Origin of the sequence: Tsukamurella sputi, from assembly GCF_007858445.1 — a bacterium.
Lineage (GTDB): Bacteria > Actinomycetota > Actinomycetes > Mycobacteriales > Mycobacteriaceae > Tsukamurella > Tsukamurella sputi.
The window spans coordinates 341,816-397,941 of the sequence record NZ_VIGV01000002.1; the positions used below are offsets into that span (position 1 = coordinate 341,816).

General features: G+C 70.5%; 56 protein-coding genes and 5 tRNA genes (2 of these 61 running past the window's edge). 20 read left to right on the forward strand and 41 right to left on the reverse strand.

Features of this window, described 5'->3' with window-relative positions; all coding sequences use genetic code 11:
* The 8 genes from secD to FK268_RS06890 all read right to left on the reverse strand — a co-directional run.
* Positions 1-571, reverse strand: partial view of a protein translocase subunit SecD gene (secD, locus tag FK268_RS06855; protein ID WP_146433409.1) — the start only. The gene continues 926 nt to the left of window position 1, outside the view; 571 of the gene's 1,497 nt are visible here — the first part of the coding sequence; its start codon is at positions 569-571; its stop codon lies beyond the left edge, outside the window.
* A 149-nt stretch (positions 572-720) separates the two neighbouring features.
* Positions 721-1,059: a preprotein translocase subunit YajC gene (gene yajC / locus FK268_RS06860; RefSeq protein WP_146432523.1), complete on the reverse strand. Its 339-nt coding sequence runs from the start codon at positions 1,057-1,059 to the stop codon at positions 721-723.
* A 96-nt stretch (positions 1,060-1,155) separates the two neighbouring features.
* The gene (locus FK268_RS06865) at positions 1,156-3,264 is read right to left on the reverse strand and encodes a RecQ family ATP-dependent DNA helicase (protein WP_146432525.1); all 2,109 of its coding nucleotides are present in this window, start codon (positions 3,262-3,264) and stop codon (positions 1,156-1,158) included.
* A gap of 163 nt (positions 3,265-3,427) precedes the next feature.
* On the reverse strand, positions 3,428-4,018 hold the full coding sequence (locus FK268_RS06870) for an RBBP9/YdeN family alpha/beta hydrolase (RefSeq protein WP_146432527.1): 591 nt from the start codon (positions 4,016-4,018) through the stop codon (positions 3,428-3,430).
* A complete protein-coding gene (locus FK268_RS06875) occupies positions 4,015-5,361 on the reverse strand; it encodes an MFS transporter (RefSeq protein WP_146432529.1) in 1,347 nt (448 codons plus the stop codon). The genes FK268_RS06870 and FK268_RS06875 overlap by 4 nt, the downstream gene beginning before the upstream one ends.
* Positions 5,362-5,375: 14 nt before the next feature.
* Entirely contained in the window at positions 5,376-6,428 is a 1,053-nt protein-coding gene (locus FK268_RS06880; RefSeq protein WP_146432530.1) for a beta-keto acid cleavage family enzyme, read from the reverse strand.
* Positions 6,429-6,489: 61 nt separating this feature from the next.
* Positions 6,490-7,359, reverse strand: a complete 870-nt coding sequence (locus FK268_RS06885; RefSeq protein WP_146432532.1) for a TauD/TfdA dioxygenase family protein — start codon at positions 7,357-7,359, stop codon at positions 6,490-6,492.
* 16 nt (positions 7,360-7,375) lie between these two features.
* On the reverse strand, positions 7,376-8,356 hold the full coding sequence (locus FK268_RS06890; RefSeq protein ID WP_146432534.1) for a quinone oxidoreductase family protein: 981 nt from the start codon (positions 8,354-8,356) through the stop codon (positions 7,376-7,378).
* A gap of 118 nt (positions 8,357-8,474) precedes the next feature.
* Here FK268_RS06890 and FK268_RS06895 point away from each other — a divergent pair, with 118 nt between their 5' ends.
* Positions 8,475-9,491: an AraC family transcriptional regulator gene (locus tag FK268_RS06895; protein ID WP_146432536.1), complete on the forward strand. Its 1,017-nt coding sequence runs from the start codon at positions 8,475-8,477 to the stop codon at positions 9,489-9,491.
* A 12-nt stretch (positions 9,492-9,503) separates the two neighbouring features.
* Here the strand turns inward: FK268_RS06895 and FK268_RS06900 are convergent, their stop codons facing one another.
* Positions 9,504-10,064 (reverse strand): hypothetical protein, encoded by a 561-nt coding sequence (locus tag FK268_RS06900; RefSeq protein WP_146432538.1) that lies wholly within the window; start codon positions 10,062-10,064, stop codon positions 9,504-9,506.
* Between the two features lie 107 nt (positions 10,065-10,171).
* Here FK268_RS06900 and FK268_RS06905 point away from each other — a divergent pair, with 107 nt between their 5' ends.
* Together FK268_RS06905 and FK268_RS06910 are read left to right on the forward strand one after the other, a co-directional pair.
* A complete protein-coding gene (locus FK268_RS06905; RefSeq protein ID WP_193560247.1) occupies positions 10,172-11,434 on the forward strand; it encodes a bifunctional glycosyltransferase family 2/GtrA family protein in 1,263 nt (420 codons plus the stop codon).
* Positions 11,431-13,395 carry a glycosyltransferase family 39 protein gene (locus tag FK268_RS06910; RefSeq protein ID WP_146432540.1) on the forward strand — a complete coding sequence of 655 codons (1,965 nt, stop codon included), beginning with the start codon at positions 11,431-11,433 and terminating at the stop codon, positions 13,393-13,395. Before FK268_RS06905 ends, FK268_RS06910 begins: the two co-directional genes overlap by 4 nt.
* Position 13,396: 1 nt before the next feature.
* On the opposite strand, the gene ruvB is transcribed toward FK268_RS06910, so the two are convergent.
* The 12 genes from ruvB to FK268_RS24150 all read right to left on the reverse strand — a co-directional run bounded on the left by ruvB (position 13,397) and on the right by FK268_RS24150 (position 24,468).
* The gene (ruvB, locus tag FK268_RS06915) at positions 13,397-14,437 is read right to left on the reverse strand and encodes a Holliday junction branch migration DNA helicase RuvB (protein WP_231706996.1); all 1,041 of its coding nucleotides are present in this window, start codon (positions 14,435-14,437) and stop codon (positions 13,397-13,399) included.
* A gap of 52 nt (positions 14,438-14,489) precedes the next feature.
* Positions 14,490-15,089 (reverse strand): Holliday junction branch migration protein RuvA, encoded by a 600-nt coding sequence (ruvA, locus tag FK268_RS06920; protein WP_146432544.1) that lies wholly within the window; start codon positions 15,087-15,089, stop codon positions 14,490-14,492.
* Positions 15,086-15,673, reverse strand: coding sequence for a crossover junction endodeoxyribonuclease RuvC (gene ruvC, locus FK268_RS06925; RefSeq protein WP_146433413.1), 588 nt, complete (start codon positions 15,671-15,673; stop codon positions 15,086-15,088). Before ruvC ends, ruvA begins: the two co-directional genes overlap by 4 nt.
* 91 nt (positions 15,674-15,764) lie before the next feature.
* Entirely contained in the window at positions 15,765-17,465 is a 1,701-nt protein-coding gene (locus tag FK268_RS06930; protein ID WP_146432546.1) for a VanW family protein, read from the reverse strand.
* A gap of 69 nt (positions 17,466-17,534) precedes the next feature.
* A complete protein-coding gene (locus tag FK268_RS06935) occupies positions 17,535-18,290 on the reverse strand; it encodes a YebC/PmpR family DNA-binding transcriptional regulator (RefSeq protein WP_146432547.1) in 756 nt (251 codons plus the stop codon).
* 45 nt (positions 18,291-18,335) lie between these two features.
* The gene (locus FK268_RS06940) at positions 18,336-19,724 is read right to left on the reverse strand and encodes a WS/DGAT/MGAT family O-acyltransferase (RefSeq protein WP_205124467.1); all 1,389 of its coding nucleotides are present in this window, start codon (positions 19,722-19,724) and stop codon (positions 18,336-18,338) included.
* A gap of 41 nt (positions 19,725-19,765) precedes the next feature.
* On the reverse strand, positions 19,766-20,371 hold the full coding sequence (pdxT, locus tag FK268_RS06945) for a pyridoxal 5'-phosphate synthase glutaminase subunit PdxT (RefSeq protein WP_146432551.1): 606 nt from the start codon (positions 20,369-20,371) through the stop codon (positions 19,766-19,768).
* 19 nt (positions 20,372-20,390) lie between these two features.
* Complete coding sequence (locus FK268_RS06950; protein ID WP_146432553.1) at positions 20,391-21,215, reverse strand: acyl-CoA thioesterase; 825 nt, start codon at positions 21,213-21,215, stop codon at positions 20,391-20,393.
* 21 nt (positions 21,216-21,236) lie between these two features.
* Positions 21,237-22,040: a PP2C family protein-serine/threonine phosphatase gene (locus FK268_RS06955; protein ID WP_146432555.1), complete on the reverse strand. Its 804-nt coding sequence runs from the start codon at positions 22,038-22,040 to the stop codon at positions 21,237-21,239.
* A complete protein-coding gene (locus FK268_RS06960) occupies positions 22,037-23,317 on the reverse strand; it encodes an RDD family protein (RefSeq protein ID WP_146432557.1) in 1,281 nt (426 codons plus the stop codon). The genes FK268_RS06955 and FK268_RS06960 overlap by 4 nt, the downstream gene beginning before the upstream one ends.
* 96 nt (positions 23,318-23,413) lie before the next feature.
* The gene (gene pdxS / locus FK268_RS06965; RefSeq protein WP_231706997.1) at positions 23,414-24,262 is read right to left on the reverse strand and encodes a pyridoxal 5'-phosphate synthase lyase subunit PdxS; all 849 of its coding nucleotides are present in this window, start codon (positions 24,260-24,262) and stop codon (positions 23,414-23,416) included.
* A gap of 53 nt (positions 24,263-24,315) precedes the next feature.
* Positions 24,316-24,468 carry a hypothetical protein gene (locus tag FK268_RS24150; protein ID WP_158636065.1) on the reverse strand — a complete coding sequence of 51 codons (153 nt, stop codon included), beginning with the start codon at positions 24,466-24,468 and terminating at the stop codon, positions 24,316-24,318.
* On the opposite strand from FK268_RS24150, the gene FK268_RS06970 reads away from it, so the two are divergent.
* A complete protein-coding gene (locus FK268_RS06970; protein WP_146432560.1) occupies positions 24,467-25,198 on the forward strand; it encodes a hypothetical protein in 732 nt (243 codons plus the stop codon). The genes FK268_RS24150 and FK268_RS06970 overlap by 2 nt on opposite strands.
* A 23-nt stretch (positions 25,199-25,221) precedes the next feature.
* Here FK268_RS06970 and FK268_RS06975 read toward each other — a convergent pair whose 3' ends face one another.
* The 10 genes from FK268_RS06975 to FK268_RS07020 all read right to left on the reverse strand — a co-directional run bounded on the left by FK268_RS06975 (position 25,222) and on the right by FK268_RS07020 (position 34,978).
* Entirely contained in the window at positions 25,222-26,790 is a 1,569-nt protein-coding gene (locus FK268_RS06975) for a serine/threonine-protein kinase (protein ID WP_146432562.1), read from the reverse strand.
* Positions 26,791-26,798: 8 nt separating this feature from the next.
* Positions 26,799-27,827, reverse strand: coding sequence for an NUDIX hydrolase (locus FK268_RS06980; protein ID WP_146433415.1), 1,029 nt, complete (start codon positions 27,825-27,827; stop codon positions 26,799-26,801).
* A gap of 14 nt (positions 27,828-27,841) precedes the next feature.
* Positions 27,842-28,966: a glycosyltransferase family 4 protein gene (locus FK268_RS06985; RefSeq protein ID WP_146432564.1), complete on the reverse strand. Its 1,125-nt coding sequence runs from the start codon at positions 28,964-28,966 to the stop codon at positions 27,842-27,844.
* 3 nt (positions 28,967-28,969) lie between these two features.
* Positions 28,970-29,884 (reverse strand): phosphatidylinositol mannoside acyltransferase, encoded by a 915-nt coding sequence (locus tag FK268_RS06990; protein WP_146433417.1) that lies wholly within the window; start codon positions 29,882-29,884, stop codon positions 28,970-28,972.
* A complete protein-coding gene (gene pgsA, locus FK268_RS06995) occupies positions 29,884-30,543 on the reverse strand; it encodes a phosphatidylinositol phosphate synthase (protein ID WP_146432566.1) in 660 nt (219 codons plus the stop codon). Before pgsA ends, FK268_RS06990 begins: the two co-directional genes overlap by 1 nt.
* Before the next feature lies 1 nt (position 30,544).
* Complete coding sequence (locus FK268_RS07000; RefSeq protein ID WP_146432568.1) at positions 30,545-31,099, reverse strand: HIT family protein; 555 nt, start codon at positions 31,097-31,099, stop codon at positions 30,545-30,547.
* A gap of 34 nt (positions 31,100-31,133) precedes the next feature.
* Entirely contained in the window at positions 31,134-33,134 is a 2,001-nt protein-coding gene (gene thrS, locus FK268_RS07005) for a threonine--tRNA ligase (RefSeq protein ID WP_438695978.1), read from the reverse strand.
* A gap of 150 nt (positions 33,135-33,284) precedes the next feature.
* A complete protein-coding gene (locus FK268_RS07010; RefSeq protein WP_146432571.1) occupies positions 33,285-33,809 on the reverse strand; it encodes a (2Fe-2S)-binding protein in 525 nt (174 codons plus the stop codon).
* 5 nt (positions 33,810-33,814) lie between these two features.
* Complete coding sequence (locus tag FK268_RS07015; RefSeq protein WP_146432573.1) at positions 33,815-34,237, reverse strand: TIGR02611 family protein; 423 nt, start codon at positions 34,235-34,237, stop codon at positions 33,815-33,817.
* 18 nt (positions 34,238-34,255) lie between these two features.
* Entirely contained in the window at positions 34,256-34,978 is a 723-nt protein-coding gene (locus FK268_RS07020; RefSeq protein ID WP_146432575.1) for a hypothetical protein, read from the reverse strand.
* Positions 34,979-35,405: 427 nt separating this feature from the next.
* On the opposite strand from FK268_RS07020, the gene FK268_RS07025 reads away from it, so the two are divergent.
* Positions 35,406-36,836, forward strand: a complete 1,431-nt coding sequence (locus tag FK268_RS07025) for a TrbL/VirB6 family protein (RefSeq protein ID WP_146432576.1) — start codon at positions 35,406-35,408, stop codon at positions 36,834-36,836.
* A 70-nt stretch (positions 36,837-36,906) separates the two neighbouring features.
* Positions 36,907-37,248: a DUF1801 domain-containing protein gene (locus FK268_RS07030; protein WP_146432578.1), complete on the forward strand. Its 342-nt coding sequence runs from the start codon at positions 36,907-36,909 to the stop codon at positions 37,246-37,248.
* 9 nt (positions 37,249-37,257) lie between these two features.
* On the opposite strand, the gene FK268_RS07035 is transcribed toward FK268_RS07030, so the two are convergent.
* Positions 37,258-38,745, reverse strand: a complete 1,488-nt coding sequence (locus tag FK268_RS07035) for a CoA transferase (protein ID WP_146432580.1) — start codon at positions 38,743-38,745, stop codon at positions 37,258-37,260.
* Entirely contained in the window at positions 38,742-40,529 is a 1,788-nt protein-coding gene (locus tag FK268_RS07040) for an acyclic terpene utilization AtuA family protein (RefSeq protein ID WP_146432582.1), read from the reverse strand. Before FK268_RS07040 ends, FK268_RS07035 begins: the two co-directional genes overlap by 4 nt.
* Positions 40,530-40,650: 121 nt before the next feature.
* On the opposite strand from FK268_RS07040, the gene FK268_RS07045 reads away from it, so the two are divergent.
* Positions 40,651-41,547 carry a LysR family transcriptional regulator gene (locus FK268_RS07045; RefSeq protein ID WP_146432584.1) on the forward strand — a complete coding sequence of 299 codons (897 nt, stop codon included), beginning with the start codon at positions 40,651-40,653 and terminating at the stop codon, positions 41,545-41,547.
* Here FK268_RS07045 and FK268_RS07050 read toward each other — a convergent pair.
* Positions 41,534-41,971: a VOC family protein gene (locus tag FK268_RS07050; RefSeq protein WP_146432586.1), complete on the reverse strand. Its 438-nt coding sequence runs from the start codon at positions 41,969-41,971 to the stop codon at positions 41,534-41,536. The two genes, FK268_RS07045 and FK268_RS07050, sit on opposite strands and share 14 nt — an antisense overlap.
* Before the next feature lie 44 nt (positions 41,972-42,015).
* Positions 42,016-42,366: a hypothetical protein gene (locus tag FK268_RS07055; RefSeq protein WP_146432588.1), complete on the reverse strand. Its 351-nt coding sequence runs from the start codon at positions 42,364-42,366 to the stop codon at positions 42,016-42,018.
* Between the two features lie 542 nt (positions 42,367-42,908).
* Here FK268_RS07055 and FK268_RS07060 point away from each other — a divergent pair.
* Positions 42,909-43,337, forward strand: coding sequence for a hypothetical protein (locus FK268_RS07060; protein ID WP_146432590.1), 429 nt, complete (start codon positions 42,909-42,911; stop codon positions 43,335-43,337).
* Between the two features lie 68 nt (positions 43,338-43,405).
* On the opposite strand, the gene FK268_RS07065 is transcribed toward FK268_RS07060, so the two are convergent.
* From FK268_RS07065 to FK268_RS07075, 3 genes are all read right to left on the reverse strand, one after another.
* A tRNA-Val gene (locus tag FK268_RS07065) sits at positions 43,406-43,480 on the reverse strand.
* 49 nt (positions 43,481-43,529) lie between these two features.
* Positions 43,530-43,603: transfer RNA gene (locus FK268_RS07070), tRNA-Cys, on the reverse strand.
* A gap of 17 nt (positions 43,604-43,620) precedes the next feature.
* A tRNA-Gly gene (locus FK268_RS07075) sits at positions 43,621-43,693 on the reverse strand.
* 258 nt (positions 43,694-43,951) lie between these two features.
* Between FK268_RS07075 and FK268_RS07080 the strand changes: the two genes are divergently transcribed.
* The 8 genes from FK268_RS07080 (at position 43,952) to FK268_RS07115 (ending at position 49,714) form a co-directional block, all read left to right on the forward strand.
* Positions 43,952-44,023 (forward strand) — tRNA-Val (locus FK268_RS07080).
* Positions 44,024-44,290: 267 nt separating this feature from the next.
* On the forward strand, positions 44,291-45,196 hold the full coding sequence (locus FK268_RS07085; RefSeq protein WP_146432592.1) for an acetoacetate decarboxylase family protein: 906 nt from the start codon (positions 44,291-44,293) through the stop codon (positions 45,194-45,196).
* Between the two features lie 50 nt (positions 45,197-45,246).
* The gene (locus FK268_RS07090) at positions 45,247-46,218 is read left to right on the forward strand and encodes an NAD(P)H-quinone oxidoreductase (protein ID WP_146433419.1); all 972 of its coding nucleotides are present in this window, start codon (positions 45,247-45,249) and stop codon (positions 46,216-46,218) included.
* Positions 46,219-46,282: 64 nt separating this feature from the next.
* Positions 46,283-46,355 (forward strand) — tRNA-Gly (locus FK268_RS07095).
* A gap of 61 nt (positions 46,356-46,416) precedes the next feature.
* A complete protein-coding gene (locus tag FK268_RS07100; protein ID WP_146432594.1) occupies positions 46,417-46,734 on the forward strand; it encodes a DUF6412 domain-containing protein in 318 nt (105 codons plus the stop codon).
* Positions 46,735-46,830: 96 nt separating this feature from the next.
* Positions 46,831-47,694, forward strand: coding sequence for a membrane protein insertase YidC (yidC, locus tag FK268_RS07105; protein ID WP_146432596.1), 864 nt, complete (start codon positions 46,831-46,833; stop codon positions 47,692-47,694).
* A 38-nt stretch (positions 47,695-47,732) separates the two neighbouring features.
* Positions 47,733-48,071, forward strand: a complete 339-nt coding sequence (locus FK268_RS07110) for a YciI family protein (protein WP_146432598.1) — start codon at positions 47,733-47,735, stop codon at positions 48,069-48,071.
* An 80-nt stretch (positions 48,072-48,151) separates the two neighbouring features.
* Complete coding sequence (locus FK268_RS07115; RefSeq protein WP_146432600.1) at positions 48,152-49,714, forward strand: acyl-CoA carboxylase subunit beta; 1,563 nt, start codon at positions 48,152-48,154, stop codon at positions 49,712-49,714.
* Positions 49,715-49,724: 10 nt separating this feature from the next.
* Here FK268_RS07115 and FK268_RS07120 read toward each other — a convergent pair whose 3' ends face one another.
* A complete protein-coding gene (locus FK268_RS07120; RefSeq protein ID WP_146432601.1) occupies positions 49,725-50,243 on the reverse strand; it encodes a CGNR zinc finger domain-containing protein in 519 nt (172 codons plus the stop codon).
* Between the two features lie 7 nt (positions 50,244-50,250).
* On the reverse strand, positions 50,251-50,424 hold the full coding sequence (locus FK268_RS24640; protein WP_166443460.1) for a hypothetical protein: 174 nt from the start codon (positions 50,422-50,424) through the stop codon (positions 50,251-50,253).
* 126 nt (positions 50,425-50,550) lie between these two features.
* Here FK268_RS24640 and FK268_RS07125 point away from each other — a divergent pair, with 126 nt between their 5' ends.
* Together FK268_RS07125 and FK268_RS07130 are read left to right on the forward strand one after the other, a co-directional pair.
* Positions 50,551-52,800, forward strand: a complete 2,250-nt coding sequence (locus FK268_RS07125; protein ID WP_146433421.1) for a heavy metal translocating P-type ATPase — start codon at positions 50,551-50,553, stop codon at positions 52,798-52,800.
* Positions 52,801-52,805: 5 nt separating this feature from the next.
* The gene (locus FK268_RS07130; protein ID WP_146432603.1) at positions 52,806-53,126 is read left to right on the forward strand and encodes a metal-sensitive transcriptional regulator; all 321 of its coding nucleotides are present in this window, start codon (positions 52,806-52,808) and stop codon (positions 53,124-53,126) included.
* A 193-nt stretch (positions 53,127-53,319) separates the two neighbouring features.
* Here the strand turns inward: FK268_RS07130 and zapE are convergent, their stop codons facing one another.
* A complete protein-coding gene (gene zapE / locus FK268_RS07135; RefSeq protein ID WP_146432605.1) occupies positions 53,320-54,345 on the reverse strand; it encodes a cell division protein ZapE in 1,026 nt (341 codons plus the stop codon).
* Positions 54,346-54,403: 58 nt separating this feature from the next.
* Between zapE and FK268_RS07140 the strand changes: the two genes are divergently transcribed.
* The gene (locus FK268_RS07140; protein WP_231706965.1) at positions 54,404-55,015 is read left to right on the forward strand and encodes a dihydrofolate reductase family protein; all 612 of its coding nucleotides are present in this window, start codon (positions 54,404-54,406) and stop codon (positions 55,013-55,015) included.
* Positions 55,016-55,051: 36 nt separating this feature from the next.
* A protein-coding gene (locus tag FK268_RS07145) for an alpha/beta fold hydrolase (protein WP_146432608.1) crosses the window boundary here: on the forward strand, positions 55,052-56,126 show its 5' portion. 479 nt of this gene lie beyond the right edge of the window; 1,075 of the gene's 1,554 nt are visible here — the first part of the coding sequence; its start codon is at positions 55,052-55,054; the stop codon falls past the right edge of the window.

Consider the following 56,126-nt stretch of genomic DNA (forward strand, 5'->3'; position numbering starts at 1 on the left):
CCGGCCCCAGGGTGTAGACGGTGCGCGGCTGGTCCTTCTTGCGCTCTTCGGGGCGGTCGCAGGTGATCAGCGGCTTGGCCGGGTCGTCGTTGCCGGCCAGCGGGTCGGACGGGTTGTTGCAGTTGAGCGACTCGATGGCCTTCTTCTGCGCGGCGGGGTCGGTCGCCTGACGCGTGGCCCGCGCCTCGTCGATCGCCTTCTTCGCCGCCGCGGGATCGGTCAGGTCGGGCGCAGGAGTGTTCACCGCGGCCGCCGGCTGCGAGCCGAGGACCGGACGCACCTTGAGCTGTGCGGTCTGGCCGAGGGTGCGGGCCTGGTCGCCGTCGGAACCGGGCACCGTGATGATCAGGTTGCGCCCGCTGATCTTGACCTCGGATCCGGAGACGCCGAGGCCGTTGACGCGCTTGTTGATGATGTCGCGCGCCTGCTCCATCTTGTCGCCGTCGGGTGCCTTGCCGTCCGGCGTGACGGCCTGCAGTACGACGGAGGTGCCGCCCTGCAGGTCGATACCCAGCTTGGGCTTGGGTTCGCGGTCGCCGGTGAAGAACACCAGCCCGAAGACCACGAGCATGATCAGCCCGAAGGCGATGAGGAGCCGCGACTCGGTGCGGTCGCTACTCGATGTTTTCCTGGCCACGGGCGGTTACGACTCCTCGGCGTGAGGAACTCCTCCGGCGGGCTCTCGCCGGAGAAGTTCGTCGGTGGTGACGGTGGTGCGGGTCAGCGATCCTCGGAACGCTTGTCCAGATCGATGTGACCCTCGTCGTCGGTGATGGTCTCGATCGACGGGGCGCCGAGCTCCTCGGGGGTCAGGATCTTGGCGATGGCACGGCGGACCCAGGTGGTGGTGATGCCGGGGGCGATCTCCAGGTCGACGGTGTCCTCACCGAGGCCGACGACGGTGCCGTAGAGGCCCGTGCTGGTCATGACCTTGGTGCCCACGGTGAGACCGGCCTGCATCTCCATCGTCTCGTTCATCTGCTTCTTCTGCTTCCGGAACTGGAAGAACATGAAGACGAGCATCAGGACGAGCAGTAGGGGCAGGATCAGGTTCGGCATTGTTCTCCTCGGTGGTGTGGACGCGGACGCTCCGCGACCTCGCCGCCCGGGTGGTAGGCAGCACTCGGTGTTCCAGTCTTCCACATCCCGCGCGGGTCAGGCGGGACGGTGCACCACCAGCGGCAGGACCACGGCTGCTCCGGCCTCCCGCAGGCGTGCCGCGGCCACCGTGACCGCCCACCCCGTACCGGACTCGTCGACCACGAGCAGCACCGAGCGGCCCCGCACCGCGTCGGACGCCGGGCCGACGTCGATCGCGTCCAGCCAGTGCGCGGCCTCCTGGGCGCCCGACGCGTCCCGGCCGGGCGCCGGGCCACGCGGTACCGGCAGTGTCACCCGGTCCAGGCGCCCGACCTCCGCGATCCGCTCGGCCACCGGCTCGACGGGCGCCGGACGGTCCGTCAGCTGCAGCGACGCCACCACCTCGGGGCGGGCGCGCCACTGATCGCGCCACCGCGACAGCGCCGCGACCGCGGCGTCCGCCAGATCCGCGCTCGCCTGTGCGTCACCCGCTCGCGCGGCCCCCAGCGTTCCCGTCCACTCGGGGGCGTCGGCGAAGACCAGGACCCGGCCGGGCTCGGCCGCGAGATCCGGCTGGATCCGGCCCTTGCGTCCCGCCACGCCGCCGGGCCACATCTTGCGCGGTTCGAGTACCTGGCTCTGCGCGCGCAGCGCGCCCGCGACCGCCCGCGCGGTCTCCGGCGGGACCGGCTCGCCCAGCCCGTCGGGTACGTGCCCGAGGCAGACCGAGCACCGCCCGCAGGCCGCCGCCTCGGGATCGTCCAGCGATTCGGTGAGCAGTTGCATCAGGCAGCGCTCGCCGCGGGTGTAGGCCCGCATGATGTCGGCCTCGCGGCGCCGGGTGGCGACGATGCCCTCGTAGTGCGCCGCGTCGTAGTGCCACGGCGCCCCGGTGGCGCGGTAGCCGCCCTCGACGCGCTCCACCGCCCCGTCGACCGCGAGTTGCTTGAGCATGAGGTCGATCCGGGTGCGGCGGATACCCGTGGCCGCCTCGAGCGCGATCGCCGAGAGCCCCTCCCCCGACTCGTCCTCCGCCAGAGCACCGAGCACGCGGTCCATCTGCTGCGGATCCGGGATGGTGGCGGTGGCGAAGTAGTCCCACACACCCGCGTCGGACTCCGAGGGTAGGAGGGCGACCACGGCGTGGTCGATCGCACGGCCGGCACGGCCGACCTGCTGGTAGTAGGACACGGGCGAGGGCGGCGAGCCGACGTGCACCACGAAGCCGAGGTCCGGCTTGTCGAAGCCCATGCCGAGCGCCGAAGTGGCGATCAGGGCCTTGATCTCGTTGGCGCGCAGCGCGTCCTCGAGCCGGGCCCGGGTGTCCGGATCGAGCTTGCCGGTGTAGGCCGCCACCGGATAGCCGGGACCGTGCACGGCGCGGACACCGTCCACGAGGCGCTCGGCGTCGGCCACTGTCAACGCGTAGACGATGCCGGATCCGGGCAGGTCCGGAAGGTGCTGCGAGACCCAGGCGTACCGGGTGACCGGCGCCAGCGCGGGCAGCACGTTGAGCTGCAGCGAGCGCCGCGCCAGCGGCCCGCGCAGCACCAGCGTGGCGTCGCCGAGCTGCGCCGCCACGTCGTCGGTGACGCGGGCGTTCGCGGTGGCGGTGGTGGCGAGCACCGGGGTCTGCGGGTGCAGCCGGGTGAGCACGTCGGAGACGCGCCGGTAGTCGGGCCGGAAGTCGTGCCCCCAATCGGACACCGCGTGCGCCTCGTCGATGACGAGCAGGCCGAGAGAGCCTTCGAGCGCGGAGAGCACGCGCCGGCCGAAGGACGGGTTCGCGAGCCGCTCGGGCGAGACGAGCAGGACGTCGATCTCCCCCGCCGCGAGCGCGGCCTCGATCGTGTTCCACTCCTCGAAGTTCGACGAGTTCAACGTGGCCGCCCGCAACCCCGCGCGACCGGCGGCCGCCACCTGATCGCGCATGAGCGAGAGCAGCGGCGAGACGATGAGCGCCGGCCCGGCCCCTTCGGCCCTGCGCAATGCCGTGGCGACCCAGTACACCGCGGACTTGCCCCAGCCTGTGGCCTGCACCACGAGCACCCGTGCCGCGGGCTCGAGCAGCGCCGCGACCGCCGTCTCCTGATCGGCCCGCAGTGCGGCGTCCGGACCGGCCAGCGCCTCGATCACCCGCCGCGCGCGCTCCGACCGATCTCCCGTGAGCGTGAGTTCCGTCATTCGTCGATCCCCTCGTCGTCCGAACCCGAGGGTAGACGGCACCACCGACAGGTCCCGATCGAGCGATAACACGATCGGGACCACGCGGCGTCACGCCGAGACGGCTACCGGGCCACTGGACCTCCCGGCCGCCATCTCCTCCGGGCGCCCACCACCGACCCACTCACGACCGACTCCGCGCGGACGCGAGTTCCGCGACCAGCTCGTCGACCATGCCCCACTCCCCGTACCCGGACGCAGGGTTGAGGTGCCCGGCGTCGCCGAGGTCCACCAACCGGCTCCCCCACGCCTCGGCGAGGCCGGCTGTGGTGCGGTACCGCGCCAACGGGTCGGTGCGACTGGCCGCGACGACCGACGGGAACGGCAACCGCCGTCGCGGGATCGGCTCCCACCCCGCCGCCGACAGCTCCGCCGGCCGCGGATGCGGCTCCGGCCACTCGACGCCGAAGTCGGGTGGGGTGGCCAACACGGCGCCCACCACCTTCTCGAGCGCGGGGTCGCCGTCGGGCAGCGAACGGACCCACCGGACCACCGCGAGCACTCCGGCGCTGTGCGCCACCAGGATCACCTGACCGTCCACCGCCGCGATCGTCCGCCCGACCAGCCGGACCCGTTCCCCGATCGAGTGCCGATCGGCCTCTGCGGGCGAGGGCACCGTCACCGCCGTCTCGGTCCGTGCGGCGTACCGCTCCTGCCAATGCGACGGTGCGCTCCCCCGCAGCCCCGGCACGACGACGGGCACCGGGGCGGTCATCGTGCCGGCTCCGCATTGAGCGCCTGTAACCTGGCGAGTCCGCGCGGGTGCAGCCGCTTGCCGAGGACCATGAACACCACCGCGGGCACGTACACGAGCGGGGCGATCTGAAGCGCGCCCAGCAGCCCCAGGCGGTCCGCGAGTGCGCCGACGAGGATCGGCGCCAGGGCGAGACCCAGCAGATTGTTCGCGAGAGTGAGCGTGCCCATCGCCGAGGCCTGCACCGAGCGGTGCGTGAGGGAGGCGACCATGGCGGCCGCGGTACCCGAGCTGCCGGCGGCGAAGAAGGCGCCGATGCCGAGCAGCACCAGCTGCACCGAGCCCGTCGGCATGCGGAAGGCGACCGTCAACGCGACGAAGGCGATGGAGCAGTACGCGATGCCCGCCGCCCACTTGCGGGTGCCGTCGCTCATGCTGTACCGGTCGGCGAGGAATCCGCACACGATCATGCCGGAGCCCACGAGCAGGACGAAGGCCGCTGCGGCGCCGCCGGCCCGGTCGACCGGGAGGTGGTACGCGTCCTTGAAGTAGGTCGGGAGCCAGGTGAGCATCACCGCGGCCATGAACATCTGCAGGCCGCTGCCGATGTAGGCGCACACGACGGGAGGGTTGGTGAAGAGGCTCGAGAGCGGCGCGCGGGCCGCGCGGACGGTCTCCGCGTTCTCCCACGACGGTGCCGCACCGTCCTGCGTGGCCTGATACCGAGTGACCCGCGCCTCGGTGACGACGAGCTTGAACGCCGCGACGAGCAGCAGTCCGAGGACGGCCATGGCACCGAGCGACCAGCGCCAGCCGAAGTGGACGGCGATCAGTCCGCCGAGTCCGGTGCCGACCATGGTGCCGAAGGAGCCGCCCGCCATGAAGGACGCGGACAGCGCCGCGTGCACGCGGGGCGCGAAGAGGCTCAGCACCAGTGCGATGCCGACACTGCCGTAGGCGGCCTCGCCGACGCCGACGACGAATCTGGCTGCGAGCAGTTGCTCGTAGTTCTGCGCGAAGGCACAGGCCGCCGTGGCGACCGACCAGAGCACCGCCATCAGCACGAGGCTCCGGACCCGCCCGAGGCGGTCGGCCAGGATCGACACCGGGAGGGTGAGCACGCCCACCATGAGCGCGACCACCGAGATCAGCGATCCCTGCTGGGCCTTGTCGAGGTGCAGCTCCTGGCCGAGCGGCACGAAGACGGCGGCGAGCACCTGCCGGGACATGTAGTCGGAGAGGAGCAGCGCGAACGCGAGCGCGAAGACGACCCACGGGTAGATCCGCCGACGGGTCCGTGCGGGCCCCGTCGGCGTACCGTCGGTGTCCTCGATGTCACCCGAGCGGGTGGTCGTGAGGGCCATTGTCTTTCATCCGTTCACGCGTGCTGGGTGAATCCGAGCTGACCGGCCTGCCGGTTCGGCGCGTAGCCCAGCTTGGCCAGGGTCTCGTCGACGGAGCCGTACTGCTCGCCGATGCGGTAGATGTCGCGGGCCTCCTTGCCGGTGGCGACGTCGCGGCCGAGTTCGTGGCTGATCCGCACCAGTTGCTTGACCTGGTCGACGGACTTGATCTTCTCGCCGGGGCGGCCCCAGATGGTGTCCTCGTTGCCGCACCGGGTGTGCAGGCCCATCGCGATGGCCATCGTGTTCACGGGGAGCACTGAGCGCATGAGGGTCTCGAGCGTGAGAATCGCGCCGTCCGGGACCCGGTTGATGAAGTTCATGATGTTGTACGGGTTGGGACCGTCGAAGCCGCCACCGATGCCGACCCAGGTGAGGTTGAGCGGACCCATGTACTTGCCGCGACGGATCAGGCGCTCGACGGTTTCCAACTGCGGGATCGACGAGAGCTGGAAGTGGGGCTGGATCCCGTTGGCGGTCAGGCGGCGCAGGTGCTCCTCGACCCACTCGGGGCCGGCGGGGACCGTCATCTCGCGGTAGGTGTCGTACAGCTCGGGCCGCTGCATCGAGGTGCCCTCGATGTCGGCCTCGGTCATCAGCTCCATGATGTTCATCTGGCTGGTGTTGATGGCGATGGTCACCTGATCGGGCTTGGGGTCGAGCTCCGCCAACATGTGCCGGGTGTCGTCGGAGAGCCACTTCGCATCGGCGCCTTCGCCCTCAGGGGCGAAGGAGATGGAGCCGCCGACCTGCAGGATCATGTCCGGCACCGCTTCGCGCAGGCCGGAGAGCAGCTCGTTGAACTTGGACAGCCGCTTCGAGCCGTGGCCGTCCTCCTCGCGCACGTGGATGTGCAGGACGGTGGCGCCGGCCTCGTAGCAGTCGACGGCCTGCTGGACGTGCTGCTCCATGGTCAGCGGCAGGTCCTCGCGGAAGTCGTCGAGCTCCCACTCGGGGCCGTACGGCGCGACCGTGATGACCTGCTTCTCCTGAACCTCGGGGAACAGGGCGTCGTCGTGGAAATGCATGATGGTTCTCCTTGTGTTGCGGGCTGCGTTGCGGGGATGAGGGTTTCGTTCGGGCGGGTGGTCAGTACGGGCGATCGCCGACGATGCCGGCGCGCTCCATCCGGCGTACGGCCGGCCAGTAGTCCTGGACGGCGTAGTGCTGGGTGCATCGGTTGTCCCAGATCGCGAAGCTGTCGGGCGTCCAGCGCCAGCGGACCTGGAACTCCGGGACGGCGGCCTGTCGCTGGAGGTACTGCAGGAGCTCACCGGCGCCGGGGGCGTAATCGAAGCCGAAGCGGATGTTCGCGTCGATGTGGAAGTTGGTCAGATGCGTGGCGAAGGCGTTGACGAACAGGACCTTCTCGCCGGTCTCGGGATGCGTGCGCACGACGGGGTGCTCCGCATCGGGATACCGCTCGTGCAGCGCGTGCCGCTGCTCGACCGGCAGTCGTGCGCCGAAACTGGCCTCGATCGAGTGCCGCGCGCGCAGACCGGCGATCCGGGCCTTCACCTCGTCGGGCAGCGCCTCGTACGCGGCGGCCATGTCGACCCAGATGGTGTCGCCGCCCACGTCGGGGCCTTCGACGCAGCGCAGGACGGATCCGAACGGCGGGCACTCGCGCCAGGTGGCGTCGCAGTGGAAGGCGTTCTCGTACGCCTCCCGGTCGCTGTCGAGATCCTTGTAGATACGGACGAGCCCGGGGTGCTCCGGGTCGCTGCCGAGCACCGGGTGGTCCTCGAGTGCGCCGAACCGGCGGGCCAGGGCGACGTGGTCTGCGCGGCTGATCGGCTGGTCGCGGACGAAGAGCACCTTGTGCTCCAACAGCAGCGCGCGCAGTTCTGCGAAGAGGGTGTCGTCGTGGGCGACCTCGGAGAGATCGATGCCGGTGAGTTCCGCACCGATGTGGGCGGTGAGACGGTCAGCGCGGATGCGTCGTGCGGTGATGGTCATGGGATGCCTTCGGGATCTACGGGATCAGGATGTTGGAGCCGACGAGCGCGCCCGACTCGAGGTCGGCGTGCGCCCTGGCGGCCTCCGCGAGCGGGTAGCTGCGGTTCACGGCGACCGTGATCCGGCCGGACGCGATGTGCCCGAACAGTTCTCCGGCGAGGTCGGCCCGCTCGCGCGGGTCGGCGATGTAGTCGGCGAGCGCGGGCCGGGTGACGAACAGCGAGCCCTTGATCGCGAGTTGCATGGCGTCGATCGGCGGGATAGGGCCAGAGGACGTACCGAAGCAGACGAGGAGGCCCCGTCGGGCGAGGGAATCGAGCGACGACTGGAACGTGGCCGCGCCGATGCTGTCGAGCACGACGGGGACCCCTGTGCCGCCTGTGATCTCGCGCACGCGGGCGGCGACGTCCTCGCGGCGGTAGTAGACGATGTGGTCGACGCCGGCGGCCCGGGCCGCCTCCGCCTTCTCCTCGGTGGAGACGGTTCCGATCACCGTGAGCCCCAGCAGCTTCGCCCACTGCGCGACGATGAGCCCGACTCCGCCGGCCGCGGCGTGCAGCAGGATGGTGTCGCCGGGGCGGTAGTCGTGGATACGCCGCATCAGGTACGCCGCGGTGAGTCCGCGCATGGTGCACGCCGCGGCCGTCTCGAAGTCGACCTCGTCGGGCAGGTGGATGAGGTGGCGGGCGGGGAGCACGAACTCGGTGCTGTACGCACCGAGCGGGCTCCCCGTGTAGGTGTACGTCACCCGATCGCCGGGGATGAAACCCTCGACGCCGGGCCCGACCTCCTGGACGACGCCGGCGGCCTCGACGCCCATGCCGTTGGGCAGCGGCACGGGGTAGAGGCCTGTGCGGTAGTAGTTGTCCGCGAAGTTGAGCCCCACGGCGTGGTGCCACACCCGGACCTCCCCCTCACCCGGCTCGCTCACCTCGACGGCCTCCCACCGGAGCACCTCGGGCCCTCCGGTCTCGTGGAAGCGGATCGCGTTCGCCATGTCTTCGTCCCTCCTTCTGGTCCGCATCGGAATGTGATGCAGACGACACTAGGGACGCGCCAAGGCATAAACTGTTCCTCAGGGGACAGCGAAGTATTCATCTCGGGACAAGGTGGTGATGGCGATCACAGAACACAAACCGCTCGCCCGCTACGCCTCGCTCGCCAACTACGCCGACCTGACCCGCTCGCTCGGCGCCGATCCCCACGCTCTCCTCCGCGATGCCGGCCTCGACCCCCGCGGAGTCACCGAGCAGGACCGTTGGATTCCCGCGTCGTCCGTCAACGACCTGCTCGAGCGCACGGCCCGGGTCACTGGGAGGGACGACCTGGGCCTGCGGCTCGCGGAGCTGCGGCGACTGTCACACCTGGGGCCGCTGAGTCTCGTCCTGCGTGAGGAGCCAGACGTCCGCAGCGCCCTTGAGATCCTCATCCGGCACGAGCGCATGTACAACGAGGCGCTGCACACCCGCCTCTCAGTGTCCGACGGAGTCGCCACCGTCCGCGTGGAACTCGCCCTCGACCGGCCGGCGCCGGACCGGCAGGCGATCGATCTGGCCGTCGGCGTGGTGTACGCGCTGCTCCGCGAACTGCTCGGTACGGAATGGACCCCCCTGTCGGTGTCCTTCGGCCACGCGGCGCCGCGGCATGCCGAGACCGCGCGGCGCATGTTCACCGGGGCGCTCCACTTCGATGCGGACCACAACGGGGTCCGCCTCCACGAACGCGACCTCGACCGCCGTACCACGACGGCCGACCCCCAGCTCCGTGTGTACACACAGCGCATCGTCGACCGGGACGCCGACTCGGGACGCGACGTCACGGCGAGGATCACGGAGCTGGTTGACCTCTTGCTGCCGACCGGACGATGCTCGGCGGACCAGGTCGCGCGGAGCCTCGGTGTCGACCGCCGGACGCTGCATCGTAGGCTCGCTGCGGAGGGGACGACCTTCACCGCGGTGGTCGACGACGTCCGGGAGAGCTTGGCGCGGCACCTCGTCGCCGGGAGGCGGTACTCGTTCACCGAGATCGCGGAGATCCTCGCATTCTCGAGTCCGTCCAACTTCTCCCGATGGTTCCGCGGACGGTTCGACATGACGCCCCGGGCCTGGCGCCATTCCGCCGGCGGCCCGTGAGACCCGCGGCCGCTATTGCCGGCGGATCTGGCCCCACCAGAACATGAACGCCCCGTAGCCCAGCATCAGTGCCGAGATCGCCCACACCCAGCCCGAATCGAAGGCGGCGGCCAGAGCGGCGGTCACGCCGACCCACAACAGCACGCACAGGAGCAGCACAGCGACCACGCACGCCGTCACGATCCGGTCGCTGCGCGTCCACTCCCGCTTCCACCCGGAAGGATCGAGCGCCCCACGGACGAACTCGTCGATTCGGCCCGACGGGTCCGCGAGCCACTTCCTGGTCTTCGGGTCGTAGGCCAGACTGAACCGACCGATCCACTGCTTTCCGACGAAGCCGCCCGCGGCGCCCCGCGGCCCCGGCCCCACCTGGGACCAGCTCTCGTGCACGACACCGGAATCCGTCGTCATCGGCAGCGGCGCCTCCAGCCGGTACCGCCGCTCCGGCCGATCCGGCACGACCACGACGCCGTTGTCGCTGCTCACCACGCTGACCGATCCGTCCGGCAGTGGGGTCACCGAGAATCCGGTCCCCCGCGCGGCATCGGACAGCCTCCCCACCACCTCGTCCATGTCGACGAATCTAGCGGCGCACCGCCCGAGCGGGGAGTCCGGAGGCTCGCAGCTACCCCACAGACTCAGGACAGGGCGACCGCAGTTCCGCCGTCGAGGCTCATGGCATGACAACCGAGATCGCAGCGGGCCGCACGGCCACGGACGACCCCGAGCCCGCAGACATGGCCGCCTCCTCCGCTTCGGTGGGCACCACGCCCGCCCTCGACATCGTGATCCCCGTGTACAACGAGGCCCACACCATCGCGCACTGCGTGGAGACCCTGCACGCCTACCTCGAGCACTCCTTGGGCATTCCCGCCCGGATCACCATCGCCGACAACGCGAGCACCGACGACACCCTGACCGTCGCCCGCGCGCTGGCCGGCGCGATCGACGGTGTCCGCGTCGTTCACCTCGACGCGAAGGGGCGCGGCCGGGCGCTGCGCCGCGTCTGGGCCGAATCCGACGCCAGCGTGCTCGTCTACATGGACGTCGACCTCTCGACCGACCTCAAGGCCCTGCACCCGCTGGTCGCTCCACTGCTCTCGGGCCACAGCGACCTCGCGATCGGCACGCGACTCGGGCGCGGCGCGAAGGTCGTGCGCGGCCCCAAGCGCGAGTTCATCTCCCGCGGCTACAACCTGTTGCTGCACACCGCCCTGCGGGTGCGGTTCTCCGATGCGCAGTGCGGATTCAAGGCGATCCGCACCGATGTCGCCCGGCAGCTGCTCCCCCTGGTCGAGGACGGCGAATGGTTCTTCGACACCGAGCTCCTCGTGCTCGCCGAGCGCGCGGGCCTGCGGATCCACGAGGTGCCGGTGGACTGGACCGACGACCCCGACAGTCGCGTCGACATCGTCGACACCGTCAAGAAGGACCTGCGGGGCGTGGTCCGAGTGGGGCGCGCACTCGGCCGCGGCGCGCTCCCGCTCGACGAGGTGCGACGCGCCCTGGGCCGCGAGGAGCCCCACCTCGACGGTGTGCCACGAGGGATGATCGGTCAGCTCGCGCGGTTCGCCCTGGTCGGCATCGCGAGCACGATCGCCTACGCACTGCTGTATCTGCTGCTGCATCCGATCATCGGCGCGCAGGCCGCGAACTTCGCGGCACTCCTGATCACCGCCGTGGCGAACATCGCGGCCAACCGCTCCTTCACCTTCGGAGTCAGTGGACGAGCCGGGGCCGCCCGCCATCACGCACAGGGACTGGTGGTCTTCTTCGTCACCTGGGGCCTCACGGCGGGCAGTCTGTTCGCGCTCGGCCAAGTCGCACCGCACGCGAGCCGGGAGCTGCAGCTCGCCGTCCTCGTGGTCGCGAACCTCGTCGCGACGGTCACCCGGTTCCTCGGTATGCGCCTGATCTTCCGTACCGCGAACGACGCCACGTGAGCAGGACGAACGAACGGATCGGTGCCGCACTCCTCCTCGTGGGGACGACGGTCGCGTACATCTGGGGGCTCGGACGAGCCGGCTGGGCGAACGCCTTCTACGCCGCGGCCGTCCAAGCGGGCACCGTCAGCGGGAAGGCCATGTTCTTCGGCAGTTCCGACGGAGCGAACTCCATCACCGTCGACAAACCGCCGGCCTCGCTCTGGGTGATGGAACTGTCCACCAGGATCTTCGGAGTCAACACCTGGGCGATGCTCGTCCCCCAGGCCCTGCTCGGCGTGGCCTCCGTCGGCCTGCTGTACGCGACGGTGCGCCGTCGCTCCGGCCCGGCCGCGGCTCTGCTCGCCGGGTTCCTGCTGGCGGTGACGCCGGTGGCGGCCATGATGTTCCGGTTCAACAATCCGGACGCCTTGCTGGTCCTGCTGATGATCGCCGCGACATGGGCGATGCTGCGGGCCGTCGAGGACGGCCACTGGCGGTGGGTCGTGGCCTGCGGCGCCTTCGTGGGCCTCGGCTTCCTCACCAAGCAGCTCGCCGTGATGCTGATCGTGCCCGGACTGGCACTGACGTACCTGATCGCGGGCCCGCCCCGGATCGGGAAGCGTATCGCGCAGCTCTTCGCCGCAGGCGCCGCGATGATCGTCGGCGCGGGTTGGTGGCTACTCACCGTCGAGCTCTGGCCCGCCTCGTCGAGACCGTGGATCGGCGGCTCGCAGAACAACTCGATCCTCGAACTCACCCTCGGCTACAACGGTCTCGGCCGTCTCAACGGGAACGAGAAGGGCAGCGTCGGCCCCGGCCGCGGCGACACGGGGATGCCGTCCGGATTCGAGCTGCCGGCCGGGATGGAGATGCCCGGGCATCGCGGGGGTGGCATGTTCGGCGAGCCCGGCGTCCTGCGCATGGTCGAACCCGCGCAGGCGGGCCAGATCGCCTGGCTGCTCCCCGCCGCGTTGATCGCGATCGCCCTGGTCGTGGCCCTGCGCTGGTACGCACCGCGCACGGATCCCGATCGCGCCGCCGTGATCGCGTGGGGCGGCTGGCTGCTCGTCACCGGCGTCACGTTCAGTTTCATGGCGGGCATCTTCCACGCGTACTACACCGTGGCACTGGCGCCCGCGATCGCGGCGCTCGTCGCAACCGGTGTCGCCGTCGGGTGGCGCGAACGCGGGCGGGCACGGGTTCGGGTCACGGGTGCGGTGGCGGTCGCCGCGACCGGCGCCACGGGCTGGTACATCCTGGCGCAGACGCCGGACTGGAATCCCTGGCTGCGCTGGGCGATCGCAGCCGCGGCTGCGGTGTCCACGATCACTCTCCTCGCCTCACTGCTCCCTGCGGTCGGGGCCTCGCGGCGCCTCGCGGGCCTGATCGCGGTGACCTCCCTGTTCGCGGCGGTCGCCGGGCAGGCGGCCTTCACCGTCGAGACGATCGCCACGCCACGGCAGGGCGCCATCGTCTCCGCGGGACCGTCCAGCGGCCACGGATTCGGTCCCGGCGGAATGGGCCGGATGGATCGGCCTGGCGGGTTCGCACGCTCCGACGGTGCCGGTACGGACGCCCCGGGCGGGCACGAAAGCCGGAGCGGCGGACCGTCGTTCCTGATGGGTAGCAAGGCCGGCCCCGCCGTGACCGCGCTCCTGCTCCGGGACGCCGCCCGCTACACGTGGGTGGCGGCGACGATCGGCGCGAACAACGCCGCCGGCTACCAGTTGGCGACGGAGAAGCCCGTGATGCCGATCGGGGGCTTCAACGGCACCGACCCGTCGCCCACCCTGGCGCAGTTCCAGGAGTACGTGCGCGACGGCAAGATCCACTACTTCCTCGCCGAGTCCGCCGGTGGCTTCGGAGGTTTCGGAGGTTCCGGCACCGCGTCGCAGATCCGCGCATGGGTGGAGAAGACGTTCCCGTCGCGCATCGTCGACGGGGTGTCCGTCTACGACCTGACCACGCCGGCGAGCTGAGTCAGAACAGGCGCTCGTCGCCGGCGTCGAAGTCCCCGCGGACCTCGATGCCGGAGGCGAGTGCCCCGGCGGGAGGCTCCAATCCCAGGTGGTGCCAGGCCGCCATGGTGGCGACGCGGCCCCGCGGTGTCCGCGCGAGCATGCCGGCGCGCACCAGGAAGGGCTCGCACACCTCCTCGACGGTGCCCGGCTCCTCGCCGACGGCGACGGCCAGCGTCGAAACGCCCACGGGCCCGCCGCCGAAGCTGCGGATCAGCGCGCCGAGCACGGCGCGGTCCAGACGGTCGAGGCCCAGCTCGTCCACGTCGTAGACCTTCAGAGCGCCGCGCGCCACGTCGACGGAGACAGTGCCGTCGGCGCGGACGTCCGCGAAGTCGCGGACGCGGCGCAGCAGCCGGTTCGCGATGCGGGGCGTGCCGCGGCTGCGGCTGCCGATCTCGGCGGCCGCCTCGCGCTCGATCGTGATGCCGAGGATCTTCGCGCTGCGCTCGATCACCTGCACGAGATCGGCCGTCTCGTAGAAGTCCATGTGCGCGGTGAAACCGAACCGGTCGCGCAGCGGACCGGTGAGTGCACCGGAACGCGTGGTGGCGCCGACCAGGGTGAACGGCGCGACGTCGAGCGGGATGGACGTGGCGCCCGGCCCCTTGCCGACCACCACGTCGACCCGGAAGTCCTCCATCGCGAGGTAGAGCATCTCCTCCGCCGGGCGCGCCATGCGGTGGATCTCGTCGATGAACAGCACGTCGCCCTCGACGAGGTTCGAGAGCATCGCGGCGAGGTCACCGGCACGCTCCAGCGCCGGGCCGGAGGTCACGCGCAGGGCGGTCCCGAGCTCGGCGGCGATGATCATCGCGAGGCTGGTCTTGCCCAGTCCGGGCGGTCCCGACAGCAGGATGTGGTCCGGCGTGCCGCCCCGCAGCTTCGCGCCGTGCAGCACGAGTTGCAGCTGCTCGCGGACCTTCGGCTGGCCGATGAACTCGTCGAGCGAACGCGGCCGCAGCGATTCGGTGTCGTCGCCCGCGAGCGCGGACGGCCCCATGACCCCCTCGGCGCCCTCGAACTCGCTGCCCACCTCGTCGTCGTAGTGCACGTCAGCCGCGCCCCAGGGACTTCAGGGCGTCGCGCAGGAGCTCGGAGACGGACTTGTCCGGCCCCGCCTCGACGGCCGCGGCGACGGCGGGCTCCGCCTGCTTGGGCGTGAAGCCGAGCCCTTCCAGCGCGTCGAGGAGTTGCTGCGAGACGCCACCCGCCGGCACCGTCGAGCCGGCCACGGCCCCGCCGCCGGCCGGCGCCGCGGACACCTTGTCCTTGAGTTCGATGTGGATGCGCTCGGCGACGCGCTTGCCGATCCCGGGGATCAGGCACAGCGTCTTGAGATCCCCCGACGCGATCGCCGTCTGCATCTGCGCGGGATCGAGGACCGCGATCGCCGCCATCGCGAGCCGCGGGCCCACGCCCTGCACCGTCTGCAGCAGGTGGAAGAGCTCCTGCTGCGGCGCGTCGGTGAAGCCGTAGAGGGTCTGCGAATCCTCGCGCACGACCATCGAGGTGAGCAGGTAGCCCTCGGTGCCCCGAGTGAGCGTGCCCGCCGTGTTCGGCGCCACGAGCACCTTGTAGCCCACGCCGCCGCACTCGATCACTACGTGATCCAGACCGATGTGGCGTACCTCGCCGCGCAACGACGCGATCATCGCACTCCCCCCGTCACCTTCTTCGTCGCGCGACGCTGGGCCGCGAGACGTTGTTCGAAGACCTTCTTCTGTTCCGCCGCACGGCGTTCCGCCTCGGCCATGCGCGCGATCATCGGCGCGCGCCAGCTGTGGCAGACGGCCAGGGCGAGCGCATCGGCGGCGTCCGCGGGCTCCGGCGCCTTCTGCAGGCCGAGGATCCTGGTGATCATCGCCGTGACCTGCGCCTTGCCCGCGTTACCGTTGCCCGTGACGGCCGCCTTGACCTCCGACGGGGTGTGGAAGTGCACGTCGATGCCCCGGCGGGCCGCCGCGAGCGCGACGACGCCGCCCGCCTGCGCCGTGCCCATCGCCGTGGAGACGTTGTGCTGCGCGAAGACCCGCTCGACCGCGATCACGTCCGGCTCGTGCGTGTCCATCCAGAACTCGGCCGCCGTCCACACCGCGAGCAGGCGCTCCGCGAGGGGCATGGTCGACGGGGTGCGGACCACGTCCACGTCCAGCGCCGTGACCTTGCGGCCCACACCCGTTTCGACCACCGACAGGCCGCAGCGCGTGAGGCCGGGGTCCACCCCCATCACCCGCATCGCCGCACCTCCGAGCACCGTCGAACACTCAAACCTTTGTTCGAGAGCATACCGGAGCGGCTAGCCGCCCTGCGGAACCAACACGCTCCGGCTACTCGCAGATGACCGTCGGCACCGGGTCGTACTTCACGGTGCGGGTGTGGCGGGAGACGGCTCCGGTGCGCGTGTCCGTGATGGTCCGGGTGTTGCTGGTGGTGAAGCCGGGCTGACCGGTGCTGGCCACGCAGTGCGGCCCCTTCGGCAACCGGATGGTCGACGGATCCGTCGGCAGGCTGCGTGAGCCGGTGCTCGAGGACACCTCCCGCGTCTTGGTGCTCCACATCCGCACCGTCACCGACGAAGCGCCCGCGCTGGACTCGATCACGATGCCGTACGGGGTGTCGTTGCGGAACTGGAGATCGATGGCGCCCTCGAAGACGGTGGCCTCCCGCGCCTCGGGGTACCGGGAGATGTAGTAGCTGTGCTCCGTGTGACCCATGTCCTCGAGGCCGGCGAAATAGGCGGCGTTGTAAAGCGTGGTCGCGAACTGCGAGATGCCGCCGCCGACCGCCTTGTCCGGGCGGCCGTTGTTGATGATCCCGGACTCCACGTAACCCTGTGCCGTGCCGCGCGGGCCGGTGTAGCCGTTGAGGGAGAAGGTCTCACCCGGGAGCACCACCGCTCCGTTCACCTGCTGCGCCACGCGGCGGATGTTCACGCCCGAGGCATCGCTGAAGCCGCCGGTGGAGAACTCACTGACCACCTGCTTCACGCCGAGTTCCTTGGCGCGCGCGGTGGTGATCTTCGGCTCGACGGACTTGAACTGCGCGGTCGCGGTGCGGCCCTGCGCCGACTGCTCGGTGACCGCCCTACTCACGGCGTCGATGGTCGGGTCCCAGACCACCTCGCGTCCCGGGACCCCCTCGGTCACCGTCGGGCTGCCCCCGGACAGGTCGAACCCCGCGTCCTTGGGCTTGGCGACGGCGGACTCGAGGCGGGTGCCGAGGACCTTCTTCGCCGCCTCCCGGTCGACCTTGGGCGCGAGGTTGCCGGCACCGTCGGGCTGGAAGGACAGGAACGTGCCGATGTCGGCCCCGGAGACGCGGCCGACGGTGCCGGCGGCCACCTGCCCGGCGGCGTCCCGGCGCAGGACGACGTCGGTGGCGACCGCCTGCGCCGCCGCGCCGCTCGCGACCGTCCGGACGGTGTCGGCGGAGACCGTCGGGGTCACGGACTCGGTCGGCAGCGCGATGTCTGTGGAATCGGGCCAGGCCGCGGCCACCGCCTCAGCGGCCTTGGCGGCGTCGATCCGATCGCCCGCCTTCGGTTCGACGGCCACGGGCTTGCCACCGCGGAAGACGACGGCCCCGTCGCCCGCGGCGGAGGTCAGGGTTTCGGCGGCCTTGCGGATCGCGGCGTCGAAGACCTCGCGGTTGAGCGTGGACGCCGGATGCACGTGCCGCTCGCTGACCAGTCCGATCAGGTCTCGCATCGGCGAGCGGGCGTCGATGGCGCGCTGCACGGTGCCCGGCACGTCCATGGCCAGGCCGAGCTGCGCGGGCTGGAGCCGCACCTGCCCCTTCGCCGTACGCAGGGTGATGGGCTCGGCGTCGACCCGCTTGGCCGCGTCGTCGAGCCGGTGGACTGCGGCGTCCCGGCCCAGCGCCCCGAACTCCACCCCCACGGCAGTGGCTCCGTGGACCGTCTCCGCCCGCCCGGATTCCCAGGCCGCCGCTCCCCCCGCTCCGAGGAGCAGGGCCCCGACCAGTGCCAGGGCCGGGACACGGCGCAGCGCCGTTCGGGTGGGAGTCACAACCTGAGAATATCCTGACGCATTATTACCGCACAGTAGGGGCGATGCGATACGTCGACCTCAGGGCACTCAGTCCTCGTCGAGCTCCGCCAGGACCTCGTCGGAGATGTCGACGTTGGTGTACACGTTCTGCACGTCGTCGCTGTCCTCGAGCGCATCGACCAGCTTGAACACCTTGCGCGCGCCGTCGGCGTCGACGGGCACCTCGACCGATGCGCGGAAGCCGGACTCGGCCGAGTCGTAGTCGATACCGGCCTCCTGCAGCGCGGTACGCACCGCGACCAGGTCGGTGGGCTCGGAGAGGATCTCGAACTGATCGCCCAGGTCGCTGATCTCCTCGGCGCCGGCGTCGAGCACGGCCATGAGGACGTCGTCCTCGGACTGGCCGTTCTTGTCGAGCGTGACGATGCCCTTGCGGGTGAACAGGTACGCCACCGAGCCCGGGTCGGCCATGTTGCCGCCGTTGCGGGTCATCGCGACGCGCACCTCGCCCGCGGCGCGGTTGCGGTTGTCGGTCAGACACTCGATGAGCACCGCCACGCCGTTGGGGCCGTAACCCTCGTACATGATGGTCTGCCAATCGGCGCCGCCGGCCTCTTCGCCACCGCCGCGCTTGCGGGCGCGCTCGATGTTGTCGTTGGGGACGGAGGTCTTCTTCGCCTTCTGGATGGCGTCGTACAGCGTGGGGTTACCGTCGGGATCGCTGCCGCCGGTACGGGCCGCCACCTCGATGTTCTTGATCAGCTTGGCGAACAGCTTGCCGCGCTTGGCGTCGATCGCCGCCTTCTTGTGCTTGGTGGTGGCCCATTTGGAATGGCCGCTCATCGATCCCTCGATTCCGTTCGGTTGCGCTGCTTCAACCCTTCGAGTTTACGTGAAAGCCCGCTCCAGCTCAGCCAGCGCGTCTTCGAGGTGGTGGATGATCCGCTGCACGTGCGGCACCGACGTGCGGCACGCGGTGATACCGAACTCGAGGTTCCGGTTGTTCGTACAGATCGTGATGTTCACCGCCTGCCCCTCCCACGGGATCGACGCGGGGTACACGCCGTCGAGGTGAGCGCCGTTCCAGTACATGGCCTCTCGCGGCCCCGGGACGTTGGAGATGATCAGGTTGAACGGCGGCCGCGAGACGCCCTGGTAGCCCGGCAGCATGCCGGGGGCGAGGCCGGCGATGTTGGCCGCACTCACGGCGAGCACCTGCAGCGGCGACAGCTCACCCATCACCCTGCGGGCCGAGATCACCGATTCGCGGATCACCTCGAGCCGCTCGCTCGCCTCCGGGAGATCGGTGCCCAGCGTCGCGATGACGGCGCCGACCGCGTTGGAGGCGTCCACGTCATCGGCGTCCTTGCGCAGCGAGACGGGCACCATCGCGGTCAGCGAGCGGTCGGGCAGCTCCCCGAGCTCCGCCAGGTAGGCGCGCAACGCGCCGCCGCACATCGCAAGCACCACGTCGTTGACCGTCGCGCCGGCGGCGGTGCGCACCGCGTCGATCCGGTCGAGGGAATAGGACTGCGCCACGAACCGGCGAGCACCGCCGATCGGCACGTTGAAGATCGTGTGGGGAGCCTGGAACGGGGCGACGTAGTCGTGGTCGCGGAACGCGCTGCCCGCCACCTTCAGCGACGCCGGGAGCATGCCCAGGACCTCGCCCGTCAGCCCGCCGACCTGCTTGACCGTGTCCAGCGGGTTGAAGGGCAGCAGCCCGCCGCTCCTCTCCTTCGCGGGCGCGGCGGGCTTCGGCCGCCGGCCCAGGCCGGGCTGCCAGACGACCCGGCCCTCCATGTCGTTCGGGTCGTTCGAGAGCGCCAGCGTCATGTACCGCAGCGCCGAGACACCGTCGACCAGCGAGTGGTGCACCTTCGAGAACACCGCGTACCGGCCGTCCTCGAGGCCCTCCACCACGTGCACCTCCCACATGGGGCGGTGCCGGTCGAGCAGCGTCTCGTGCCACAGCGAGACCTGCTGGAAGAGCTCGCGGATACGGCCCGGCTTCGGCAGCGCTGTGTGCCGGACGTAGTAGTCCATGTCCAGCTCGTCCACCGACGACCACCACGTGTTGCCGAGGATCCCCACCGGGTCGGCGGGACGGCGGCCGAACTTCTCGCTGATCTCGGTGCGGGCGCGCATCGTCTCGACGACCGACCGCACGTGGTCCGGTCCGGCCCCGTCGGGGGGCGTGAACAGCTGCAACCCGCCAACGTGCATCGGATGTTCGCGGGATTCCGCCAGCAGGAACATCGAATCGGTCACCGGCATGTAGCTCACGACGCCACTCCCCTCGCTCTACGGCCGCGGATTCACCGCTGCCGCACCATGTCCACGAAGCGACGGTGGATCCGCAGATCGCCCGTGACCTCGGGATGAAAGGATGTGGCCATCGTCACACCCTGTTGAACAGCGACCACCGTACCCGCCGTCGTGCCGGCGCCCTCAGGCACCCTGGCGAGCACCTCGACCCCGTCGCCGACGCGCTCCACCCAGGGGGCGCGGATGAACACCGCGCGCACCGGGTCGCCGTCGACACCCGCGACCGCGAGATCGGTCTCGAAGGAGTCGACCTGCCGTCCGAAGGCGTTCCGTCGCACGGTCATATCGATCGCGCCCAGGCAGCGCGCGTCGGGCCGGGTGTCGAGCACCTCCGAGGCGAGCAGGATCATCCCGGCGCACGAGCCGTACGCGGGAAGCCCTCCGGCGAGGGCGTCGCGCAGCGGGTCGAAGAGGTCGAAGACGCCCAGCAGCCGGCTCATCGTCGTCGACTCGCCGCCGGGGATCACGATGCCGTCGACCGCCCCGAGGTCCGCCGCGGTCCGTACCGCCGATGTCGCGGCCCCCGCCGCTTCGAGCGCATGGCGGTGCTCGCGCACGTCGCCCTGAAGAGCCAGTACCCCGATCCGCACAGTCACGGGGAGCCAGCCTATTCGGCTACTGGCGGAAGCGGTGCAGGCCCTCCTGGATGACGACCGCCACCAGCGCGCCGTCGCGCGCGAAGATGCGTCCAGCGGTCAGCGCGCGGCCCCCGCCCGCCGACGGTGACGTCTGGTCGTAGAGGAGCCACTCGTCGGCGCGGAAGGGGCGCAGGAACCACATCGCGTGGTCGAGGGAGGCCACCTGGGTGTCGACGCCAGGGTGGGCCACGCGGGCCGAGCCGAGCAGCGTCATGTCGGACATGTACGCGAGGGCGGCCGTGTGGATGTTCTGGTCGTCGGGCAGGCGACCGATGTGCCGGAACCACACCTGCTGGTGGATCGCGCGGCGGGCGTACTGCTCGGTGGTGTCCTGCGGCACGATCCGGATGTCCCAGTCGCTCCACTCCTGGAACAGCCCGATGCTCTCGCGGGTGGCGTTCGGGTCGTCGTGGGGGCTGAGCACGTCCTCGGGGTCCGGCGCGGGCGGCATCTCGTCGGAGTGCTCGATGCCCTCCTGGCCGGGCAACTGGAACGACGCGGACATCGAGAAGATCGCCTCGCCGTTCTGGACGCCGTTGACCCTGCGGGTGCAGAAGGAGCGGCCGTCGCGGATCCGGTCCACGAGGAAGACGGTGTCGGCGTCGGGATTGCCGGGACGCAGGAAGTAGCCGTGCAGCGAGTGCACCTGCATCTCCGCCGGCACCGTCTCGATCGCCGAGCGCAGCGCCTGACCGGCCACCTGGCCGCCGAAGGTCCGGACCAGGATCGACGGAGCATGGATCCCGCGGAAGATGTCGCGGTCGATCTGCTCGAGACTCAGCAGCGCTTCGATGTCAGCCACGAGGGATGACTCTACTGAAGGTCACCAGTCCGGATCGGTCGGTTCCGTGGTTGCGTCCACCACGATCACCGTGACGTTGTCGCGGCCGCCCGCATTGAGCGCCGCCGCGACGAGCTGATCGGCGCACTCGTCGATCGGCACGTCGGAGTCGAGGATCTCCCGGATCTCGTCGTCGGTGAGCTCGCCGTTGAGACCGTCGGAACACACCAGCAGCTTCTCGCGCGGCTGCGCCGGCACGATCCAGAAGTCGGCATCGGGCTCCATGCCGGCACCCAGCGCGCGGGTGATGACGTTGCGCCGGGGATCGACGCGCGCCTGCTCGGGGCTCAGGAAGCCGCCGTTGATGAGCTCCTGGACCTGCGAGTGATCGACGGTGAGCTGCTCGAAGTAGCCCTCGGCGAGCCGATAGGTGCGCGAATCGCCGATGTTCACGACCAGCCAGTGCGGCACGCCCTCATAGGTCGTGAGCAGCACGCCGGTCACCGTGGTGCCCGCGCGCTTGCCGGTCTCGGAGTCGATGGCCTCGATCGCGGCGTGCGCGTCGCGCAGCCGGTCGACGACCTGCTCCATCACGACCTGCGCGTCGACGGGCTCGGGGCCGAAGACTTCGGCGAGCGCCTCGAGCGCCGCGGCCGAGGCGACCTCGCCCGCGTCGTGGCCGCCCATGCCGTCGGCCAGCAGGAACATGCCCGGGCCGGTGAGCGCGCCGTCCTCGTTGGTCATCCGCACGCGGCCCGGATTACTGATGGCGACCCACTTCATGGACACGCCGCCCTGCACCCCGTAGACGATCTCGGAGCGCGCTTCCCCCGCCTCTGTCGTCATCCCGCGAACACCTTGAAACTCCGCTGCCCCATGTGCACGACGCTGCCCTTCTCCACGGCGTACCTGACTCCCTTGGTGAGCTCGGTCCACGAATCGCCGAAGGCGATCGCGGATCCGTTGGTCGAGCCCACGTCCTCCACCCACAGTTCACCGCGGGTGATGCCGAACAGCAAGTGCGTCTTCGACACCGACGCGGTGTCGTCGACCAGCACGTGCTTGGTGATCTTGGCCGGATCGGCCGTCGGCGGCACGACCGGCTCGCGGCCGATGATGCCGTCTCCGCGCACGTCCACCGAGTGTCCGTCGTCGAAGCGCAGCACGATCGGTGCTCCGCCCGACGGTGCCGGCGCGGCCGGGGGACGCCCCTGCGGTCCCTGCGGCGGCAGCGGACGAGCGGCGGGCGGCTGCTGAGCCGGTCCCTGCGGGCGCGGCTGGGCGCTGGGCCCCGTCGGGCCGGTGGGTCGCGGCGCGTTCTGCTGGGGTGCCGGCTGCGGCGGCGGAGCAAAGGCCGCGGCGGGCGCCGAGGCGGCGGCCTGCTCCTCCGCGGTGGGGGGCGGGCCGAACCGCGGCGGAATCGGGCGCAGTCCCGGGACGTCGTCCGGGAGCGGCGGCAGCGACGGGGGCTGCATCCGCTCGCGCGGCTCCTCGACGCCGACGACCTCGGTGGCCGCGCCGGCGGTCACGGCGTCGACACGGGTCTCCTCGGGCAGCGGCTTCGGAATGCGCTGCAGCGTGTTCTCCGACTCGCCCGTCACGAGGCCGCCGAGCGGACCCGACGGGGCGGGGGCCTGCGCCCGCGCAGGCGCGGCGACATCGGCGTCGTCGACCACCGTCGTGCGGGAGGCCTTCTCATGGATGCCACGGTGCCCGCCGTCGGCGAGCACGGACCACGCCGGCAGGTAGACGAGCGGCGCGAGCACGTTGAAGACGACGGAACGGATCGCCGACGCCGGGAACGCGAGGCGGCGGTGGGAGTCGGCGTCGACCACCGTCAGGCCCGCCAGCAACTTGCCCGGGCTGGCGCCGTAGACGCCGTGCAGCACGATCGAGGCGACGATCGCGACGCCCACCCCGATGCCGAAGAAGATCCAGCCCATCTCAAGGCCGGCCAGGACGTTCACGATCAGGGCGATGGCCACCACGGTGGCCGCGACGCACAGGTCCGCGACGTACGCGAGGACCCGCAGCACCGTCGGCGCCGCCTCCACCCGCGCTCCCCCCAGGGACGTTCGAGCCCCGTACTCCTGGGTGGCCCTGGCCGTTGCTTGGTCTGACATCCTCCGCCTCACTGCTTCCACTTCGTCCCGCGTCTGCCCGACACGCGCAGCCTCGACGCTAGCGCGAATCGTCGGACACCGGCGAGCGACATGCCGTTACCAGCCGCGTTCCGCCAGGCGGTGTGGCTGCGGGATGTCATCGACGTTGATGCCGACCATCGCCTCACCCAGTCCGCGGGAGACCTCGGCGAGCTTGGCGGGATCGTCGTAGAAGGTGGTCGCCGCGACGATCGCCTTGGCGCGCTGCTCCGGGTTGCCCGACTTGAAGATGCCCGAGCCCACGAAGACGCCCTCGGCGCCGAGCTGCATCATCATCGCCGCATCGGCCGGGGTCGCGATGCCGCCGGCGGTGAAGAGCGTGACCGGCAGCTTGCCGTTCTTGGCGACCTCGACGACCAGGTCGTACGGGGCCTGCAACTCCTTGGCCGCCACGTACAGCTCATCCTCGGGCAGCGAGGTCAGCCGGCGGATCTCGTCGCGGATCTTGCGCATGTGGGTCGTGGCGTTCGACACGTCACCGGTGCCGGCCTCGCCCTTGCTGCGGATCATCGCGGCGCCCTCGGTGATGCGGCGCAGCGCCTCGCCCAGGTTGGTCGCGCCACAGACGAAGGGCACGGTGAAGGCGAACTTGTCGATGTGGTTGCTGTAGTCCGCGGGGGTCAGCACCTCGGACTCGTCGATGTAGTCGACGCCCAGCGCCTGCAGGATCTGCGCTTCGACGAAGTGGCCGATGCGGGCCTTCGCCATGACGGGGATGCTGACGGCGGAGATGATGCCGTCGATCATGTCGGGGTCCGACATGCGGCTGACGCCGCCCTGCGCGCGGATGTCGGCCGGAACGCGCTCGAGGGCCATGACGGCCACGGCGCCCGCGTCCTCGGCGATCTTCGCCTGCTCGGGGGTGACCACGTCCATGATCACGCCGCCCTTGAGCATCTCGGCCATGCCGCGCTTGACGCGCGCGGTGCCGGTGACGGGTGCGGTCTGGGGATCAGTGGTCACTGATGGATCTCCTCGTAGCTGGACGGGTGGGGGCTCCAGTATTCCCGATGCCGGTGCACGGTTCCCAGCCCGGGTCGCAGCGCCGGGTCCGACGACGCCGCCTGCGGACGTTCCGACCGCGCGTGCGCCGCGACATACACTGACTGCATGGGCATCACCGTTGGCGTGCATCCCTTCGTTCCGGCGGCGGAGCTCACGGTCGGCGATGGATTCGACGGCCGGTCGGTCGAGCGATTCGTCGCCCGGTGGTCCCTCACCCCCGTCCCCGACTCCGCCGGCGCGTACCTCACCGCCGACGATATCGCCGACGGAATGCTGCCCCGGATCACCGCCGACACCGACCGCCTTGCGATCGATCGCCCCACCTCGGCCGAGATCGACATGGCATTCGACTGGATGTTGACCGTCGGCGGCACTTTCTTCGACTACTCCGGATCCGCTCTCATCTCCGCCGATCTCCGCTGGCTGGCGGTCGACGTCGACGAGGCGAACTCCTTGGTCGTCTTCGTCGTGGACGACGTCAGGCACGCACGGAGAGCGTGGGAGTCGTCGCGGACCCCACCGGGCATCTGGGACGTCCGCAGCGGCTTCGAGGCGATCCCGATCGTCGTGCGGCGCCCCATGGCCGACTACTCACCGGAGCTCCGCTGGAACGGCTGGCTGGTGATACTCCACGACGACGGGATCGAGGTTCAGGTCGTCCCGGACCACGGGTTCTGGGGCGTCCCGCTCCGTGATGTGGAACCGGGTCTCACCTATCGGGCGGAGAACTGGGTGGTCCGCGACGTCGACGGGGCGCTGAGGGCAACACACCGCGACGGACGAGTCGTCACTGTCGACGCCGGCGCGGACGGCCCCGTCATCCGCACCGCGCCATGACACCGTGACCACCAGTGACAGGATCAGCGCACCCAGACGGCCCGCGCGGGTTCGGACGCGACGGCCCGCCCGTCGCCGCGGGAGATCACCAGGCCGCTCGCGCTCACCGAGTAGATGAAGTCGTTGTCGGACTTCCCCTCCGGGTTGCGGTTCACCGCGCGGTAGGCCCCCGCGCCGGATCGCGCCGCCGGGAGGGTGACGCCGCTGTTGTCCCCCGACGCGCGGGCCCCGCGGTAGGTGTACTCCCCGCCGGAGCTGCAGATCACGACGCGCGAGCCCGCCCCCGATCCAGTGGTGAGCAGCGCCAGGTCGAGCTGCTCACCACCGGCGCACCGTGCGGGACTACCGACGAAACCGTAGGCGTCCGTCCCCGGCACCGTCGGAACCGTCGTGGTGCCGGTGGTCGGAGCGGTCGCGGTCGTCGTGATCGGCGTCGTGGGCACCGTCGGCCCGGCCGTGCCGGCAGCAGTGGTGGAGACCGCGGGCGGCGCGGAATCGCCGCGCCCGAACGCGAGATAGCCCACGGCGGCGAGCGCAACGACGAGCACCGCCACGAGCGCGGCCAGTGCGATGACCCGGCCGTTGCCCTGCGGGGCGTTCCCCGCCGGCTCGGCCGGCGGCGGCGTGGCGGGCGGCGGCGTGGCGTACGCGGGAATCGGCGTGGGCGGCGGCGTCGGACGGATCAGAGTGGGTTCCGCGGCCTGCACGGGCGGCCGGTTCGGCGAGGTCGAACCCACCACGGGCGGCCCCGCCGGAGCGGTCCCGAGGGCCGCCCGGAAGGCGCGGGCGAACTCGGCGTTGTCGGGGAATCTGTCCTGAGGCTGCTTCGCCATGGCCCGCGCGAAGACCTGCGCCAGTCCGCGCGGGACCCCGGCGGCACGGGTCGCCGGGTCCGGCACGGGCGCCTGCAGGTGCGCCATCACCACCGAACTCGGCGTGCCCGGGCCGAACGGCGGCGCACCCGTGAGCAGCTCGAAGGCTGTGCAGGCCAGCGAGTACTCGTCGGCGCGATTGTCGAGGGGCTTGCCCTCGATCACCTCGGGAGCGAGATAGGCCATGGTGCCGACGGCGACCCCGGTCGCCGTGAGCGAGCTCGCCTCGTCGCTCGCCTTCGCGATGCCGAAGTCCACCAGCTTGACGACGGGCGCCCCACCGGACCGCGCGGGCTCGAGCAGGATGTTGCCCGGCTTGATGTCGCGATGCGTCAATCGGCGCTCGCTCCACGCCCAATCGAGCGCGCTCCCCACCTGTTCGACGATCTGCGCGACCGTCTGCGCCGGCAGCGGCCCGCGGGTGCGCAGGTACTGCGCGGCGTCCTCGCCCGCGACGTACTCCATCGCGAGCCACAGCCGGTCCTCGTACTCGCCCCGGTCGTAGATGGTGACGATGTTCGGATGACGCAGCCCCGCGAGGATGTCCGCCTCGCGGAGGAACCGGGCCGCGAACTGGGGATCACCGCCGAACTGGGGGCCGAGCAGCTTGAGTGCGTCCTGCCGGGGCAGCCGCGGGTGGTCGACGAGGAAGACCTCGCCCATTCCGCCCGCCCCGAGCCGCCGCACGACCCGGTACCCGGAGATCTCCTTCGGCGCCACGGCACCTCCTATTCGACGGGGATCGGTGCGCCCGGGACCGCACCGGCGGCCAGGGCCGCCCGCACGCCCGGGATGAGGTCCGCCAGTGTCGCGGGGTAGACGGGGTCCGGCAACGCCCGGATCTCCTCCGGCGTACACCAGCGCATCTCGTCGAGGGTGCGCCGCTCCAGCTCGGTCCAGCCCGACGGTGCCGGCTCGAACCGTTCGCACTGCACGGCGAAGAAGTACTCGACCGAGTCGATCACCTCGCCGTCGAAGGCGAAGACGGCCTCCCGGCGGTACAGCGGCCCGATGAAGTCCGACGGTGCCAGCGTGCGGCCCGTCTCCTCCTGCAGTTCACGCACCGCGGTGGCGCGCAGGTCCTCGCCGCGCTCGACTCCTCCTCCGACGGTGAACCACCAGTGACTCGATGCGGTCTCGCCCTCCGGGACGGGCTCGTGGCCGCGGACCATCAGAACCGCGCCAGCGGGGTCCACGACGATGACGCGCGCCGATGTCCGCCGCTCGTCACCGGCCGCCAGCAGGGCCGCGGGGAGCACACCGCCGCGATCGACGATGTCGAAGTACTGGGGCATCGGCGCCGTCCCGCCGAGGTGCAGCCACCGCACGAACCTCCGTCCGCGCAGGGCCCGCGTGTCGCGGACCGCGTCGTTGTGGAAGCGGCGGGCCATCGTGACCCGGGTGTCGGCGTCCGCGATCTCCGCGACGAGCGATCGTGGGAGCGTCTCGATGTCGATGGCGCCGATCGCGGCCGACAGGCGGTTCTCCATCGGGGTGCGGTCCTCGGGCGCCGCGTTCTCGGCGCGGTCGGCGGCGGCGCGCAGTGCTCGGCCCTGGTCGTCCGCGATGGACGCCGCGACCGCGCGGGCGACGGCGGACCGTCGGGCGAGGGCCGCGTCGAGCGCTGCAAGCGAGAGATCGACCCGCACGTGCAGCCGGTCCAGACGGTGCGCGGTCTGGTACGCCAGACCGGCCACCACCAGCACGGCCATGACGATGAGGCCGATGACGAGCACTGTGGTGGCGGTGAGACTCAGCAACTGCTGCCCCCTCAGTCGTCGATCGACACGACCGTGCCGGGCACGGCGACGGTCTCGTAGACGCGGATCACCTGTTCGGCGACGACGGACCAGTCGAAGCGCCACACCACCTCGGAGGCGCGGGTCACGAGTTCGGCGCGCCGGAAGTCGTCGTCGAGCAGTTCGACGATCGCGCGTCCGAGCGCGGCACCGTCGCCCACCGGGAACAGGCGGCCCGCCTCGCCTCCGTCGAGGACGCGCTCGAAGGCGTTGAGGTCACTCGCGACGACGGCGGTCCCCGCGGCCATGGCTTCGACGAGGACGATGCCGAAGCTCTCGCCCCCGAGGTTCGGGGCGACGTAGACGTCGGCGGAGCGCAGCGCGGCGGCCTTCTCCTCGTCGGTGACGGCGCCCATGAGCCGCAGGTGTTTCGCGTGCGGCCCCGCCTCCCGGAGCAGCTTCTCCTCGTCGCCCCGGCCGATCACGAGTACCTCGACATCGGGCTGCGCGGCGACGATGGCCGGGAGCGCCTCCAGGAAGACCGCCATGCCCTTGCGCGGCTCGTCGTACCGGCCGAGGAAGAGCACCGTCTTCCCCGGACGGGGGTAACCGGGCAAGGGGTCGCCGTCGGCGAAGGCGCGGACGTCCACCCCGTTGGGGATCTCGATGGCATCGGACCCGAGCGATTCCATCTGCCAGCGTCGGGCCAGCTCGGAGACGGCGATCTTGCCGCGGATCTTCTCGTGCGACGGGCGCAGCACGCTCTGGAAGACCGAGAGCACCAGCGACTTCTCGGTGGACGTGTGAAAGGTCGCGACGATGGGACCGTCGGCGATCGCGAGAGCCAGCATGCCGAGGCTGGGCGCGTTCGGCTCGTGCACGTGGAGCACGTCGAACTCGCCCGTGCGGATCCATTTGCGCAGCCGCGCGAACGCCTTGGGGCCGAACGAGAGCCGTGAGACGGAACCGTTGTACGGGATCGCGACGGCCTTGCCGGACGAGACCGCGAAGTCGGGCAGCACCGTCTCCTTCGAGGACGGCGTGAGCACCGAGACCTCGTGGCCGCGCTCGATGAGCACGCGGGCCAGGTCCACGACGTGCGCCTGCACCCCGCCCGCGACGTCGAACGAGTAGGGGCAGATCATCCCGATCCGCATGACTCAGGCTCCCCCGGCTCCGTCGCCCAGGATCCGGTCGCGCCGCGCCTGCGACCAGTCCGACTCCCAGAGCGGCTGCAGCATGTGCCAGTCGGCGGGGTGCTCGGCGATGTTGCGTTCGAAGGCCTGCGCGAGTTGCTGCGTAGCGCTCTCGATGCCGCCGGAGACGTCGATCGGCGCCTCGGCCTTGAATCCCCAGGCGTCACCCTCGAACCAGCAGTGCACCGGCAGCAGGGGCGCGCCGGTGTCGATCGCGAGCTTGGCGGGCCCCGCGGGCATGCGGGTGCGCTCGCCGAAGAAGGTCACGGGCACGCCGTGCCGAGCGAGATCGCGCTCGCCGAGCAGGCAGATCGGTCGTCCTTCGCGCAGCCGCTGCGCCAGCGCGGGCATGGGCGGCTGCTCGCCGCCGGAGAGGGGGAAGATCTCGAATCCGAGGGACTCGCGGTACTCGACGAACCGGCGGAACAGCGATTCGGGCTTGAGCCGCTCGGCGACGGTGGCGAAAGTGCCGTACTTCTGGGCGAGCCAGACTCCGGCCATGTCCCAGTTCCCGCTGTGCGGGAGCGCGAGGACGGCGCCCGTCCCCGCGGCCATCGCCTCGTGCAGGCTGGGGACGTCGACGTACTGGTCGAGGCGGGCGCCGAGTTCGACGAGGTCCATCGAGGGCAGCCGGAAGGACTCGCGCCAGTACCGCGCGTACGACCGCGACGAATCCTCGATCAGGCTCTGAGGCACCGCATCCGGCGTGGTGCCGAGGACCCGGGCGAGATTCTTGCGCAGCTGCACGTTCTCGCCGCGGGCGCCGAGGCGGCCGCCCAGATCATCGATGAGGAACTTCGCCGCGGACTCCGGCATCCGCTTCGTGACGGCCCAACCGGTGCGGTAGGCGAGATCGGCGATCTCCTCGCGCGGATCGATCACGCCTGATCCTCTCCGTGCTGCGCGGCCGCCTGCGGCAGCGGCAGCAGGTCGGTGGCTCCCGGCGAGCGCCGCACCGTCAGCGCGCGCTGCACGACGGTGACGATCGAGGTCACGGCCAGGAGCCACATCGCGATGTGGATCGCCCACCAGAGCCCGAGTCCGGTGAAGCCCGCGCCCACCAGCACGATGATGAGGCGCTCCGGGCGCTCGATCCAGCCACCGTCGCCCTTGAGCCCGGACGCCTCGGCGCGGGCCTTGGCGTAGCTGATGACCTGCGAGGTGACCAGGCAGATCAGGGTGGCGACCAGCAGGTTGTACCGGTTGTGCTCGGTGAAGACGACCCACCAGGCCAGGCCCGCGAAGATCGCGCCGTCGGCGACCCGGTCGCACGTGGCGTCGAGCCAGGCCCCGAACCTGGTCCCTCCCCCGCGCACGCGGGCCATCGCACCGTCGAGCATGTCGAACATGACGAAGAACCAGATGATCATGGTTCCCCAGAACAACTGGTCCGCCGGGAAGAGCCACAGCGCTGCCCCCACCGAGCAGACCGTGCCGAAGAGCGTGACCGCATCGGGCGTCAGACCGGTCCTGATCAGCACCTTCGCGATCGGATGCGTGACCTTGGAGACGGCCTCGCGACTGAAGATCGACGACACCTCAGACCTCCTCCCAGGCCTTCGCCATCAGCGCCCGGGTCTGTCCCAGCAACTGCGGCATCACCTTAGTGCCCGAGAGCACCGTGATGTAGTTCGCATCGCCCGGCCAGCGCGGCACGATGTGCTGGTGCAGGTGTTCGGCGATCGAGCCGCCACCCGCCCGGCCCAGATTGAAGCCCACGTTGAACGCCGCGGGCCGCGAGATCCGCTTGATCACCCGGATCGTCTTCTGGGTGAGCTTGATCAGCTCGAAGGCCTCGTCGTCGGTGAGCTCCTCCAGGTCGGCGACCTGCCGGTAGGGCACCACCATGCAGTGGCCCGGGTTGTACGGGAACAGGTTGAGCACCACGTAGCAGTGCTCGCCCCGCGCCACGATCAGCCCGTCCTCATCCGCGAGCTTGGGGATCTCGAGGAAGGCCGTGCTCCCCTCGGGCACGGGCGGGGAATCGACGAGGTACCGCATTCGGTACGGCGTCCAGAGACGCTCGATGGTCTCGTCCCCGTCGCCCACGCCGAAATCACGGTGCGCGCCGGGCGTGCCCGTCTCGTCCGTCATCGGTTCCCTCTCCCCGTGTCGTCCCTCGGCCCGGTCAGGCCGTCCCGACGGTGCTCTCGGCCGGCCCCAGCAGCTCGGCGGTCGGCGACTCGTTGCGGCGCGCGTGCACCCAGTCGACGATGCGCGCGACGGCGTCGTCGACCGGCACCTCGTTGACCTGCGTGCCGTCCCGGAACCGGAAGCTCACGGCGCCCGCTTCCTGGTCACGCTCGCCCGCGAGGAGCATGAACGGCACCTTCTGCGTGGTGTGGTTGCGGATCTTCTTCTGCATCCGGTCGTCACTGTGGTCGACGTGGGCCCGGATCCCCTTCGCCCGCAGCTTGCGGATCACGGTCTCGAGGTGGTCGCCGAACTGTTCCGCGACGGGGATGCCGACGACCTGCTCCGGCGCCAGCCAGCCCGGGAAGGCGCCGGCGTAGTGCTCGGTGAGCACGCCGAAGAAGCGCTCGATCGACCCGAACTTCGCCGAGTGGATCATGACCGGCTGCTTCTTGGTGCCGTCGGCGGCCGTGTACTCGAGGTTGAAGCCCGCCGGCTGGTTGAAGTCGTACTGGATCGTCGACATCTGCCAGGTACGGCCGATCGCGTCCTTGGCCTGCACGGACACCTTGGGGCCGTAGAAGGCGGCACCGCCCGGGTCGGGGACCAGCTGCAGACCGGACTCGATGCACACCTCCTCGAGGATGGCGGTGGCCTCGGCCCACTGGGCGTCGGAACCGATGAACTTGTCGGAGTCGCCGCGGGTGGACAGCTCGAGGTAGAAATCGTTGAGGCCGAAGTCGCGCAGCAGCCCCAGGATGAAGTCCAGCAGGTGCTTGATCTCGCCCTTCGCCTGCTCCTCGGTCACGTAGCTGTGCGAGTCGTCCTGGGCGAAGCCGCGCACGCGGGTCAGGCCCTGGATGACGCCCGACTTCTCGTAGCGGTAGACGTGGCCGAACTCGAACAGGCGCAGCGGCAGCTCCCGGTACGACCGGCCGCGCGACCGGTAGATCAGGTTGTGCATCGGGCAGTTCATCGCCTTGAGGTAGTAGTCCTGCCCCTGCTTGGTGATCTCCCCCTCGGCGTTGCGCTCCTCGTCCACGTGGAGCGGCGGGAACATGGTGTCCGCGTAGTACGGCAGGTGTCCCGAGGTGTGGAAGAGGTTCTCCTTGGAGATGTGCGGGGTGCCGACGTACTCGAAGCCGTGCTCGATGTGCTTGCCGCGGACGTAGTCCTCCATCTCCCGCTTGATGATGCCGCCCTTGGGGTGGAAGACGGGCAGACCGGAGCCGAGCTCGTCGGGGAAGCTGAACAGGTCCAGCTCGGCGCCGAGCTTGCGGTGATCGCGCTTCTCGGCCTCGGCGAGCAGCTCGAGGTACTCGTCCATCGCCTCCGGCGACTCCCACGCGGTGCCGTAGACACGCTGCAGGTCGGCGTTGTTCTGATCGCCGCGCCAGTAGGCGGCGGAGCTGCGGGTCAGCTTCACCGCGGGGATGTACTTCGTGGTGGGCACGTGCGGGCCGCGGCACAGGTCGCCCCAGATGCGCTCGCCCGTGCGGGGGTTCAGGTTGTCGTAGGCGGTGAGCTCGGCGCCGCCGACCTCCATGACCTCGCTGTCGTCGGCCGCGCCCTTGTCGTCGATCAGCTCCAGCTTGTAGGGCTCTCCTCCGAGCTCGGCCCGCGCCTCGTCCTTGGACCCGTACACGCGGCGGCTGAACTTCTGCCCGGCCTTGATGATCTGCTTCATCTTCTTCTCGAGGGTCTTGAGGTCCTCGGGGGTGAAGGGCTCCGCGACGTCGAAGTCGTAGTAGAAACCGTCCTTGATGGGCGGTCCGATGCCCAGCTTGGCGCCGGGAAAGCCGTCCTGCACCGCCTGCGCGAGCACGTGGGCCGCCGAGTGGCGGATCACGCTGCGCCCGTCCTCCGTGTTCGCCGCGACGGCCTCGACCTCGGTGTCGGTCTCGGGGATCCAGCTCAGGTCCTTGAGCGTGCCGTCCGAGGTCTTGACGACGACGACGGCCTCGGGGCCCTTGTTGGGCAGGTCCAGCTCGCGCATGGCTGCCCCGGCGGCGATACCTGCCGGGACGACGAAGGTGGTGCTCACAGTGCTCCTAGTCATGTAGCGGGCGGCATACCTGGCCGCACGCGGTTGTCAGTGGGATCGATCCTATCGGTCACGTTCCGTCGGACGCGCCCGAGGCGAGCCTCAGGCGAGCCGGGCGCGTCGCTCGTCGGGGGTCTGCCGGGGACAGCTGAGGCACTTGCTCATACCGGGGCACAGGTAGAGCAGACAGCAGGAGCCCCGCCGGACGACGGTGCCGCGCCCCGGCACCTCGTCGAACCGCGCGGCGGGGGCTTCGGAGCCGCACGCACGCAGGGCATCGTCGGCGGCGGTGACCGGATCGTCGGCGCCCAGGGCGGCCGACGCGATCGAATCGGTGGCGATCGCCCACAGCGACCATTCAGTAGCGCCCGACGCCGCGGCGATCGCCGGGATCAGGCGGTGGCAGGCACGTGCCAGCGCTCCGTTCGGGTCGTCCGACGGTGACGCCTCCCCCACCTCGGGCCACCCGCCCGCGCCGGTGCGAACGGTCACTGACGCCCCGTCGAGTCCCGCGGCGGCGAGCCGGGCGAGGGCCCCGGAAAGGGCGTACCAGTAGAGGATTCCCGCCGTCCGGAGATCCGGTGCACCGATGCCGCGGCGGAGCGCGTCGATCTGGCCTTCCGCCATCGGGGTCAGCCGAAGACCGGACTGGCGAGCCACGGCCAGTGGATGCCGACCCATCCGGCGGCCGTGCTCAGCGCGCCGAGGAGCCACAGGGTGGCCAGGACGATGGCGCACGTGCCCAGGCCGAAGAGAGCCTTCACGACGATGTTCTGCCGCGAGAGCCACTCGACGAACCTGTCGTAGCGCGCACGGGCGAACCGCAGCAGTCGGTGCGCCCACTCGAATTCGGTGGCGAGGATGCCCAGGCCCGCGAAGACGATCAACCAGCCCGGCCCGGGGTACGGGATCGCGATGATCCCGGCGACGAGGACGATTCCCCCGATGACGCCCACGGCGCCCCGCCACACGAGTGCGCCGTGCCGGGAGGACGTGATCCGGGCGCGCCACGCGCTCAGACCTGTCCGGGGCGTCTCGCTGTGCTGGTCGTGCATGGTTCCACGGTACCGGCGCTAGCCGGCGACCTCCTCCAACAGCGGCAGGGTCACCGCGTCGGCGACGGCGGGGGCGGTCGCCTGCAACTCGGCGTCCAGCAGTTGCACCGCGACCGCGAACGCGCGGCCGACCGAGGCGGCATCCCCGGAGCCGGCCTCGGTGCCGCGGATCCGTGCGCGATCCTCGGGCGAGAGGAAGCCGGGCGGAGCGCCGGTGCGCGCGCCGGCGAGCCCGATCAACGCTGCGCGGAGCGCGTCGAGGGCGACCGCCGCCGAGGCACCGTCGCCCCGATGGAGAGCGGCGCGGGTCCGCAGAGCGGCCAACCACGCCGGACCGACGACGTCGTTCTCGAGCGGCGCGGGAGGGATCTGCGCACCGGAGGGGCCGAACACCTGATGAAAGGGCTCCCCAGGGCGAGGCCCGAACAACGCGGCGGGGACGATCGCCACGCGTGCGGTGAGGAGATCCGGAAGGAGGTAGACGACGCCCGTCGCTTCGACCGTGTGATGAATCGCGTCGAACTCGCGGTACATCAGCTCGATCCACCGACCGTGAACATCGCCCGGATCCGTATCGGAGGCGACACCGAACCGAAGGTCGATGCCGGACAAGGGATCCAGCGCTCCTGCAGCAGCGGGACCGACCACCGCACCGGCAAGGACCCCCTCCGCCGTCCGCGCGGCGGCGAGCATCCGATTCGCGACATCCTGACGTTGCATGACGGTAAACACGATCTTCATGATAATCGTCGGAGGCTCCCGAAACGACCGGCGCGGCAGTGCTGCATATCCACTTGTGCACATCGCCGATTCATTCAGCGCCGAACGTCAATTCCGTCGCCGCGCGACCCCTCATTTCTTCGCGCGAAACGGTTATGAATACACCGATTGACCAGGACACTTCAATCGCAAACTTGTAGAACGAGTTTCCTTAGACCACTGAGGCTTTCGCTACTGCGCAGTAGCTTGAATCTCTTTGAGCAAATAACCGAGAAACTTATTGGGAAACCATGGAAATGCTGATAACTTCATAACTCCCAGGAGATGCACAGGCGCCGCTTCAGGCACTCTCACCGAGCGCAGACACCTCCTATTCGCCTGGGTCACCATCACTTCTATCGACGTCCTCGCCCGAGCACGCCGAACCTTCATGAACCGGAGGTCCTCCATGTCCCCTACTGCCCCCAAGCACGCACGGAAGACGGTGCGCCGCAGCGCCGTTGCCGTCACCGCTGTGGCCGCTGCTGCCGCGATGACCGTCGCGACTCCCGCCGCTGCGAATGCTGCCACCACGCCCACCGGCAATCCTCAGATCGACGCGCTGCTCGCGTCTGCTCCGCTCCTCCCGGGCGGCATCCCGATCGCGGTCATCCCCCAGGTCGCACCCGTCATCAACCAGGGCGTCGCCGCCTGGAACCAGATCCCCGTGATCGGCGGCCTGATCCCGGTCTCGAACACCACGGCCGGATCCGCCTTCGGCACGACGCCGCTCGCTCCGGGTTGGGCCGGCGCGTGGTCGTCCGACACGTTCAAGGTGGGGGCGCCCCTCGGCCTCGGCGGGCTCACGAGCACCACCTACGGCCTGGTCGGCCTGAACGCGAATTCCGGTGGGCTCGGCGTCGGCAGCATCGGCGGCAACAACACCACCCTCAACGGCCCGCTGGGCAGCGCGCTGGGCCTCTCGACCTCGCTGAGCGCGGTCACCACCAACGGGCTCACCACGTGGACGCCGTCGCTCGGCCTGGGCGCCACAGCGCCCCTGGGCCTCGGCAGCGCGAGCGCGACCATCGTGCCGGCCACGGTGACCTACGGCGACAAGACCTTCCTCGTCGGCCTGCCCTCCATCAACCTCGGCCTCGGGATTCCGCTCCTCGGCATCAACGCCGGACTCGTGATCAACCTCGGCCAGGTGGGCTTCCAGAACGGCCAGCTGGTCCTGGTGACGCCGAGCATCGGTGGCACGCTCACCACGCCGCTCGGCGGGGGCTCGGTCGGCGTGACCCCCGGAACCATCACCGTCGGGACCGGCGGCATCACCGTCGACGCGCCGGACGTGAAGGCGAACGTCAACGTGCTCAACACCGTGAAGGCGGGCCTCGACGTCAACGGCGGCGGCGCCAGCATCACGCCGACCGGCGTCGCGGTCGCCGGCCCGTCCGGGACCGGTACTGTGACCACCCCGGTCGGCAGCGGAACCGTCACCGCATCGACGGGCAGCGCCTCCGCGGGCACCAACGGCGTCTCGGTGACCGGTCCCGCCGCGACCGGCACGGTCACCACTCCGGTCGGCGTCAGCGGCGGTGCCGCGGTCTCGACCGGTTCGGCGACCGTGGCACCGAACGGCGACACCACGGTGACCGGCCCCAAGGCCGCCGCCGGCGTCAGCACCCCGGCCGGCGGAGCCAGCGGTCACGTGGAGACCGGCAGCGCGTCGGTCAGCCCGAGCACCGGCTCGGCGTCGGTGACCGGCCCGTCGGGCGGCGTCGAGGTGAGCACGCCTGCCACCGGCAGCCACGGCGTCGAGGCCGACACCGGCTCGGCCACCGCGAGCTCGAGCGGCGTCAGCGTCAAGGACACCCCCTCGGTGGACGTGCACTGATCCTCGCGGAATCACGACCGGCGGCGGCCGGGGCACTGTGCCCCGGCCGCCGTTGGCGTACCGTTCGACTATGAGCAGCGACTGGCGGGAAAGCACCGTCGAGAAGATCCGCGGCCTGATCCTCGAGGCCGAGCCGGACACCGTCGAAGAAGCGAAATGGCGCAAGCCGTCCAACCCGGACGGCGTCCCCACCTTCTCGCTCGACGGGCTCGTCTGCACCGTCGAGACCTACAAGGACAAGGTGAAGATCACCTTCGCGAAGGGCGCGTCCGTCGACGATCCCGAGGGACTGTTCAACGCCAGCCTGGACGCCGGAACCCGTCGCGCCATCGACATCCGCGAGTCCGACGATCTCGATGAGGCCGCGTTCCGGGGCCTCATCAACCGCGCGGCCGCACTCAACCGCGCCTGACCGGAGTCGTCACCGCGGCAACCACTCCGGTGCGCTCGACCCGCGCGGCACGAGCACCGTTCGGTACGTCCCCGGCGTCACCGACATGCGCACCTGGTCGGTGACGCCCTGGTAGTGCCCCAGCGGGGTGTCCGCGGTGAAGGTCTCGGGAGCGAGGTACTCGTGCTCGCCCGGCGTCCCCGCGATCGCGTGTGCGTACTCACGGTCGAAGACGCCGAGCGAGAGGATCCACAGCGCGACCCGAGCGAGGGAGACGTGCACGCGGTAGCTGCCGCCGTCGACGGCGCGTCGCGCGAGCGCCTCCGTGACCCCCGCCGCCATGAGCCAGGAGACGATGTAGTCGTTGACGACGAGGATCGGCGGGAGCGCCGGGTCCCCGTCGCCGCCTTCGAGATTCATCATCCCGACGAGGCTGCCCGCGGTCTGATCGAAGCCCACGCGGTCGGCCCAGGGCCCGTCACCGCCGAACAGGGACGCCGAGGCGTGCACGATCCCCGGTCGCGCTGCCGCCATGTCCTCGGCGGACATCCCGATCGACGCGAGGTAGCCGGGCCGGCGGTTGGCGTAGAAGACGTCGGCCCCCGCGACCAGCTCGCGGAGCCGGGCCGGGCCGTCTCCACGGTGGGGACTCAGAGTGCAGGACCGGACCCCGACGTTCGCCGTCACGTACGTGGTGTCGTGCTCGTGCTCGCCGGGACGCCAGACGTTGAGGACGTCGGCGCCGTGCAGCGCCAACGAGCGACCCGCTCCCGCTCCAGCGATCACGTGGCCCATACCGAGCGCCCGGACACCCGACAGCGGTTGTTCGCCGGGCGGAAGGGGCTCGGGCGCGGAATCGCCGATGCGCGTGATCTCGACGAGGGGCGTGCCCGCGAGGCCCTCCCGGTACTGCTGCAGGTCCAGGAACTCCTCGGCGCTGCGGAGCATCGGCAGCACGACGCCCGCGCGGGCGGCGGCCTCCTCCAGTTCGAGTCCGTCGCGCTGCGCGATCGCCGCCTCGACGGCCGCCTCGTCGTCGGGTACGCCCAGCAGACGCTGCGCCGCCACCTTGATCTTGGGATACGGGTTGAGCGGCATCACCCAGCGGGCGTCGCGGGTCCGGTAGAAGCGGAAGCCGAAGGCGTTGGAGGCGTTGGCCGACGAGGTCGCCGGGTATCCGTTGACCAGTTCCCAGCGGGCGTCGTAGAACGGGCACAGCCGGTGCGGCGTGGGCCGGATGTCGATGTCGATGTCCTGGCCTTCGCCGCCCCGCATCCGCCAGAGCTTGGCGACCGCAGCCGACTTCGCGGCCAGCGCGATCGAGGTCGCGCCGGCGATCCGCAGTGTGCTGGGCACCACCGGGTCGGCGCCATGGAAGCGAATGGCCCCGCCGATGTCGGCCGCACTCATGCCGAGCCCTGCGAGCACCTCGTCGAGGGCGGCGTTGAGGTCGTAGCCGTCATCGGTCGCGGGGTGGGCGACGGCGCTCCGGATGCGCTCGGCGAGCTGATCGGTCATCGTCGGGCCTCCGCAGCGGTCCGGTCGAGCACGGTCTCGGGGACGGGGACGATCCGGGAGCGCAGGTACTCGCCCACCGCCTTGCCCACCTGATCGATCCGGTCGTTCGAGGAGCCGCCGGTGCCGAGCAGGCCGCGGAAGACGAAGTGCACCGCCCGCAGCTCGGGGAATTCGTGCCGAACGATGTCCAGCCCCTTGGCGTCGGGGAACAGGCGACGCACCTCGTCGGTGCTGAGGAAGCGGCGCAGCCACGGCCAGGCCGCGGCGTCGGGCGTCCAGATGCCGACGTTGCTGTTGCCGCCCTTGTCGCCGCTGCGCGCGTACGCGACGGTGCCGAGCGGGACCTCCCGCACCGGACCGGTCTCGAGTGCCTGTTCGGGTTCGGGGTGCCCCGGCTGGTCCGGCACCGAGGTCGCGTCCGGGGGCGCGATCGCGATCGCCGTCCCGTCGTCGAGGACGGCCCGGTGCGCCAGCTCGGCCGTCGGCAGCAGGCCCGGCCAGTAGTCGATCGTCGGGGACGGCGCGGCGTGCAGCACCGAGGCGCCGTCGTGGAAGATGCCCGGGAAGCTCTGCAGGTAGAGGCTGCCGAGGCGCCGGATCAGGTTGTATTCGGCGAGTTCGTCAGCGGTGGGGGCGGCCGCCAGCACGCGCAGTGCGACGGTGGCCTCCCACTGGGTCTCGGGGTCCGCGGCCGGAACGCCGACCTGGGTGACGGTGACGCTCACCCCGGCGGGCTTGTCGAGCTCGAGCTGTGAACGGAGCAGGTCCACCTTCGCGGGTACGTCGGTGCCAGTGGCGAAGACGGTGCCGACGGTGCGGTAGCCGACGACGCCGAACGTCGCGACCTTGGTCGTCGCCGGGGGCGGCGATCCCACCGCCCCGGACACGCGCACCCGATCGGGCCCGGTCTGCGCCAGTCGCACATCCTGCAGGCCGACGGTGACGTCCGGGTTCAGGTAGTTCGGGCCCTGGATCTCGTAGACCAGCTGCGCCGTCACGGTGTCGACGGTGACGGCCCCACCGTCGCGCCCGTGCTTGGTGATGACGGCCGAGCCGTCCGCGGCGACCTCGGCGATCGGGAAGCCCGGGCGACGGAGATCGCCGAGCCCGGTGAAGCCGGAGAAGTTGCCGCCCACGGCCTGCGGGCCGCACTCGATGATGTGCCCGGCGACGACGGCGCCGGCGAGGGCGTCGAAGTCCTCGCAGTCCCATCCGTGCCACCACGCCGCTGGCCCGGTGATCAGTGAGGCGTCGGTGACGCGCCCGCACACCACGATGTCCGCGCCCGCGGCGAGGGCAGCGGTGATGCCCCAGCCGCCCAGGTAGGCGTTGGCGGCCAGCGGCTGCGCTCGCCAACTGCTGATCGGCGCGCCGCTATCGAGATTGTCCAGGCGGTGTCCCGCAGCCGCCAGATCGTCGAGGCGGTCGAGGACCGCATCGCCCTCGACGTGCGCGACGCGCAGATCGGCTCCGGCCTTCGCGGCCTCGTCCCGCAGTGCCGCGGCGAGCGCGGCCGGGTTGAAGCCCCCGGCGTTGGTGACGACCCGGATCCCCCGCTCGGCGATCGCGGACAGGTGCGGCCGGATCTGGTCCACGAAGACGGGAACGAAGCCGGCCTGCGGATTCGCGCGGTACGCACCGACCAGCCCGGCGAGGGTGATCTCGGCGAGGTAGTCGCCCACCATGACATCGACGGGGTCGCCCGCCATCACCTCGTCGATCGCCGTCGCCCGATCTCCCAGGTACCCGGAGAAGTTCGCGATCCGCACCGGTCGCCGTTCCATGTCCGCCTCCATCGCTCGTTCGTCCTGGTTCGACGGTATGCCGGTCCGGCACCGTCGGACCAGGACCGTCCGGGACCCTCGTACCGGACCGCTGCGGTCCGTAGCGAGTTAGGCTCGGTCGGTGGAGATCTGGCACCTGCGGTACTTCGTGGCCGTCGCGGAGGAGGGCACGATCGCCCGCGCCGCCGAGCGGCTGCACATGGCCGCGTCGCCGCTGAGCCGCCGGATCCGCGATCTGGAGAAGGAACTCGGTGCGGCGCTGTTCTTCCGGCGGCATCACCACCTCGATCTGACTCCCCGGGGAGCGGAGCTGCTCCCCCGCGCGTGCGACGTCCTCGCCCGGTTCGACGCCATCGCGGGCTCCGCAGCACCCGCGCGCATGACCGTCGGCATCGCGCCGGACGTCTCCGGTCCGGCGCGTGACCTCGTGCTGAGCGCCATCGGAGATGCCTGCCCGGGCGTCGAGGTCGTCCTCTCCCCCGCGCACACCGGGCCGCTGCTCTCGGCGATCCGCGCCGGCGACGTGGACCTCGCGGTCGCGCACGGCCCGATTCACGAGCGGGGCATCGACGCGATCCTTCTCGAACGGCGGCCGACCTACGTCGTCGTGGGGCGCGGCACCGCCTTCGGTGCACGGTCGTCGGTGCGGCTGTCGGAGCTCGCCGACCTCGCGTTCGCGTCGATCGACAGCACGGCCGCGCCCGCTCTCTACGGACGCCTCGACGAGACGCTCCGAGCAGCCGGGGTACACCGCCGAGCAGCGGTGGCGGATTCGAACTTCGCCGGCGTCGCGCAGCTCGTCGCCGCGGGCCAGGCCTTCACCTTCTCGACGCGGGACACCGGCACGACCGCACGGTTGCTGCGCGACGAGGACGTCGTCTTCCTCGAGGTCGACGGTGGCGGCGACCTGTCCACGTACGCCACCTGGAGTACGTCGCGAACCGCGTCGGACCCGAGACTCCGGGATGCGATCACCGCGATCCGTCGCGCGGTGGACGGCGCTGTCAGCCCTTCGTGAGGTCCTGCGCGAGCATGACGATGATGCCGCTCGGGCCGCGCACGTACGTCAGGCGGTAGATGTCCTCGTACGTGCCGACGCCACGGAGCGGATGGCAGCCGTGCTTCGCCGCGATCGCCAGCGCCTCGTCGAGATCGTCGACGGAGAAGGCGATCCGGTGCATCCCGATCTCGTTGGGCAGCGTCGGCTCGGTCTCGATCGCGTCGGGGTGGATGTACTCGAACAACTCGACGTGGCCCTGACCGTCCGGTGTCTGCAACATGGCGATCTTCGCGTGGTTGCCGTCGAGACCGACGGCCGTGTCCGTCCACTCACCGCTCACCGTCTGGCGGCCGACGACGCTGAGCCCCAGGTCGGTGAAGAACGCGATGGTCGCATCCAGGTCACGGACCGCGATGGCGACGTTCTCGAGTGTGATCGGCATGGTTCGAGGCTATCGGGCCTGTTCGGACGCCGCCGTCGATCGACTCACACCGCCACGCCGACGACGTTCAGTGTCGGAGTTCTGCGATAGCCGATGGTGCGGAGCGGCTCGACGATCCGATTCGTCGCGGTGTCCAGGGTCTCGGCGCTGTAGCGCTGTAACCAGAAGAGTTGATGCACATCGAACGCGACGTTCGCGAGTTCGGGCTGGGCCCGACGAACGGCCTCACACGTCGACTCCGTCTCATCGCGGATCGGCGCCTCGTTCCGCGCACCCATGTGCGCGGAACCCAGATCACGCACAGAAACCACAGCGAAGCGCGCGTCACTGCCGATCTCGCATCGCGCAACGGGTCCCTGATCCGGCTCTCGGTACGTACCGGGGAGCAGCTCCATTTCGACACGGAAGGTCGTCTCAGAACGGCAGACACCGTCCGATCCCAGCTTGCCCGCACCTCGGTACCCCGCGGGGCAGATCCCGATCGACGGCCGTCGAACCGAATCGGTGACGAGTTCGCCGACGACCGCCCCGAGAGTGTTGGAAGGCGGCAGCACGACACAGTCCGCGCACGGATTCGTCGCTGTCGCGCGCGGTGCGGACGGCCGCGGCACATCGACGGGGCGGAGGATCCACGCCGCTCCGGCGACGCCGATGAGGAGCCCGAGGACCAACGCTGCCAGCGGAACCCAGCCTCGTCGAGTCTTCACAGCCCACATCACCCTGTTCATGACCGCAAAATAGCATTCCCGTGACGGCAGTTGCTACGATCACGGGAGAGCTGCTCGCACAGCCTCCCGAGCCATCACCGGCGCCCGCGTCGCCACAGGTGGCGCTGACGGCAAGGTCCGCTGGATCTGCGATTCCGACGTACCAGCCGCATGCACTGAGGCGTTGGAGAACGCGGGTACTCCGTCGCCGCATCGGATGGTGAAACGACGTGACCTCGAACTCCGCACTCAAGCGAGCCGCCAGAACCTACAGCAGAGAGCACGGCATCGGATATCGGGCAGCGCTCCGCATCGTGGACCGGCGAGATGGCGATCGCTTCCAGTACCTCGCGACCCGCGTGCTCATCGAAGCGATCGAGGGCTGCGGCATTCGCCATTGGGCGGGCGTGGACAGTTGGGACGGATGGTCGCACGCCAGGATCACTGACCTCGGCGGCGAGTCCTTCGATGTCGACGCCTCCACCATTGCGCCGTCGCTCGCCGCATTCCTGGCCGGCCATCCGGAGTGCGATGCTCGGGACATCGACGGCTATCTGGCCGACGAGTTCGTCCAGCACGGACTGTTCGGCCTGGTGATCTACCGGAGCGAGATCACGCACCGACCGCGCACCGTTCATCGCGACGGGAAGATCGTGTGACTTCTCCGTGAGCGCGCAGCCGCCCTCAGACGCAACGAAACCCCCTGGTGAACCAGGGGGTTTCGTTGTGGTGCGCGATACTGGGATTGAACCAGTGACCTCTTCCGTGTCAGGGAAGCGCTCTCCCACTGAGCTAATCGCGCTTGCATGAAGTGGTGCTCAGCCGCTCCGTTGCGGAGTGGCTGAGCGTGTTGGAGGCGGCGACGGGAATCGAACCCGTGTGCACGGCTTTGCAGGCCGTTGCCTCACCACTCGGCCACACCGCCACGGTAAGCCCACTTCGAGCGGATGACGGGATTCGAACCCGCGACCCTCACCTTGGCAAGGTGATGCGCTACCAACTGCGCTACATCCGCATTCGTCCGGACCGGCGCTTGTGACGCCTTTCCGGTGCGAGAGAGAACACTACGTGAACAACGAGCGCTCTGCCAAATCGGCAGGTCATCCCCTGTTTCGCGCGCAATCGGCATGGTGGAGCACACCCCGAAACTCCGTCGACTTACGAGTGCACACACTAACCGCAGGTGAGGCACCCGATTACCCTTTCACTCAGCGGTCGTGTTAGTGTTCTCTCTCGTTCGCCTCCCTGGTAACACGGAGACGCGCACAGCTTCGGTCCTATGGCTCAGTGGGAGAGCGTCCCCTTCACACGGGGAAGGTCGCTGGTTCGATCCCAGCTAGGACCACCGAGAAACCGCCTGGTGACAGGCGGTTTTTTTCGTTTCCGGGCACCGCCGCTCGTCCGCGTCCGAGCACATCACGGCCCGCCACGCCCAGTCCGCATCACTCGCAACCGCAGGCACGCTCGCTGCACTCCCCACCCTCGCCCTTCGATGAAACCGAGCCGCACTCGGCCGAAACCACGCCTCCCACGCCTTGTTGACAGTGCTTACATCAGGCTCTACCCTCGATGTAAGCACCGCACACATCAGCAAGGCGAGGAGCCGCACATCATGACCGCAGCAACCGACACCGTCGAGGTCGACCTGGGCGGGCGCACCGTCGAGGTCCCGAAGAACGGGCTGTACGACCGGTATCGCATGGACACCCCGCTCGATGAGGTCGCCCAGGATCCGCGCGTCCCGGGCGTCGACTTCTTCCGCACCCTCCCGAAGACGCGGGTCGACTCCCCCATCGGTCCCACCCGGACGCCGAACTTCTACTACGCCATGTCCTCGGCCCGGCTCACCATGCTCGCGCCGACCGGTGCGATCCGCCGGCGCCTGCCCGACGAGCTCGCTCCGCTGCAGGTCGCGCCGGGCCTCGGCCTCGCATCGGTGATCTTCTTCCGCTACGACGTCTGCGACATCGACTACTACACCGAGGCCGCCGTCGGCGTCGCAGTCCGTCCGGCCCGGCACGGCGGGCCCGGCATCGCCGATCTGGCCTCCGCGCTCGGCGACGACCACCTGCACTCCTACGTCTTCTCGCTGCCCGTCAACACCGAGATCGCCCAGGTGCGCGGTCACGACGGCTACGGCTTCCCGAAGTGGGTCACCGACCTCGACGTGGACATCTCCGCCGAGCGCACCAGCGCTCGCATCGCCAACGCCGACGGTGGCGTCGACGTCGCGTTCTCGGCGCGCACCCCGCGGCAGCGCACCCACGCGAGCGGTGCGAAGGTCTCCTCGCTCACCTCGTACACCCGGCGCGACGGGGCCTGGTTCTCCACGCTCAACCAGACCAACGTCCTCGCGAGCGGCTCGTCCCTGCTCCCGCGCGGCCTTGATCTGACGCTGGGCGAGGGCCGCATGTCCGACGACCTGCGTTCACTCGAGCCCATCCGCACGATCCGGCTCGACGTGAACACTGGAGCGCAGGCGGCCCTGCACATGCCCGTCCCGTTCTCCGTCCGCTGACCGTCTCACCCGACCGAAAGGCACCCGACATGACCTCCGTCCCCACCGCCATGCGCACGATCGTCGTCGACGACGAGAAGAACCTCGTCGTCGACGAGATCCCCACCCCCGTTCCCACTGCCGGCGAGGTCCTCGTCCGCATCGAAGCTGCTGGTATCAACCGCGCCGACCTGATGCAGCGTCAGGGCCTCTACCCGCCGCCGCCCGGCATCACCGACGTCATGGGGATGGAGATCTCCGGCACCGTCGTCGCGCTCGGTCCCGACGTCGACGGACCGGCCGTGGGCGATGAGGTCTGCGCATTGATGGCCGGTGGCGGGTACGCCGAGTACGCCGTGGTCCCGGCCGCCCAGCTGCTGCCCGTTCCCGCCGGCGTCTCGCTCGTCGACTCGGCGGCGCTGCCGGAGGTGGCGAGCACCGTCTGGTCGACCATCGTCATGGACGCCGGCCTGAAGGCGGGCGAACTCCTGCTCGTGCACGGCGGCGGTAGCGGCATCGGCACGCACGCGATCCAGGTCGCCAAGGCGCTGGGCGCGCGGGTGGCCGTCACGGTCGGCTCGGAGGGCAAGGCGCAACGCTGCCGGGAACTCGGCGCCGACATCGTGATCAATTACCGCGAGCAGGACTTCGCCACGGAGCTGGCCGGCCAGGTCGATGTGATCCTCGACATCATGGGCGGCAGCTACCTCCCCCGGAACGTCGACGCTCTCGGCATCGGCGGACGCCTCGTGATCATCGGGATGCAGGGCGGCTTCACGGGCGAGGTGAACGTCGGCGCACTCATCGGCAAGCGTGCCCGCATCATCGGTCTGAACGTGCGGAACCGGCCGCTGACCGGCCCCGGTTCGAAGGCCGAGATCGTCGCCGCGGTCACCGCGGACGAGTGGCCACTCGTGGAACGAGGGCTCATCACGCCCGTGGTCTCGGCGCGCCTCCCGCTGGCCGAGGCGGAACAGGGGCAGGCACTCCTCGAGTCGAAGGACTCCGTCGGCAAGGTCCTGCTGCTGCCGCGGGAAGGCTGACGCCACCAGCCGATTCGCCTCCGGGCGCAACGTTTGTGTAACTTGTTGCTCGCCCGATGGGCACGCGGATGTAGCGCAGTTGGTAGCGCATCACCTTGCCAAGGTGAGGGTCGCGGGTTCGAATCCCGTCATCCGCTCAAGGAGCCCCGGCCGCGTACGCGGCCGGGGCTTCAGCCATTTTCACGTACTGTGGCGACCATGACCGCCGACCTCTTCCGGAGACCGCCCCGCTGGGGCGAGCTCTCCGCGCCGTGGGTCGCCGTCGTCGCTCTGTTCGTCGCCGGCGTCGGGATGTCCGACGGTGCCGCTGCCCTCGTGGGGATCGCCCTCGCCGTCGCGGTCGCCGCGCTGTGCCACGCCTCCACCGAACGAGATGCGGGCGCACCGTCGGGACCCGCGGCGGGACGTGAACCGGACCAGCGACTCCGCGGCGCCTATCGCCGCAGTTCCATGCCCAACGGGGCGGGCCGGCCCCGTCGACCTCGAGCACCGGGCTACGCCGCCACCGCGGCGTAGCCCTTCCTTCCTTCGGCACACGCCGCACACGCAGATCCCCTTCCCCGTGCGCGTCGCGGTGACTCGCGCGCGCCCTGCCTGTGAGGTGCTTCCGTCATGCTCGATGTCGTCTACTACCCCATTTCCGCGGTGCTCTGGCTCTGGCACCGCGCCTTCGGCGCTCTTCTGGGCGCGGACAACGGCTTCGCCTGGGCCCTGTCCGTCGTCTTCCTCGTCTTCACGGTGCGCGCCCTGCTGCTGTGGCCCGGCATCGTCTCGGCGCGGACCGGCCGTCGCCTGCAGAAGATGCGGCCCGAGCTGGATGCGCTGCGCACGAAGCACGGTGCGGACACGCAGAAGCTCGCCCTGGAGACGCAGAGGCTCCAGCGCGAGCACGGCGTTCGGCCGATGCTCGGCTGCCTGCCCGCGCTGGTCCAGATCCCGGTCTTCTTCGGCCTCTACCACGTGCTGCGCTCGTTCAACCGCACCGGAACCGGCGTCGGACAGCTCGGCCTCACGCCCGAGCAGAACGCGACCACGGCGAACTACCTCTTCTCGGCGCACGACGTCCAGTCCTTCCTCGCCGCCCGGCTGTTCGGCGCGCCGATCTCCGTCTCGATGTCCAGCTCCGACACCGTGCTCGCGTCGTTCGCGCAGTTCGGTGGTGTGCCCAGCCTCGCGACGATCGCGGCCGTCGCCCTCCCGCTCATGCTGATCGCGTGCCTCGCGACGCACATCAACACCCGCTTCTCGCTGAGCCACCAGAGCGCCGACCCCTCGAATCCGATGCAGGCCGACCTGACGCGGAAGCTGATGCTGTGGGTCATGCCGGTCGGCAGTGTCGTCGCCGGACCTGTGTTGCCGATCGCGATCCTGCTCTATTGGGTCGCCAACAACGCCTGGACCTACGCCCAGCAGCACCTCGTGCACGCCGTTCTCGAAAGAGAGGAGTCGCGCGGCTCGGCCCGCAGTAGCGTGTGACGAGGACCGCGATCGATCGACTCAACACGGGAGCGACCATGGCTACGACGGTGACCGACGAGCAGATCCAGGACCTGGTGCAGGCCGCACACCCGTTCAGTCTGGTCCTGCTCCGCTGGGGGCCGAGGCGCCGACAGGACGGCGCCGAGGCGATCGAACGCGAGCATCAGCGGCGCATGGTGTCGCTGCGCGCGGACGGGGTGATCGCCATCCTGTGCCCGATCCTCGACGACGCGATGGCCGGCATGGCGGTCATGACGGTGCCCGTCGAGCGAGCACAGGAGATCATCGCTGACGACCCGTGCGTCCGCGCCGAGATGATGCACAGCGAGGTGTACCCCTGCCTGAGTTTCCCCGGAGACTCACTGCCCGGGTGATCGTGGCGGCCGCGACCGGCGGGAATGGACGGAACCCGGTCGGCTGTCCACCGCCGGTGACCGCCTGCTAACTTCCGAGCGTGAGCGAATCCACACCGGAGCAGGCCCTGGGCGACCGCGTCCGTGCCGCGTACGCGGCGATCACCGACGAGGCGCGCGCCGAGAAGGTGGCCAAGCAGCACGCGCGGGGGAAGATGACCGCCCGCGAGCGGGTGGCTCTGCTCGCGAACGGTGGCTTCCACGAGTTCGGCGCGCTCGCCGGGCCGGGGCCGGCCCAGCAGGGTGCCGCTCCTCTGGTCGCTCCGGGAGACGGCGTGGTGACCGGTATCGGGTACGTCGACGGCCGGCCCGCGGCGATCGCGGCCTTCGACTTCACGGTGCTCGGCGGCAGCAACGGTGCCACCGGCATGGCGAAGTTGGACCGGTGCGCCGAGCGCGCGCTGCTCGACGGGATTCCGCTGATCATGCTCATGGACGGCGGCGGCCACCGCATGCAGGAGGCGCTCGACTCCCGCCTCGCCGCACCGGGGTCGAAGCTGCTCCTGCGCCTGGCCGACCTGTCCGGCCACGTGCCCCTGGTGGCCGGGATGATGGGCCCCGGATTCGGTGCGCCCGCGAACATCTCGGCGTGCTGCGACTTCGTGACCATCGTCCGGGGCATGGGCACCATCGGGATCTCGTCGGCGCCGTTGGTACAGGCGGCCACCGGCGAGAACCTCACCAACGAGGAGATCGGCGGCGCGGACCTGCAGGCGGAACGCGGTGTCGTCGACGTGGTCACCGACACCGAACAGGAGTCGGTGGACGCGATCCGCGCCTTCCTCAGCTACCTTCCCGCGTCGTCCGCCGGCGAACCGATGATCTCCGCGGGCCCCCACGAACCCGGTGACACCGCCGACGGCCTCGACACCCTGGTCCCGTCGTCGATGCGGCAGGCCTACGACGTGGTGGACGTGATCGAGGGCATCGCCGACATCGACACCGTCTTCGAGCTCAAGCGGCTGCACGCTCCGAACATCGTGACCGCCTTCGCCCGGATCGACGGGCGCCCGGTGGGCGTCGTCGCGAACCAGCCCCGCTTCCACGCGGGCGCGCTCGACGCCAACGCGTGCGAGAAGGCCGCGCACTTCATCGCCGTCTGCGACACCTTCGGGCTGCCCCTGCTGATCCTCATCGACCTGCCCGGCTTCCTCGTCGGCGCGGGCGCGGAGGAGACGAACCTGGTACGGCGCAGCGCGCGCCTCGGCTACGAGCTGGCGGCGGCGACGGTGCCGCGGTTCGTGATCGTGACCCGCAAGGCCTACGGCGCGGCGTACATCGCGATGGGCGGCGGCCGCAGCATCGAGGCCGACCTCTCGCTGGCGTGGCCGACGGCGGAGATCTGCGCGATCCCCATCGAGAGCGCCGTCGACCTCGCCTTCCGCTCGCAGTACGAGGCCGCACCCGATCCGGCGAAGGCCCGCGGCGATCTCATCACGCTGTTCCAGGCCAACGTGGATCCGCTGCTCGCGGCCGACGGCTTCGGGATCGACGACGTGGTGCTCCCGTCGGCGACGCGTCCGATGCTCGCGGAGGCGCTGGGCCGGGTCCGGCGGCGGCCGCCCCGGGTACCGCACAAGCGCAGGTCGATCTCGCCGATCTAGCACCCCTTTCTCAGGCCCGACGGTGCCGCCGCACCGCGTCCGTGTTGGCGCAGCGGGGCGAACAGTAGGACTGCCGGCCACCCCGGCTGGTGTCGGCGAACACCCGGGCACAGCCCGCTCGGGCGCACGCGCCGAGCCGTGCGCCCTCGGCCTCCGTCGTGAAGATCGCGAGCCCGCCAGCGGTCACGGCCTTCACGCGCCCCAGCAGGGACTCGGCCTCGGGAGTGAAGTGCAGATGGGGGCGCCAGTCGTCGTGCGCGGTGAGGTAGATCCCGGCGGTGCCCTCCTCCAGGAGGCGGTTCACCGCGGCGCATCGATCGTCGACGGTCGTCGCGACGAAGGGGGCCCGCAGCAACACCGTCCACGCCCCGAGGCCGTCCACCGCACCGTCGTCGATGTCGATCCGGCGGATCTCGTGTTCGTGCAGCGCGCCGACCACCCGGTCCTCGGACCAGTCACCGTCGGCAAGGAGGTTGACCAGGTCGACGGAGAGCCGCACCCCGGTCATGTTGTCGTGATCGAACTGCACGGATCGATCATCCCGCTCGCACGGTGATCCCGGGTCCCGACACGGGCACCTCGGCGCTCGCGCCCACGAGCTTCATCCGCCGAGCACCGCAGGCGCAGCGCTGGTACATCACGACCCCTTCGCTGGTCGGATGATGCGATTCGGTCTCCCACGTGTGGATCCGCGTCTCGTTCTGGTTCATGCGTTTCAGCGTGCGACCGGCTCATTGGACGTTTCAACCGTTACACCCCGTGGACGACGGCCCGACATTCCGGCGTACCCTAGGGGGGTATTATGGGTTGTGCGGACAGGAAAGGCGGGAGCGGTGATGAATCCGACTGGAACCCGCCCCGGCGGGACCACTGTCGATCTCGAGATCGAGGGCATGACGTGCGCCTCGTGCGCGAACCGTATCGAGCGCAAGCTGAACAAGCTCGACGGGGTCCGCGCCTCCGTCAACTTCGCCACTGAGAGGGCCCATGTCACCGCGCCGTCCGGTACCGACGTGGCAGTCCTGCTCACGACCGTCGAACAGGCCGGGTACTCCGCGCACCTACCCGTCCCGCCGAGCGCCGGCGAGAGCGAGCAGGCCGGTCACGCCAACGAGGCCACCGCCGCGCTGCGCCGCCGACTGCTGGTCAGCGCCGCGCTGACGATGCCGGTCATCGCGATGGCGATGATCCCGGCACTGCAGTTCGACCACTGGCAGTGGCTGTCCCTGGCCCTCGCCTCGCCGGTGGCGGTGTGGGGCGCGCTGCCCTTCCATCGCGCGGCGTGGACGAATCTCCGGCACGGCGCCGCCACGATGGACACCCTCGTCTCGATCGGCGTGCTCGCCGCGTTCGGCTGGTCGGCGTACGCGTTGTTCTGGGGCTCGGCGGGTATGACCGGCATGAAGCACCCCTTCACCGTGACGATCGAGCGGGCGGACGGCGCCGCCAACATCTACCTCGAGGCCGCGGCGGGTGTCACCACCTTCCTCCTCGCAGGCAGGTACTTCGAGGCGAAGAGCAAGCGGCAGGCCGGCGCCGCCCTCCGCGCCCTGCTGGAGCTCGGAGCGAAGGACGCGACCGTGCTCCGCGACGGCACCGAGACGCTCGTCCCGATCGACGACCTGCTGGTCGGTGACGAGTTCGTGGTGCGGCCCGGCGAGAAGATCGCCACCGACGGCATCGTCGTCGCGGGCAGGTCCGCGGTCGATGCGTCGATGCTCACAGGGGAGGCGGTCCCGGTCGAGGTTCGCGTCGGCGATCCCGTGACCGGGGCGACGGTCAACGCCGGCGGCCGGCTCGTCGTCCGCGCGACGCGCATCGGTGCGGACACCCAGCTGGCCCGGATGAGCCGTCTCGTCGAGGACGCGCAGGCGGGCAAGGCCACCGTGCAACGGCTGGCCGACCGGATCTCCGGCGTCTTCGTACCGATCGTCCTCGCGATCGCGGTGGGTGCGCTGGGGTTCTGGCTCGGCACCGGACATCCCGTCTCGACGGCGCTCACCGCTGCGGTCTCGGTGCTCATCATCGCCTGCCCCTGCGCACTCGGCCTCGCAACCCCGACGGCCCTGCTCGTCGGCACCGGACGCGCCGCACAACTCGGCATCCTCATCAAAGGTCCCGAGGCCCTGGAGAACACCCGGGGCATCGACACCGTCGTCCTCGACAAGACCGGGACCGTGACCACCGGCGTCATGACTCTGCAGGCCGTGCACCCGGCCGCCGGCTCCTCCGGCGACGACGTCCTCGCTGCCGCCGCGGCACTGGAGGCCGCTTCCGAGCACCCGATCGCGCGCGCCGTCGTCCGCGCCGCACCGCCGCCACTCGCCCCGGTCGAGGACTTCGCCGCGGTCCCCGGACTCGGCGTCCGCGGCGTCGTCCGCGGACGCACGGTGACCGTCGGGCGGCCGCGCCTCCTCGACGAGGACGCGATGCCCTTGTCCGCCGACCTGCGCGCGGCGGTCCACGAGGCCGAGCACCGGGGCCAGACCGCGATCGCCGTCGGCTGGGACGGAGCCGCACGTGGCGTGCTCGTCGTCTCGGACGAGGTCAAGGCCACCTCGGCGGCCGCGATCGACGAGCTGCGAAGAATGGGCCTGCGCCCGCTCATGCTCACCGGCGACAACGAATCCGCCGCCCGCTTCATCGCGGCCCGGGTCGGCGTCGACGAGGTCGTTGCCGGCGTGCTGCCCGAGCAGAAGGTGGAGACGATCCGCCGGCTCCGGTCCGAGGGACGGTCGGTCGCGATGGTCGGCGACGGGGTGAACGACGCCGCCGCGCTCGCCACCGCCGACCTCGGCATCGCCATGGGGACCGGCACCGACGCCGCGATCGAAGCGGCGGACCTCACACTGGTCAGCGGCGACCTGCGGACCGTCGTGGACGCGGTCCGACTCTCCCGGCGCACCCTGCGCACCATCAGGACGAACCTGTTCTGGGCCTTCGCCTACAACGTGGCGGCACTCCCTCTCGCCGCCGCCGGACTGCTCAACCCGATGCTCGCCGGCGCCGCGATGGCGCTGTCCTCCGTCTTCGTGGTCGCCAACAGCCTGCGACTGCGGAGCTTCCGCCCCCAGAAGGGATACTGATCGCCATGACCACCGTGAACGACAACGGCGAGCACCACGCCGGCCCGCATGGATACATGTCCGACAAGGACGAGTACCTCAAGCGGCTGCGGCGCATCGAGGGGCAGGCGCGCGGCCTGCAGCGGATGGTCGAGGAGGAGAAGTACTGCATCGACATCCTCACGCAGGTCTCCGCCATGACCAAGGCGCTGCAGGCCGTCGGGCTGGGGCTGCTCGAGGATCACATGAGTCACTGCGTCGTGGATGCGGCCCGCTCCGGCGACGAGGCGGAGACCGCGGCCAAGATCAAAGAGGCGTCCGACGCGATCGCCCGCTTCACCCGCTGAACCACGCGGCCCCTCGCGGCGGAATCGGCAGAATCGGCGGACGGAAAGATCGCAAACCCCTGGCCCAATTACGACACGTTCCCGTACAGTGTCTGTTGTCAGTGAAGTGAGACGTGTCTCACACTCCGGCACCCTCACCCATGCACCCGCCCGGCCCCACACCTAGCCGGGCGGGTGTTGGTGTGTTCAGGGGCTACTTCGCTTCGGCGGAGGCGAAGCGCGACAGCGCCAGCAGACGCGACGTGGCGCGCAGGTACTTCTTGCGGTAGCCGCCGGCCAGCATCTCGGCGGTGAAGATCTCGTCGAGCTTCGCTCCGGACACCAGGACCGGGATGCCCGCGTCGTAGAGCCGGTCCGCGAGCACCACGATGCGCAGCGCCACCGTCTGATTGTCCGCGGGGTGCACACCGCTGATGCAGACCTTCGAGATCCCCTCGACGAGCTGCTTGTACCGCGAGGGGTGCAGCTTCGACAGGTGCAGGGACAGCGCGTCGAAACTGTCGAGCGTCGCCGTCGGATCCGCCTCCGCGATCGCGACGAGCTCATCGTCCGAGAGGGGGTCGGGCGCTGGCGGCAGGTCGCGGTGCCGGTAGTCGGGGCCGTCGACACGGACGGACTCGAACACCGAGCTGAGCTTGTTGATCTCCCGAAGGAAGTCCTGGGCGGCGAACCGTCCCTCTCCCAGCTGCCCGGGCAGTGTGTTCGACGTCGCGACGATGGACACGCCGCGCGCCGACAACTCGGTCAGCAGCCGCGACATCACCATCGTGTCGCCCGGATCGTCGAGCTCGAACTCGTCGATGCAGATGACGCTGTGGTCGGCCAGGTACTCGACGCACTGGTTGAAGCCGAGCGCGCCCACGAGGTGCGTGTACTCGACGAAGGTGCCGAAGGACTTCGGCGACGGGACGCTGTGGAAGATCGACGCCAGGAGGTGGGTCTTACCGACGCCGAAGCCGCCGTCGAGGTAGAGGCCCACACCGTGCGGCGGGGTGCTCTTGCGGCCGAAGAGGCCCTTCTTGTTCCGCTGCTTGGTCAGCTTGATGACATCGTCGACGAACCGCCGGCCGATCTTCACGGCCGCCGCCTGGGTCGGCTGGTTCGGGTCCGGGATGTAGGAGTCGAAGCTGACCTCGCTGAACATCTCCGGGGGAACGAGCTGCTCCACCATCTGCTCCGGCGTCACCGTCGGGTTGCGATCCACGAGATGCAGCGTCATGAGTGGTGATCATATCCGCTGGTCGTCACCGTCGAAAATCCCGCGCTACGGTCGTGACGTGATCGAGCCACTGCCCGCGGACGACGCCGCCCTCGCCCTCGCCTACGCCCATCCCGCCGCCGAGGGACGCGCCTACGTGCGCGCCAACATGATCAGTTCCCTCGACGGGTCGTCCACCGCGGCAGGACTGTCCGGCGGTCTCGGCGGCGACGGTGACCGACGGGTCTTCCGCGCCCTGCGCGCCGCCGCCGACGTCGTCCTCGTCGGTGCGGCGACGGTGCGCGACGAGGACTACGGCACACCCGAGCACCCCGCGCTCGCGGTCGTGACGCGCGGGACGCTCGCCCGGACCCCGCGCCTGTACCCCGCGGACGGGCCGGAACCGATCGTCTACTCGGGACACGGCGGATCGGTGGACCTGCACGCGGTGCTCGACGACCTGTACGCCCGCGGCCACCGCCGGGTGCTCGCCGAGGGCGGCCCCGGCGTCCTCGGCGCGCTGCTCGCGGCGGGACTCGTCGACGAGCTGTGCCTGACGATCGCACCGATCGTGGCGGGCGGCGACGGCAAGCGGATCGTGACCGGCCCCGACCTGCCGCTCGACCGCTGGCACCGGCGCCACGTCCTGGCCGACGACGAGGGCTACCTCTACTCCCGCTGGGCGCGCTGACGCCCCGCACGCGCCGATCTGGTTACTGTGAACGGCATGCCCTCCGCGCGCACCCGAGCACTCGCCGCCGCCGGGATCGCCGTCGGCGCCATCGTCGCGGTGTCCGCCTGCGCACCGGTCCCCGCTCCCACCCCCGATTACGTCACGGACTTCGGGAAGGACGGCGGCGCACCGTCGAAGGCGCAGGACAAGGGCCCGTCGGGGCCCGAGTGGAAGGCCTCGGCGAAGGATCCGCTCGCCTGGCAGGACTGCACGAACCGCCTCGCGACCCGCTACGACACTCCCCCCGCCGCGAACGCGACCCTGCAGTGCGCCTCACTCACCGTCCGGGTGGGCGACTCCGGCGCGCCGCTGCAACTGTCCGTCACCCGGGCGCGGGTTCCCGGAACTCCCGACGGTGCGGCCCCGCTGGTCCTCGTGGGTGGTACCGAGTTCACGGGACAGCGGGCACTGGCCACCCTCGCCGCGGGCGACAGCCCCGTCCTGGCGAACCGCGCCGTCGTCGCGGTCGAGCGGCGCGGCATCGGCTCGTCGGGGGCGCTGTCCTGCCGCACTCCCGCCGACCAGTCCGTTCTGCGCAGCGGCGGGACCGCGGGCCCCGGCCTGGACGCGCGCATCGCGAAGATCGGCGAGTCCGCGCAGAAGGCCGCCACCGCCTGCGGTGACGTCTACTCCGCGACGATCGCGGACTTCACCGCCGCAGCCGCGGCGGACGATCTCGAGTCCCTCCGCACGGCATGGAACGTGCCGGCACTGGGACTGCTCGCCGTCGGCGACGGTTCGACGACGGCCCTCGCGTACGCCGCCGAACACCCCAAGCAGGTGGCGCGCCTGGTCCTCGACTCCCCCGTCCGGTACGGGGGAACGGAACTCCAGCGGCTCGAGGACGCCGCCCGCGGTACCTCGGCCACCGTCGACGCCGTCACGGCGCAGTGCGGCCCGACGTGCGCCCTCGGCGCGGATCCCGCGGCCGCGATGCGGGCCGTCATCGACGACGCCGCCGCGGGACGGCTCGGCCCTGTCACCGATTCCGATGTCCGACGGGCCGTCGTGGTCACCCTCGGCATCGGCCCCGGCGACCGGGACGCCCGCATCACCCGCCTCGCGACCG

Excerpts from the sequence above, each read along its gene's own strand:
- FK268_RS07015 (WP_146432573.1), bottom strand. The coding sequence starts at position 34,237 with ATGCACGACCAGCACAGCGAGACGCCCCGGACAGGTCTGAGCGCGTGG.
- FK268_RS06935 (WP_146432547.1), bottom strand. The coding sequence starts at position 18,290 with ATGAGCGGCCATTCCAAATGGGCCACCACCAAGCACAAGAAGGCGGCG.
- FK268_RS24150 (WP_158636065.1), bottom strand. The coding sequence starts at position 24,468 with ATGCAGTCAGTGTATGTCGCGGCGCACGCGCGGTCGGAACGTCCGCAG.
- FK268_RS07030 (WP_146432578.1), top strand. The coding sequence starts at position 36,907 with ATGAGCAGCGACTGGCGGGAAAGCACCGTCGAGAAGATCCGCGGCCTG.
- FK268_RS07110 (WP_146432598.1), top strand. The coding sequence starts at position 47,733 with ATGGCTACGACGGTGACCGACGAGCAGATCCAGGACCTGGTGCAGGCC.
- FK268_RS06960 (WP_146432557.1), bottom strand. The coding sequence starts at position 23,317 with ATGTCAGACCAAGCAACGGCCAGGGCCACCCAGGAGTACGGGGCTCGA.
- FK268_RS07090 (WP_146433419.1), top strand. The coding sequence starts at position 45,247 with ATGCGCACGATCGTCGTCGACGACGAGAAGAACCTCGTCGTCGACGAG.
- FK268_RS07000 (WP_146432568.1), bottom strand. The coding sequence starts at position 31,099 with ATGACGGACGAGACGGGCACGCCCGGCGCGCACCGTGATTTCGGCGTG.
- yidC (WP_146432596.1), top strand. The coding sequence starts at position 46,831 with ATGCTCGATGTCGTCTACTACCCCATTTCCGCGGTGCTCTGGCTCTGG.
- FK268_RS06895 (WP_146432536.1), top strand. The coding sequence starts at position 8,475 with ATGGCGATCACAGAACACAAACCGCTCGCCCGCTACGCCTCGCTCGCC.
- FK268_RS07040 (WP_146432582.1), bottom strand. The coding sequence starts at position 40,529 with ATGGAACGGCGACCGGTGCGGATCGCGAACTTCTCCGGGTACCTGGGA.
- FK268_RS07035 (WP_146432580.1), bottom strand. The coding sequence starts at position 38,745 with ATGACCGATCAGCTCGCCGAGCGCATCCGGAGCGCCGTCGCCCACCCC.
- FK268_RS07130 (WP_146432603.1), top strand. The coding sequence starts at position 52,806 with ATGACCACCGTGAACGACAACGGCGAGCACCACGCCGGCCCGCATGGA.
- zapE (WP_146432605.1), bottom strand. The coding sequence starts at position 54,345 with ATGACGCTGCATCTCGTGGATCGCAACCCGACGGTGACGCCGGAGCAG.
- FK268_RS06890 (WP_146432534.1), bottom strand. The coding sequence starts at position 8,356 with ATGGCGAACGCGATCCGCTTCCACGAGACCGGAGGGCCCGAGGTGCTC.
- thrS (WP_438695978.1), bottom strand. The coding sequence starts at position 33,134 with ATGCGCGAGCTGGACCTGCCCAACAAGGGCCCCGAGGCCGTCGTCGTC.
- FK268_RS06955 (WP_146432555.1), bottom strand. The coding sequence starts at position 22,040 with ATGACGACAGAGGCGGGGGAAGCGCGCTCCGAGATCGTCTACGGGGTG.
- FK268_RS06885 (WP_146432532.1), bottom strand. The coding sequence starts at position 7,359 with ATGACCATCACCGCACGACGCATCCGCGCTGACCGTCTCACCGCCCAC.
- FK268_RS07125 (WP_146433421.1), top strand. The coding sequence starts at position 50,551 with ATGAATCCGACTGGAACCCGCCCCGGCGGGACCACTGTCGATCTCGAG.
- FK268_RS07010 (WP_146432571.1), bottom strand. The coding sequence starts at position 33,809 with ATGGCGGAAGGCCAGATCGACGCGCTCCGCCGCGGCATCGGTGCACCG.
- FK268_RS06985 (WP_146432564.1), bottom strand. The coding sequence starts at position 28,966 with ATGCGGATCGGGATGATCTGCCCCTACTCGTTCGACGTCGCGGGCGGG.
- ruvB (WP_231706996.1), bottom strand. The coding sequence starts at position 14,437 with ATGGGGCCGTCCGCGCTCGCGGGCGACGACACCGAATCGCTGCGGCCG.
- FK268_RS24640 (WP_166443460.1), bottom strand. The coding sequence starts at position 50,424 with ATGAACCAGAACGAGACGCGGATCCACACGTGGGAGACCGAATCGCAT.
- FK268_RS06970 (WP_146432560.1), top strand. The coding sequence starts at position 24,467 with ATGGGCATCACCGTTGGCGTGCATCCCTTCGTTCCGGCGGCGGAGCTC.
- FK268_RS07085 (WP_146432592.1), top strand. The coding sequence starts at position 44,291 with ATGACCGCAGCAACCGACACCGTCGAGGTCGACCTGGGCGGGCGCACC.
- FK268_RS06880 (WP_146432530.1), bottom strand. The coding sequence starts at position 6,428 with ATGCATTTCCACGACGACGCCCTGTTCCCCGAGGTTCAGGAGAAGCAG.
- FK268_RS06865 (WP_146432525.1), bottom strand. The coding sequence starts at position 3,264 with ATGACGGAACTCACGCTCACGGGAGATCGGTCGGAGCGCGCGCGGCGG.
- FK268_RS07055 (WP_146432588.1), bottom strand. The coding sequence starts at position 42,366 with ATGGAGCTGCTCCCCGGTACGTACCGAGAGCCGGATCAGGGACCCGTT.
- ruvA (WP_146432544.1), bottom strand. The coding sequence starts at position 15,089 with ATGATCGCGTCGTTGCGCGGCGAGGTACGCCACATCGGTCTGGATCAC.
- FK268_RS07025 (WP_146432576.1), top strand. The coding sequence starts at position 35,406 with ATGTCCCCTACTGCCCCCAAGCACGCACGGAAGACGGTGCGCCGCAGC.
- pdxS (WP_231706997.1), bottom strand. The coding sequence starts at position 24,262 with ATGGCCGAGATGCTCAAGGGCGGCGTGATCATGGACGTGGTCACCCCC.
- FK268_RS06900 (WP_146432538.1), bottom strand. The coding sequence starts at position 10,064 with ATGGACGAGGTGGTGGGGAGGCTGTCCGATGCCGCGCGGGGGACCGGA.
- FK268_RS06905 (WP_193560247.1), top strand. The coding sequence starts at position 10,172 with ATGACAACCGAGATCGCAGCGGGCCGCACGGCCACGGACGACCCCGAG.
- FK268_RS07050 (WP_146432586.1), bottom strand. The coding sequence starts at position 41,971 with ATGCCGATCACACTCGAGAACGTCGCCATCGCGGTCCGTGACCTGGAT.
- FK268_RS06870 (WP_146432527.1), bottom strand. The coding sequence starts at position 4,018 with ATGACCGCCCCGGTGCCCGTCGTCGTGCCGGGGCTGCGGGGGAGCGCA.
- yajC (WP_146432523.1), bottom strand. The coding sequence starts at position 1,059 with ATGCCGAACCTGATCCTGCCCCTACTGCTCGTCCTGATGCTCGTCTTC.
- FK268_RS06940 (WP_205124467.1), bottom strand. The coding sequence starts at position 19,724 with ATGCCGGTGACCGATTCGATGTTCCTGCTGGCGGAATCCCGCGAACAT.
- FK268_RS07020 (WP_146432575.1), bottom strand. The coding sequence starts at position 34,978 with ATGAAGATCGTGTTTACCGTCATGCAACGTCAGGATGTCGCGAATCGG.
- FK268_RS06875 (WP_146432529.1), bottom strand. The coding sequence starts at position 5,361 with ATGGCCCTCACGACCACCCGCTCGGGTGACATCGAGGACACCGACGGT.
- FK268_RS07100 (WP_146432594.1), top strand. The coding sequence starts at position 46,417 with ATGACCGCCGACCTCTTCCGGAGACCGCCCCGCTGGGGCGAGCTCTCC.
- ruvC (WP_146433413.1), bottom strand. The coding sequence starts at position 15,673 with ATGCGGGTGATGGGGGTGGACCCCGGCCTCACGCGCTGCGGCCTGTCG.